Annotated in this window: 49 protein-coding genes (1 of these 49 running past the window's edge); 41 read left to right on the forward strand and 8 right to left on the reverse strand. The window is 71.1% G+C overall.

All coding sequences use genetic code 11. From position 1 onward, the window contains the following. Both VF289_RS13855 and VF289_RS13860 read left to right on the forward strand, forming a co-directional pair. Nucleotides 1–223, forward strand: a 223-nt coding sequence (locus VF289_RS13855) for a hypothetical protein (protein WP_330884489.1), incomplete at its 5' end; no start/stop codon positions are given. A gap of 246 nt (nucleotides 224–469) precedes the next feature. After that, nucleotides 470–2350 (forward strand): 1-deoxy-D-xylulose-5-phosphate synthase, encoded by a 1881-nt coding sequence (locus VF289_RS13860; protein WP_330884490.1) that lies wholly within the window; start codon nucleotides 470–472, stop codon nucleotides 2348–2350. 22 nt (nucleotides 2351–2372) lie between these two features. On the opposite strand, the gene map is transcribed toward VF289_RS13860, so the two are convergent. The 5 genes from map to VF289_RS13885 all read right to left on the reverse strand — a co-directional run bounded on the left by map (nucleotide 2373) and on the right by VF289_RS13885 (nucleotide 7282). Next, a complete protein-coding gene (gene map / locus VF289_RS13865; RefSeq protein WP_330884557.1) occupies nucleotides 2373–3194 on the reverse strand; it encodes a type I methionyl aminopeptidase in 822 nt (273 codons plus the stop codon). Next, a complete protein-coding gene (locus VF289_RS13870; protein WP_330884491.1) occupies nucleotides 3194–4222 on the reverse strand; it encodes a COX15/CtaA family protein in 1029 nt (342 codons plus the stop codon). Before VF289_RS13870 ends, map begins: the two co-directional genes overlap by 1 nt. A gap of 150 nt (nucleotides 4223–4372) precedes the next feature. Beyond that, the gene (locus VF289_RS13875; protein ID WP_330884492.1) at nucleotides 4373–5167 is read right to left on the reverse strand and encodes an ABC transporter permease; all 795 of its coding nucleotides are present in this window, start codon (nucleotides 5165–5167) and stop codon (nucleotides 4373–4375) included. After that, complete coding sequence (locus VF289_RS13880) at nucleotides 5164–6078, reverse strand: ABC transporter ATP-binding protein (protein WP_330884493.1); 915 nt, start codon at nucleotides 6076–6078, stop codon at nucleotides 5164–5166. The genes VF289_RS13875 and VF289_RS13880 overlap by 4 nt, the downstream gene beginning before the upstream one ends. A gap of 109 nt (nucleotides 6079–6187) precedes the next feature. Beyond that, nucleotides 6188–7282: a glutathione S-transferase family protein gene (locus VF289_RS13885; protein WP_330884494.1), complete on the reverse strand. Its 1095-nt coding sequence runs from the start codon at nucleotides 7280–7282 to the stop codon at nucleotides 6188–6190. 267 nt (nucleotides 7283–7549) lie between these two features. Between VF289_RS13885 and VF289_RS13890 the strand changes: the two genes are divergently transcribed. The 6 genes from VF289_RS13890 to VF289_RS13915 all read left to right on the forward strand — a co-directional run bounded on the left by VF289_RS13890 (nucleotide 7550) and on the right by VF289_RS13915 (nucleotide 12637). After that, nucleotides 7550–8287, forward strand: a complete 738-nt coding sequence (locus VF289_RS13890) for a helix-turn-helix transcriptional regulator (protein ID WP_330884495.1) — start codon at nucleotides 7550–7552, stop codon at nucleotides 8285–8287. Beyond that, nucleotides 8284–9711 (forward strand): Fe-S cluster assembly protein SufB, encoded by a 1428-nt coding sequence (gene sufB / locus VF289_RS13895; protein WP_330884496.1) that lies wholly within the window; start codon nucleotides 8284–8286, stop codon nucleotides 9709–9711. The genes VF289_RS13890 and sufB overlap by 4 nt, the downstream gene beginning before the upstream one ends. Beyond that, nucleotides 9711–11033 carry a Fe-S cluster assembly protein SufD gene (gene sufD / locus VF289_RS13900; protein ID WP_330884497.1) on the forward strand — a complete coding sequence of 441 codons (1323 nt, stop codon included), beginning with the start codon at nucleotides 9711–9713 and terminating at the stop codon, nucleotides 11031–11033. Before sufB ends, sufD begins: the two co-directional genes overlap by 1 nt. Next, on the forward strand, nucleotides 11033–11371 hold the full coding sequence (locus VF289_RS13905; RefSeq protein ID WP_330884498.1) for a non-heme iron oxygenase ferredoxin subunit: 339 nt from the start codon (nucleotides 11033–11035) through the stop codon (nucleotides 11369–11371). Before sufD ends, VF289_RS13905 begins: the two co-directional genes overlap by 1 nt. A gap of 77 nt (nucleotides 11372–11448) precedes the next feature. Further along, a complete protein-coding gene (sufC, locus tag VF289_RS13910) occupies nucleotides 11449–12204 on the forward strand; it encodes a Fe-S cluster assembly ATPase SufC (RefSeq protein ID WP_330884499.1) in 756 nt (251 codons plus the stop codon). Nucleotides 12205–12304: 100 nt separating this feature from the next. Beyond that, entirely contained in the window at nucleotides 12305–12637 is a 333-nt protein-coding gene (locus VF289_RS13915; RefSeq protein WP_330884500.1) for a metal-sulfur cluster assembly factor, read from the forward strand. A gap of 233 nt (nucleotides 12638–12870) precedes the next feature. On the opposite strand, the gene ald is transcribed toward VF289_RS13915, so the two are convergent. After that, a complete protein-coding gene (gene ald, locus VF289_RS13920) occupies nucleotides 12871–13986 on the reverse strand; it encodes an alanine dehydrogenase (RefSeq protein WP_330884501.1) in 1116 nt (371 codons plus the stop codon). Nucleotides 13987–14287: 301 nt separating this feature from the next. Between ald and VF289_RS13925 the strand changes: the two genes are divergently transcribed. From VF289_RS13925 to pyk, 28 genes are all read left to right on the forward strand, one after another. Continuing rightward, a complete protein-coding gene (locus tag VF289_RS13925) occupies nucleotides 14288–15892 on the forward strand; it encodes an ABC-F family ATP-binding cassette domain-containing protein (protein ID WP_330884502.1) in 1605 nt (534 codons plus the stop codon). A gap of 94 nt (nucleotides 15893–15986) precedes the next feature. After that, a complete protein-coding gene (locus tag VF289_RS13930) occupies nucleotides 15987–16604 on the forward strand; it encodes a helix-turn-helix domain-containing protein (RefSeq protein WP_330884503.1) in 618 nt (205 codons plus the stop codon). A 75-nt stretch (nucleotides 16605–16679) separates the two neighbouring features. After that, nucleotides 16680–17240 carry an elongation factor P gene (efp, locus tag VF289_RS13935; RefSeq protein ID WP_330884504.1) on the forward strand — a complete coding sequence of 187 codons (561 nt, stop codon included), beginning with the start codon at nucleotides 16680–16682 and terminating at the stop codon, nucleotides 17238–17240. Beyond that, nucleotides 17237–17782, forward strand: a complete 546-nt coding sequence (nusB, locus tag VF289_RS13940) for a transcription antitermination factor NusB (RefSeq protein ID WP_330884505.1) — start codon at nucleotides 17237–17239, stop codon at nucleotides 17780–17782. The genes efp and nusB overlap by 4 nt, the downstream gene beginning before the upstream one ends. A gap of 147 nt (nucleotides 17783–17929) precedes the next feature. Then, nucleotides 17930–18541 (forward strand): bifunctional pyr operon transcriptional regulator/uracil phosphoribosyltransferase PyrR, encoded by a 612-nt coding sequence (gene pyrR / locus VF289_RS13945; protein ID WP_330884506.1) that lies wholly within the window; start codon nucleotides 17930–17932, stop codon nucleotides 18539–18541. Next, nucleotides 18538–19494 (forward strand): aspartate carbamoyltransferase catalytic subunit, encoded by a 957-nt coding sequence (locus tag VF289_RS13950; RefSeq protein WP_330884507.1) that lies wholly within the window; start codon nucleotides 18538–18540, stop codon nucleotides 19492–19494. Before pyrR ends, VF289_RS13950 begins: the two co-directional genes overlap by 4 nt. Next, nucleotides 19491–20837, forward strand: a complete 1347-nt coding sequence (locus VF289_RS13955; RefSeq protein ID WP_330884508.1) for a dihydroorotase — start codon at nucleotides 19491–19493, stop codon at nucleotides 20835–20837. The genes VF289_RS13950 and VF289_RS13955 overlap by 4 nt, the downstream gene beginning before the upstream one ends. Next, complete coding sequence (locus tag VF289_RS13960) at nucleotides 20834–21328, forward strand: hypothetical protein (protein ID WP_330884509.1); 495 nt, start codon at nucleotides 20834–20836, stop codon at nucleotides 21326–21328. Before VF289_RS13955 ends, VF289_RS13960 begins: the two co-directional genes overlap by 4 nt. After that, complete coding sequence (gene carA, locus VF289_RS13965; protein WP_330884510.1) at nucleotides 21325–22527, forward strand: glutamine-hydrolyzing carbamoyl-phosphate synthase small subunit; 1203 nt, start codon at nucleotides 21325–21327, stop codon at nucleotides 22525–22527. The genes VF289_RS13960 and carA overlap by 4 nt, the downstream gene beginning before the upstream one ends. Beyond that, nucleotides 22527–25880 (forward strand): carbamoyl-phosphate synthase large subunit, encoded by a 3354-nt coding sequence (gene carB / locus VF289_RS13970; RefSeq protein ID WP_330884511.1) that lies wholly within the window; start codon nucleotides 22527–22529, stop codon nucleotides 25878–25880. The genes carA and carB overlap by 1 nt, the downstream gene beginning before the upstream one ends. Beyond that, entirely contained in the window at nucleotides 25877–26752 is an 876-nt protein-coding gene (gene pyrF, locus VF289_RS13975; protein WP_330884512.1) for an orotidine-5'-phosphate decarboxylase, read from the forward strand. Before carB ends, pyrF begins: the two co-directional genes overlap by 4 nt. Before the next feature lie 198 nt (nucleotides 26753–26950). Next, on the forward strand, nucleotides 26951–27277 hold the full coding sequence (gene mihF / locus VF289_RS13980) for an integration host factor, actinobacterial type (RefSeq protein WP_330884513.1): 327 nt from the start codon (nucleotides 26951–26953) through the stop codon (nucleotides 27275–27277). Then, complete coding sequence (gene gmk, locus VF289_RS13985; protein ID WP_330884514.1) at nucleotides 27274–27873, forward strand: guanylate kinase; 600 nt, start codon at nucleotides 27274–27276, stop codon at nucleotides 27871–27873. The genes mihF and gmk overlap by 4 nt, the downstream gene beginning before the upstream one ends. Nucleotides 27874–27956: 83 nt before the next feature. After that, entirely contained in the window at nucleotides 27957–28319 is a 363-nt protein-coding gene (gene rpoZ, locus VF289_RS13990; RefSeq protein WP_330884515.1) for a DNA-directed RNA polymerase subunit omega, read from the forward strand. Between the two features lie 24 nt (nucleotides 28320–28343). After that, the gene (gene coaBC, locus VF289_RS13995; protein ID WP_330884516.1) at nucleotides 28344–29636 is read left to right on the forward strand and encodes a bifunctional phosphopantothenoylcysteine decarboxylase/phosphopantothenate--cysteine ligase CoaBC; all 1293 of its coding nucleotides are present in this window, start codon (nucleotides 28344–28346) and stop codon (nucleotides 29634–29636) included. Between the two features lie 5 nt (nucleotides 29637–29641). Further along, entirely contained in the window at nucleotides 29642–30850 is a 1209-nt protein-coding gene (gene metK / locus VF289_RS14000) for a methionine adenosyltransferase (RefSeq protein ID WP_330884517.1), read from the forward strand. A gap of 2 nt (nucleotides 30851–30852) precedes the next feature. Then, on the forward strand, nucleotides 30853–31302 hold the full coding sequence (gene hisI, locus VF289_RS14005; protein ID WP_330884518.1) for a phosphoribosyl-AMP cyclohydrolase: 450 nt from the start codon (nucleotides 30853–30855) through the stop codon (nucleotides 31300–31302). Then, nucleotides 31299–32885, forward strand: coding sequence for an anthranilate synthase component I (locus VF289_RS14010; RefSeq protein ID WP_330884519.1), 1587 nt, complete (start codon nucleotides 31299–31301; stop codon nucleotides 32883–32885). Before hisI ends, VF289_RS14010 begins: the two co-directional genes overlap by 4 nt. Next, nucleotides 32882–33514 carry a Trp biosynthesis-associated membrane protein gene (locus VF289_RS14015; protein ID WP_330884520.1) on the forward strand — a complete coding sequence of 211 codons (633 nt, stop codon included), beginning with the start codon at nucleotides 32882–32884 and terminating at the stop codon, nucleotides 33512–33514. Before VF289_RS14010 ends, VF289_RS14015 begins: the two co-directional genes overlap by 4 nt. A 111-nt stretch (nucleotides 33515–33625) precedes the next feature. Further along, a complete protein-coding gene (locus VF289_RS14020; RefSeq protein ID WP_330884521.1) occupies nucleotides 33626–33943 on the forward strand; it encodes an HGxxPAAW family protein in 318 nt (105 codons plus the stop codon). After that, nucleotides 33940–34416 carry a DUF2752 domain-containing protein gene (locus VF289_RS14025; RefSeq protein WP_330884522.1) on the forward strand — a complete coding sequence of 159 codons (477 nt, stop codon included), beginning with the start codon at nucleotides 33940–33942 and terminating at the stop codon, nucleotides 34414–34416. Before VF289_RS14020 ends, VF289_RS14025 begins: the two co-directional genes overlap by 4 nt. A gap of 97 nt (nucleotides 34417–34513) precedes the next feature. After that, nucleotides 34514–35347, forward strand: a complete 834-nt coding sequence (gene trpC / locus VF289_RS14030; protein ID WP_330884523.1) for an indole-3-glycerol phosphate synthase TrpC — start codon at nucleotides 34514–34516, stop codon at nucleotides 35345–35347. Then, entirely contained in the window at nucleotides 35344–36771 is a 1428-nt protein-coding gene (trpB, locus tag VF289_RS14035; RefSeq protein WP_330884524.1) for a tryptophan synthase subunit beta, read from the forward strand. Before trpC ends, trpB begins: the two co-directional genes overlap by 4 nt. Next, a complete protein-coding gene (gene trpA / locus VF289_RS14040; protein ID WP_330884525.1) occupies nucleotides 36768–37628 on the forward strand; it encodes a tryptophan synthase subunit alpha in 861 nt (286 codons plus the stop codon). Before trpB ends, trpA begins: the two co-directional genes overlap by 4 nt. Nucleotides 37629–37642: 14 nt before the next feature. Next, on the forward strand, nucleotides 37643–38572 hold the full coding sequence (gene lgt / locus VF289_RS14045) for a prolipoprotein diacylglyceryl transferase (RefSeq protein WP_330884526.1): 930 nt from the start codon (nucleotides 37643–37645) through the stop codon (nucleotides 38570–38572). 116 nt (nucleotides 38573–38688) lie between these two features. Further along, complete coding sequence (gene gltB, locus VF289_RS14050) at nucleotides 38689–43266, forward strand: glutamate synthase large subunit (protein WP_330884527.1); 4578 nt, start codon at nucleotides 38689–38691, stop codon at nucleotides 43264–43266. Continuing rightward, the gene (locus tag VF289_RS14055; protein ID WP_330884528.1) at nucleotides 43259–44737 is read left to right on the forward strand and encodes a glutamate synthase subunit beta; all 1479 of its coding nucleotides are present in this window, start codon (nucleotides 43259–43261) and stop codon (nucleotides 44735–44737) included. Before gltB ends, VF289_RS14055 begins: the two co-directional genes overlap by 8 nt. 103 nt (nucleotides 44738–44840) lie before the next feature. Continuing rightward, complete coding sequence (gene pyk / locus VF289_RS14060) at nucleotides 44841–46310, forward strand: pyruvate kinase (RefSeq protein ID WP_330884529.1); 1470 nt, start codon at nucleotides 44841–44843, stop codon at nucleotides 46308–46310. A 201-nt stretch (nucleotides 46311–46511) separates the two neighbouring features. Here pyk and VF289_RS14065 read toward each other — a convergent pair whose 3' ends face one another. Then, the gene (locus VF289_RS14065; RefSeq protein ID WP_330884530.1) at nucleotides 46512–47558 is read right to left on the reverse strand and encodes a Ku protein; all 1047 of its coding nucleotides are present in this window, start codon (nucleotides 47556–47558) and stop codon (nucleotides 46512–46514) included. Nucleotides 47559–47661: 103 nt separating this feature from the next. Between VF289_RS14065 and VF289_RS14070 the strand changes: the two genes are divergently transcribed. The 5 genes from VF289_RS14070 to VF289_RS14090 all read left to right on the forward strand — a co-directional run bounded on the left by VF289_RS14070 (nucleotide 47662) and on the right by VF289_RS14090 (nucleotide 56294). After that, nucleotides 47662–50223 carry an ATP-dependent DNA ligase gene (locus VF289_RS14070; protein WP_330884531.1) on the forward strand — a complete coding sequence of 854 codons (2562 nt, stop codon included), beginning with the start codon at nucleotides 47662–47664 and terminating at the stop codon, nucleotides 50221–50223. Between the two features lie 108 nt (nucleotides 50224–50331). Next, nucleotides 50332–50943, forward strand: a complete 612-nt coding sequence (locus tag VF289_RS14075; protein ID WP_330884532.1) for a flavodoxin family protein — start codon at nucleotides 50332–50334, stop codon at nucleotides 50941–50943. Nucleotides 50944–51158: 215 nt separating this feature from the next. Next, on the forward strand, nucleotides 51159–53378 hold the full coding sequence (locus VF289_RS14080) for a catalase (RefSeq protein ID WP_330884533.1): 2220 nt from the start codon (nucleotides 51159–51161) through the stop codon (nucleotides 53376–53378). 100 nt (nucleotides 53379–53478) lie between these two features. Beyond that, nucleotides 53479–54663, forward strand: a complete 1185-nt coding sequence (locus tag VF289_RS14085; protein ID WP_330884534.1) for a zinc-dependent alcohol dehydrogenase — start codon at nucleotides 53479–53481, stop codon at nucleotides 54661–54663. A 137-nt stretch (nucleotides 54664–54800) separates the two neighbouring features. Then, entirely contained in the window at nucleotides 54801–56294 is a 1494-nt protein-coding gene (locus tag VF289_RS14090; RefSeq protein ID WP_330884535.1) for an FAD-dependent oxidoreductase, read from the forward strand. A 95-nt stretch (nucleotides 56295–56389) separates the two neighbouring features. Here the strand turns inward: VF289_RS14090 and VF289_RS14095 are convergent, their stop codons facing one another. Continuing rightward, nucleotides 56390–57671, reverse strand: partial view of an APC family permease gene (locus VF289_RS14095; protein ID WP_330884536.1) — the 3' portion only. 35 nt of this gene lie beyond the right edge of the window; the window shows 1282 of its 1317 coding nt (coding positions 36–1317); the start codon falls outside the window, past its right edge — the gene reads right to left on this strand; its stop codon occupies nucleotides 56390–56392.

A 57671-nucleotide genomic window follows, 5' to 3' on the forward strand; every position in this document is an offset into this window, starting at 1 on the left:
GCTGGGGCCCCTGCGCACCGCGACGGCGCACTACCGCCTGAGCGACGTCGCCCTCGTCGCTCCCGATGTCGCCGTGGCGCACAAGAGCGCCTGGTCCACGGTCGAAGAGGCCGACGGCGGCGCACCTCCCGCGATGAACGCGCACTACGTCTTCGTACGACGCGAAGGACGCTGGTGGATCCTGCGCCGCCAGAACACACTCGTCGCCGAGGCAAGGTCCTGATCGTAAGGGTCATGAAGGGTCAGGGCTGTCCGGGACGCAGGACGCATCGACGACGCTCCACGAGGGGGGAATGGGGGCGCGTCGCGCACTCCTGCGCGCGGTGTCCGCACCCTCGTGCACACCGGGACGAGGCTCCGTGAAACCCCGGTGAAGATGTGCACAGATGTGACCATGTCCGCCGTCGATCCTGGTCAGGTCGTCGTACCCTGAGCACGACCCGATCCCCGTCCCCAGGGAGGACCGCGCGTGTCCACCACCGAGCAGCGCACCGACGCGCCGTCCCGCCCGGCTGCCACCGCGTCGGGCACCCCGGCGCCGGCCGCAGATTCCGCGACACCGCCCGCGGAGGTCCCCATCCCTTCCGGCCCGGATGCCCTGCGCTCGCTTCCCGCCGAGGCGCTGCCCGGGCTCGCGCGCATGCTCCGCCGCCGGCTGCTCGAGATCTGCTCGCGCACCGGCGGTCACCTGGGGCCGAACCTCGGCGTCGTCGAGCTGACCATCGCGCTGCACCGCGAGTTCCGATCTCCGGCCGAGCCGATCGTCTTCGACACCGGGCATCAGGCCTACGTGCACAAGATGCTCACCGGCCGCGCGGACCTCCCCGGTCTGCGCAGCGCCGGCGGCACCTCCGGCTACCCCGATCGCCGCGAATCCGCGCACGATCTCGTCGAGAACTCCCACGCCTCCGGTTCGATCGCGTGGGCGCACGGGCTGGACCGCGCCCACCGCCTCGCCGGGCAGCAGGGCGCTGCGGTGGCGGTGATCGGCGACGGCGCCCTCACCGGCGGGGTGGGGCTCGAGGCCCTCAACGAGCTCGCGGCGGACGTCGGCTCCCGCACCGTGGCGGTGATCAACGACAACACCCGCTCCTACGCCCCCACCGTCGGCGGCCTCGCCCGTCACCTCGCCGCGCTCCGCTCAGGCGACGTGGCACCGGGCGGCGACGTGTTCACCGCCCTCGGGCTCACCTACGTCGGTCCCGTCGACGGGCACGACCATGAGGCGCTCGCGGCCGCGATGGCGCAGGCGCGGCGCGCGGCCGAGGACCCGCAGCGTTCCGGGGTCGTGGTCCACGTGCTCACCCGCAAGGGTGCCGGCTTCGCCCGCGCGGAGTCCGACGCCGTGGACCAGTGGCACGCCACCGGCCCCTTCCCCCTCGAGGGGGAGGACGGTGCCCCCGCCGCCGCGGACACCTGGACCGCCCGACTGGGAGCGGCCGTGCTCGACGCCGCCCGGGAGGATGAGAGGGTGATCGCGATCAGCGCCGCGATGGTGGACCCGGTGGGCCTCAGCCCGATGCAGCGGGAGATGCCCGAGCGGGTGATCGACGTCGGCATCGCCGAGCAGCTCGCCCTCGACACCGCCGCAGGGCTCTCCGCCGGCGGCCGCCGCCCCGTGGTGCCGCTCTACGCGACCTTCCTGGGGCGCGCCCACGACCAGCTGCTCCTGGACCTCGCCCTGCACCGCGAGGACGTGGTGATCTCCTTGGACCGTGCAGGGGTGACGGGCGACGACGGCCCCAGCCACCACGGGGTCTGGGACCTCGGTCTGGCCGCTCAGGTGCCCGGGCTGACCCTCTGGGCTCCGCGAGATGGGGAGCGCCTCGCGGCCGCGGTGCCCGATGCGCTCGCGACCCATGGTCCTTCGATCATCCGCTTCCCCAAGGGGGCCTGCCCGCCGGAGATCCCCACCGCGAAGGAGATCCCGGCCGGTGACATGCTCGCCGGGCGCGCCGACGCCCCGGTCGACGTGCTGCTGGTGAGCATCGGCGCGCTCGCCGGGCGGGCGGTGGAGGCCGCCCGAACGCTCGAGCGGGAGCGGCCCGACGTGAACGTGGTGGTGCTGGATCCCGTGCGCGCCCTGCCGCTGGGGGAGGAGCTGGTGAACCTCGCCGCCGCCGCGCGCGCCGTCGTCACCCTCGAGGACGGGATCGCCGACCGCGGGATCGGCGCCGCGCTCGCGCTGCGGGTCGCGACCCGTGCGACCGCCGCCTCCCCAGCGCCGCCGCTGCGCACTCTCGGCATCGCGCAGGAGTTCGTGCCCCACGCCAAGCGGGACGCGATCCTCGCCGGGCAGGGCCTCGACGCCGCGGGCATCGCGCGGACCGTGCAGTCCCTGATCGACTGACCGGGCCCGGACCGGCGGCGATTCAGCCCTGTGAGCTCCGCGGCGAGGGGTCATCGGCCCTGGCGGTGAGCACGATCGGTGCACCGTCGGTGACCTGCAGGGTGTGCTCGGCGTGGGCTCCGCGGGAGCCATCGGCGGAGAGCTGCGTCCAGCCGTCGCGCTCGTCGACCACGAGATCCGAGGTGGTCGGCACCAGGAAGGGCTCCACGGTGATCAGCTGACCGGCCACGAGCTCCGTGCCGCCCCCGGGCGTGCCGTGATTGGGGACGAACGGCGCCTCGTGCATGGTGCGCCCCACGCCGTGGCCGCCGAAGCGATCGTTGATCGAATATCCGAGCGAGTGGGCCGCCGTCATCACGGCATGGCCGATGTCGCCCACGGTGCTCCCGGCCCGCACCTGGTCGATACCCGCCCACATCACCTGCTCCGTGTGCCGGATCAGCTGCAGATCCTCCTCGCGAGGAGCACCCACCGGGATCGTGAGGCAGGAGTCCGCGACCCAGCCCTCGACCTCGACCGCGAAGTCCAGGGAGAGCAGGTCGCCGTCGACGAGCACCCGGTCGTAGGGGCGGCCGTGCAGCACACCCTCGTTGAGCGAGGTGCAGATGACGTAGCCGAAGGGCGAGGCACCGAACACCGGGTGGTAGTCGAGATAGCAGCTGGTGGCCCCTGCCTCGCGGATCAGCCGGTGCGCCTCGGCATCCACCTCGAGCAGGTTCCAGCCCACATCGACCACCTCGCGCAGGTGCGAGAGCACCGAGGCGACGAACTCGCCCGACGGGCGGGCCTGGTCGAGGGTGGGGAGCTCCTGGGTGGAGCTGCGGCGGCGCCGGCCGAGAATCATCATGCCTCCGAAGGGTCGAGGACGGGCTGCGAGGTGCTCGGCGCCTGGGCGGCGTCCTGCCAGGTGACCAGCCGCGCACCCACCCAGGCGATGGTCGCGGCGAATAGCGCGGCCCCGATCAGGTGGAGGAACACCACCAGTTCCGGCAGCCCGAGGAAGTACTGGACATAGCCGATGATCCCCTGCACGATCGTGAGCCCCACCAGCCACCAGGCGGCGACGATCGCCTGCCGACGGGCCCGAGCACGGTGCAGGATCACCAGCAGCACCGCCAGCAGCGCGCAGAAGACATAGACCGCGAGGGCGTGGAGGCGGGAAGCGAGGATGGGGCTCATCGCGATCCGCGTGACATCGCCGGCGTCGCCGGAATGGGGCCCGGTGCCGGTGACGATGGTGCCCAGCACCAGGACCGTGAAGCCGGCCACGGCCAGCGGGACGAACACCGCCACCGCGCGGGAGGGGACCGCGAGCCGCACGGCGCCGTCTCCGTCGTACAGCCGCACCAGCAGGACCATGGAGACCGCTCCCAGCAGCGGGGAGATGAGGAAGTGCGGGCTCACCAGGCCCGGGTGCAGATCGAACCACACCACGAAGGCACCGATCAGCGCCTGCAGCCCGGTGCCGATCAGCGGCACCCACGCGAGGCGGCGGAAGCCGGGACCCTTGTGGCCCAGCCAGCGCCAGCTCACCAGCAGCAGCGAGATCGCGAAGATGCTCAGCACGCCCGTCAGCGAGCGATTGCCGAACTCGACGAAGGGGTGGATGCCGGAGGCCATCGTGAGCTCCGGGGTGAACTGGCCGGGCTCGCAGTGGGGCCAGGAGGAACAGCCCAGCCCGCTTCCCGTCAGCCTCACCGCGCCGCCCGAGAGGATGATGCCGATCTGGCTGATCAGGTTGCCCCAGAACACGATGGCGGCCACCCGCGCGCGGCGCCGAGGGCTCCAGGAGGTCAGGCGGCGATCGGGCAACGTGGTGATGCGCCCGTGCCTCTCGGGAAGGCGCGTCACGGGTTCGGAGGGGCTGGACATGCTCTGGAGTCTAGATTCCTCGTCGGGAAGAACGCTGAGCACTGTGGACGAATGCGACCGATGACGCATCACGGGCCCCGGGACCGGCGGCGGTGACCATCGATGGCCACCTGTCGGTCCCGCGGTGGTGCAGCTGGACGTCCCGCGGGGTCAGCTGTCGGTCCAGCGGAACCAGCGCATCACGGCGAGCACTCCGGCGACGGCCCAGGCGAGCAGGACCAGGGCAGAACCGGCGGAGAAAGGACCGGAGGCCAGGCAGGCGCGCAGCAGCTCACCCAGGGCGCCCGAGGGCAGCAGATCCACCAGACCGCCCAGGATCCGGGGGTAGCTCGCCGTGGGGAAGGCGACGCCGCCGGCGGCGACCAGCACCACGAACACCAGATTCGAGACCGCGAGCACCGCCTCGGTGCGAAGGGTGCCCGCGACCAGCAGCCCCAGTGCACCGAAGGCGACGGTGCCCACCAGCCACACCGGGAGGGCGCCGAGCAGGCCCAGCAGGTCCGGTCGCCAGCCGATGATCAGGGCGATGATGCCCAGCACGAGCACCTGCAGCACATGGGTGGCGAGGGTGGCCAGGATCTTCCCGGCGAGGTACCCGCCGCGCCCCAGCGGCGTGGTCGCCACCCAGCGCAGCACCCCGTTGCGCCGGTCGAAACCGGTGAGGATCGCCTGGGAGGTGAAGGAGGTCGAGATCAGCGCCGTGGAGAAGGTGGCCGCGACGGCGGTCTCGATCGCCGGGACACCGTCGAGCCGTCCCAGCGGCAGCAGCCACAGGCCTATCAGCACCATCGCCGGCAGGGCGATGGCGACCGTGAGCTGCTCGCCGTTGGAGAGCAGGATCCGGGTCTCGAGCCCGGCATGGGCGAGGATCCGGCGCAGGGGCGGTGCGGGACGCGGGGCGCGGTCCGTGCTCGCGCGGCCGGCAGAGCTGTCCACCGTGGTCATCGGGACTCCTCCGGGGTCGGGGCCGACGCCGGTCCAGGGGTCCTCAGCGCCGAGGCACGGTCCTCGTCCATCAGATCCAGCAGCACCGACTCGAGATCGGCCGCGCCGCCCGAGGTGATCTCCAGCTGGGCGCCGTGCCGGGCGGCGGTGGCCCGCAGATCGGCCTCGAGGGCGGGAACAGCGGCCGGATGCACGCCGGAGGCGGTGGCCTGGACCACCACTGCTCCGTCGGCCGCACGGTGCTCGCTGATGACCTCCTGGACCGAGCCGGAGGCGAGCACCCGGCCCCGGGAGATCACGCGGACGGCGTCGGCGAGGCCGACCACGTCGTCCATCAGATGGGTGGTGAGGACCACGGCCGTGCCGGTGCGGGCGAGGCCGCGGATCAGCTCGCGCACACGGCGGCGGATCGAGGGATCCATCCCTGCGGTGGGTTCGTCGAGGAACACCAGGTCGGGGTGTCCGATGATCGCGAGCGCGAGCGCCAGGCGCTGTCGCTGCCCGCCCGAGAGGCGCCGCACCAGAGTGCGTGCGAAGCTGTCGAGCCCCAGGTGCTCTGCGACCTCCTCCACGTCCAGCGGCGCGGCGTGGAGGCTCGCGCCGTAGCGCAGCAGCTGCATCGCGGTGGCGCCGGAGGTGAGCCCGCCGTCCTGGATCATCACGCCGACCCGGGCACGGTGCTCGGGGCTCGAGCTCCAGGGATCGCTCCCGAGCACTCGCACCGTGCCGCCGTCGGGCCGCAGCAGGCCGGTGGCGCAGGAGATCGCGGTGGTCTTGCCGGCGCCGTTGGGGCCGAGCAGCGCGGTGACCGCGCCGCGCTCCGCGGTCAGGCTCAGACCGTCGAGCGCACGCACGGGGCCGTAGCTGAGCGTGAGGTCGTCGGCGACGAGGGCAGGGGAGTGGTCGTCCATGGCGGGCCCATCGTAGGCCGTGGGGTGCGCGGGGGAGGAGCCGACGTGAGCGACCGGTCATGCATCCCGCGGTCCCGGGCGACGATCGCCGCCCGGGCCCGGTGCGGGGTCAGCGCCCGGTGACGCGCAGCGGGGTGTGCGCGGGATCCACCACCTCGGCGGCGAGCGGAGCCAGCGGCGCCGTGCCTCCGGGCCCCCAGGTGTCGGTCTCGAAGCGGTCCCGATCGTGGGGCTCCAGCAGCGGGGCCAGGTCCGGGCCCAGCGGCACCACCTGGGTGGGGTTGATGTCCTCGTGCACGAAGTAGTAGTGGCGCTTGATCTGCTCGAAGTCGACGGTGTCGCCGAATCCGGGGGTGGTGAACAGGTCCTTGGTGTAGTTCCACAGGTTCGGCATGCTCGACAGGGTCTGCCGGTTGGCCTTGAAGTGGCCGTGGTAGACCGGATCGAAGCGGATCAGGGTGGGGAACAGCCGCACATCGGCCTCCGTGATCGAGGAGCCCATCAGATAGCGGCTGCGCCCCAGACGCTCCTCGAGCTCGTCGAGCGCCGCCCACAGCTCGCGGTACTCCTTCTCATAGGACTCCTGGGAGCCGGCGAAGCCGACCTTGTACACCCCGTTGTTCACCCGGTGCAGCATCCACCTGTTCAGCGCGTCGATCTCCTCGCGCTGCGCTTCCGGATAGAGGTCCGGGGCGCCCTCGCGGTGGTGCTCGCTCCATTCGGTCGCGAAGTCGAGGGTGATCCGCTGGAAGTCATTGGTCACCACGGCCCTGGTCGGCACGTCCACGACGGCCGGCACGGTGATCCCGCGCGGGTAGTCGGCGAAGCGGGCGAAGTACGCCTCCTGGAGGCGCTCGTAGCCGAGCACGGGATCCGTGCCGCCCTCGTCGAGGTCGAAGGTCCAGGAGCGCTTGTCATGGGTGGGACCGGGCATGCCGACGCTGATCGCGTCCTCGAGGCCCAGCAGTCGACGGGAGATCAGGGTGCGGTTCGCCCAGGGGCAGGCGCGGGCGGCGATCAGGCGGTAGCGGTCCGCCTCGACCGGCCAGCCGTCACGGCCGTCCTGTGTGATGCGGTCATCGATGTACGTCATGTCGCGGTCGAAAGACTTGCCGCTGGAGACGTACGCGCCGCGGGTGGAGTGCGCGTCCGGCGCGGACGGCGCGGAGGCGGACGAGGGGGTGGAGGCGGAGGTCTCGGTCATGGTGGGTCCCTTCTGGACGGGCTGGTCGACACAGCGATCGGGTCACGACCACAGTAGTTGAAAACGATACTACACGGATGGGGGTGTGCTTCGGGGTATGGCGACGACGGCTCCGCGGAGGTGGTCGATGGGGCGACGCCGCAGGGGCGGTCGATGTGAATGCACAGGTTAGGGGACCCTTCGTGCTGTGGCGCACAGGCTCGGAAAGGTATTTGGCAAGACTTCTGTTGTAAAATCGAAGAAGTCGACGGACGGGAGGAGGCCACCGTGACCGCATCCGAGATTCCCACGGGCGTCGTGCCGACGACCCGCGACCGACTCGTGCAGGCCATCTCGACCCACGGCCCGATCACGGCGCGCCAGCTGGCAGAGCGTTTCGGCCTCACCAGTGCGGCGGTCAGGCGCCACCTCGCGGCACTCGAGGCCGAGGGTGTGATCGCCGAGCACGAGGTGCTCGTCGCACAGCGCGGCCGTGGCCGACCCAGCAAGTCCTTCGTGCTCTCGCAGTCCGCGCACGAGGACCTGCCCGGCGGGTACGACGAGATGGCCGTGATGGCGGTGGCCGAGCTCGCCCGGCTCGGCGGCGAGGAGGCGGTCACCGCTCTGGCCGAGCGCCGCATCGCCGACTGGGAGAGTGCGATCGCCCGGCGCGTCGCGGAGTGCGAGGAGGCGGGGGAGACCGTCACCGCCGCCCGCAAGCTCGAACTGCTCTCCGAGCTGCTCACCGAGCGCGGCTACGCCACGACGGTGCGGCCGTTGCACGTTCCGCTGCCCGCCGCGAGCGCGCAGTCCGGCACCGCGCCGCGTACGCTCGTGACGGCCCAGCTGTGCCACGGGCACTGCCCCGTCCTCGACATCGCCGCAGATCACCCCGAGCTGTGCGAAGCAGAGACCCGCGTCATCTCCCGAATCATCGGCACCCCCGTCCAGCGCCTGGCAACCCTGGCGCAGGGGGCGCATGCCTGCACGACTCACATTCCACTCACCGAGGGAAGGACATCATGACGAGCGCACCAGAGAAGCTCACACAGGACGAGATCATCGACTCCATCGGCAACTATGCCTTTGGGTGGCACGACGAGGACTCCGCCGGGGCCGGCGCGCGCCGGGGCCTGTCCGAGGACGTCGTGCGCGACATCTCGGCCCGCAAGGACGAGCCCGAGTGGATGCTGGAGCGCCGCCTGAAGGCGCTCAAGCTCTTCGACAAGAAGCCGCTGCCCACCTGGGGCCCGGACCTGTCCGGCATCGCCTTCGACGACATCAAGTACTTCGTCCGCTCCACCGAGAAGCAGGCCACCTCCTGGGAGGATCTGCCGGAGGACATCAAGGAGACCTACGACCGCCTCGGCATCCCCGAGGCGGAGAAGCAGCGGCTCGTCGCCGGCGTCGCCGCGCAGTACGAGTCCGAGGTCGTCTACCACCAGATCCGCGAGGACCTGGAGGAGCAGGGCGTCATCTTCCTGGACACCGATACCGCGCTCAAGGAGCACCCGGAGCTGTTCAAGGAGTACTTCGGCACCGTCATCCCCTCGGGTGACAACAAGTTCTCCGCGCTGAACACGGCCGTGTGGTCCGGCGGTTCCTTCGTCTACGTCCCCAAGGGCGTCCACGTCGAGATCCCGCTGCAGGCCTACTTCCGGATCAACACCGAGAACATGGGTCAGTTCGAGCGCACGCTGATCATCGCCGACGAGGGCTCCTACGTGCACTACGTCGAGGGCTGCACCGCCCCGATCTACAACTCCGACTCGCTGCACAGCGCGGTCGTGGAGATCGTGGTGAAGAAGGACGCGCGCGTCCGCTACACGACGATCCAGAACTGGTCGAACAACGTGTACAACCTGGTCACCAAGCGCACCACCGTCGAGCAGGGCGGCGTCATGGAGTGGGTCGACGGCAACATCGGCTCCAAGGTCACCATGAAGTACCCGGCCGTGTGGCTGATGGGCGAGCACGCCCGGGGCGAGACCCTCTCCGTCGCCTTCGCCGGCGAGGGCCAGAACCAGGACACCGGCTCGAAGATGGTGCACATGGCACCGCACACCTCGAGCTCGATCGTCTCGAAGTCGGTCTCCCGCAGCGGCGGGCGCAGCTCCTACCGCGGACTCGTCCAGGTGATGCCGGGGGCAGAGCACTCGGCCTCGACCGTGCTGTGCGATGCGCTGCTGGTGGACACCATCTCGCGCACCGACACCTACCCCTACGTCGACGTGCGCGTCGACGACGTCCAGATGGGCCACGAGGCCACCGTCTCCAAGGTCTCCGAGGAACAGCTCTTCTACCTGATGAGCCGCGGCATGGAGGAGACCGAGGCGATGGCGATGATCGTGCGCGGGTTCATCGAGCCCATCGCGCGCGAGCTCCCGATGGAGTACGCCCTCGAACTGAACCGCCTGATCGAGCTGCAGATGGAAGGAGCAGTCGGTTGATGACGACCACCGATGTGAAGGGCGCGGAGAGCGCCGGAGACCCCTCGGCCAATGAGGCCGTCGGCCACGCGGCGGGCGCCGCTCCGGTCGCCGCGGGCACCGCCCTCGAGGATGTGGACACCACCGCCGCCCCCGAGCTGGAGGAGGAGAACCTGACCCTGCCCGGGCAGGACGTCTCCGCCGCTCACGCGGCCGCGAACCGAGGCGCCCGCAAGCGCTCCTTCGAGGTCTCCGCGCACCCGGTCCCCAAGAGCGACATCGAGGAGTGGCGCTTCACGCCGCTGCGCCGTTTCGCCGCCCTGTTCCAGGACGAGCCCACCGACGACCGTGAGGGCGATCCCGCCGTCGACTACCAGGTCACGGTGCCCGAGGGTGCTCCCGAGATCTCGACCCTCGCGCCCGCCCAGGCGCCGCGCGGCACCGTGCTGGTGCCCGAGGACCTCCCCACGGCGATCGCCTCGGCCCGCTGCGAGCAGGCGCTGCACCTGGTCGCCGCGAAGAACGTCGCCTACGACGCGCCGTTCCGGGTGGACATGACGGGCAACGGGGCGGACCGTCGCGCCAACGCGCACATCGTGCTCGAGGCGCAGGAGTCCTCCTCGGCGACGTTCATCCTCAACCACACCGGCGCCGCGCAGTACGCGCAGAACGTCGAGATGATCGTCGGCGACAACGCTCAGATGACGGTCATCACCCTGCACGACTGGGACGACGACGCCGTGCACATCGCCACCCACCACTCCCGCGTGGGTCGCGACTCCCGCCTCAAGCACGTCGCGGTCACCCTCGGCGGCAGCGCCGTGCGGCTGAACTCCATCGGCGAGTACGCGGCTCCCGGCGGCGAGATCGAGAAGCTCGGCCTGTACTTCTCCGACGAGGGCCAGTTCTTCGAGAACCGTCTGTTCGTGGACCACAGCGCTCCGAACTGCACCTCCAACGTGGCCTACAAGGGCGCGCTGCAGGGGAAGAACGCTCGCTCGGTGTGGGTCGGCGACGTGCTGATCCGCAAGGAGGCCGAGGGCACCAACACCTACGAGCTCAACCGCAACCTGGTCCTCACCGAGGGAGCGCGCGCCGACTCGGTGCCGAACCTGGAGATCGAGACCGGCGAGATCGAGGGCGCGGGTCACGCCGCTGCGACCGGTCGTTTCGACGACGAGCAGCTGTTCTACCTGCGCGCCCGCGGCATCCCCGAGACCGAGGCCCGTCGACTGGTGGTGCGCGGCTTCTTCGCCGAGATCATCCAGCAGATCGACGTCCCCGAGATCCGTGAGCGCCTCTCGGCCGCCATCGAGGACGAGCTCGCCCGGAGCATGAACTGATGTCGGACGCCTTCGTCCCTGTCGCCGCCCTGGCGGACCTCGCCCCCGGCGAGGTCCTCGATGTCGCGATCGGCGACCTCGAGATCGCCGTGGTGCGGGACGAGGACGGCGGCGTCCACGCCCTCGAGGACATCTGCTCGCACGACGAGATCGCGCTGAGCGACGGTGACGTCGAGGGCTGCACCATCGAATGCTGGAAGCACGGCAGCCAGTTCGACCTGGTCACAGGTCGTCCCCTGCAGCTCCCGGCGGTTCTTCCCGTGCGGGTGTTCCCCGTGCGCATCGACGAGGACAGCGGCGAGATCCTGGTGGATCCGACCGCAGCCCCCGCCACCTGACCACTGCGGGCCCGTCCGTCGGGCCCGCACCCCCGTTCCCACGAATCCACCAGCTGAGCTGGACAAGGAGAACCCACATGTCGATCCTGGAGATCAAGAACCTCCACGCCACCGTCGAGACCCCTGAGGGCACCAAGGAGATCCTCAAGGGCGTCGACCTCACCATCAAGGCGGGCGAGACCCACGCCATCATGGGCCCCAACGGCTCCGGCAAGTCCACCCTCGCCTACGCGGTCGCCGGTCACCCCAAGTACCAGATCACCGAGGGCGAGGTCCTGCTCGACGGCGAGAACGTGCTCGAGATGAGCGTCGACGAGCGAGCCCGCGCCGGTCTCTTCCTCGCCATGCAGTACCCGGTCGAGGTCCCCGGCGTGACCGTGTCCAACTTCCTGCGCACCGCCAAGACCGCGGTCGACGGCGAGGCCCCCTCGCTGCGCACCTGGGTCAAGGACGTCAAGGGCGCGATGGATGAGCTGAAGATGGACCCCGTCTTCGCCGAGCGCAATGTCAACGAGGGCTTCTCCGGCGGCGAGAAGAAGCGCCACGAGATCCTCCAGATGCAGCTGCTGAAGCCCGGCATCGCGATCCTCGACGAGACCGACTCCGGTCTCGACGTCGACGCGCTGCGCGTCGTCTCCGAGGGTGTGAACCGCGCCAAGGAGAACACCGAGGTGGGAATCATGCTGATCACCCACTACACCCGCATCCTGCAGTACGTGAAGCCGGACTTCGTCCACGTCTTCGTGGGCGGCAAGATCGCTGAGCAGGGCGGCCCGGAGCTCGCCGAGCGCCTCGAGGCCGAGGGCTACGACCGCTTCCTCGTCGGCGCCTGACGCCACCGGCCGGCCCGTCCCGGGAGTGATCCCGGGCCAGGCCGGCGCCCACCCCCTCGGGGCGCCGCACCGCGGCACCCCATCCCATCGGGAGGACCCCATGACCGATCAGAAGACACCGGATGCGACGGTGAGCTCCGAGGACGTCATCGAGGCGATGAAGGACGTGATCGATCCCGAGCTCGGGATCAACGTCGTCGATCTCGGTCTCGTCTACGGCGTCACCGTCGAGGGCGGCGAGGCCGTCATCGACATGACCCTGACCTCCGCCGCATGCCCGCTCACGGACGTGCTCGAGGAGCAGACCTTCGCCGTGCTCGATCCCATCACCGAGACCCACCGCATCAACTGGGTGTGGATGCCTCCGTGGGGCATGGAGAAGATCACCGAGGACGGCCGCGAGCAGCTGCGCGCCATCGGCTTCAACCTCTGACCGCTGGCCCCCGGCCCCCGGGCCCAGGCCCCCGGACCATGGGCCCCGGCCCCCGGCCCCCGGGCCCCGGGCCCCGGGCCCCGGGCATGAGAGTCACGAACAGGGGCGAATCCGCGATGGATTCGCCCCTGTTCGTGACTTCCGCCGTCCGGTGACCGGCCCGGCGACCGGTTCGGCGACCGTGTGGCTGGAGTGCGGTGACCGTGCGGCTGGCGTGCGGCGGCGGCGCCGATTCAGTCGAGCAGTGACTCCGCACGGGTGACCTCGAGGCCGTGCGCCTCGCCGGTGCCCGCGTGGGTGAGCCTGCCCGCGTGCGTGTGGAGCCCCTTGGCCAGGGACTCGTCGGCACGCAGCGCCTCCTGCCAGCCAGCGCCCGCGATCTTCAGGATGTAGGGCAGGGTCGCGTTGTTCAGCGCCGCCGTCGCCGTGACCGGCACCGACCCGGGCATGTTCGCCACGCAGTAGTACACGGCGTCGTGCACGCGGAACGTGGGATCGTCATGCGTGGTGGGACGGGAGTTCTCGAAGCAGCCGCCCTGATCGATCGCGACGTCCACCAGCACCGAGCCGGGCTTCATCTCCGCGACCATCTCATCGGTCACCAGCTTCGGTGCGCGCTTGCCCGGGATCAGCACCGAGCCCACCACCACGTCGGCGCGGCGGATCTCCTCGGCGAGGTCGAGCGCCGTCGAGTACCGGGTGAGGATCCCGCCGTGGTGCATGGTGGCGATCTGGCCCAGACGCGCGACGTCGAGGTCCATCACGGTGACATTCGCGTGCAGGCCGTGCGCCATCATCGCCGCCTGCTCGCCGACCACACCGCCGCCGATCACCAGCACGTTCGCCTCGGTCGTGCCCGGCACACCGCCCATCAGCACCCCGGCCCCGCCGAGCGGCGCCATCAGGTGATAGGCGCCGACCTGAGCGGCCAGCCGCCCCGCGATCGCGCTCATCGGCGCGAGCAGGGGGAGTGAGCGGTCAGGGCGCTGCACCGTCTCGTAGGCGATCGCCGTGGTGCCGGAGTCCAGCAGTGCCCCGGTGAGCTGCTGGTCCGCCGCGAGATGGAGATAGGTGAACAGGATCTGGCCTCGGCGCAGCCGCCCGTACTCCTCGGGGAGCGGCTCCTTGACCTTGATGATCATCTCGGCCAGCGCCCAGAGCTCGTCCGCCGAGTCCAGGACGGTCGCCCCTGCCGTACGATAGTCCTCGTCGCTCACGCGGGAGCCGACGCCGGCACCCTTCTCGACCACCACGTCGTGGCCTCGTGCGACGAGCTCGTGGACGCCCGCAGCGCCCAGACCCACCCGGTTCTCGTTGTTCTTGACCTCCCGGGGTACCCCGATCCGCATGTCGCGCCTCTCTGCTGTGACTGCCGGCCCCGATCCGGGCCGCTGGGCCCAGCATGTCACCCCGCGGGTCCACCAGGACCCCGCAACGCGGACTCCGCATCACGGACCCCGGGCTCGTCAGCAGGACCCGCGGACTCGACGGCCGTGGTGGCCGGCTGTGGTGCGCGGCACCGTCGGCCGGTATTCGCAGGCTCTCGGAGCGCTGCGGCCCTAGACTCGATGCGGCCCTGTGCGGCCGGACCCCCGCCGGGCCGGTGCCCGCATGCGGTCCCGCAGTCATCGTCCGAACAGGAGCCCGCCCGTGATCACCGTGCACGACCTCGCCATCCGAGTCGGCGCCCGGCTCCTGATGAGCGGCGTCTCCTTCCAGATCACCGCGGGTGACCGGGTGGGGCTGGTGGGTCGCAACGGCGCCGGCAAGACCACCCTGACCAAGGTGCTCTCGGGCACTCTGGACCCCTCCGAAGGCAGCGTCGAGATCGCCGGGGAGCTCGGCTACCTCCCGCAGGACACCCACACCGGTGAGGACACCGAGCCGGTGCTCTCCCGGATCCTCTCCGCCCGCGGTCTCGACGGCATCTTCAAGAAGCTGCGTCGTGCCGAGGAGGAGATGGGGGACATGAGCCTCACCGAGGCGCGCCGGGAGAAGGCGATGAACCGCTACCCCCGGATCGAGGCGGAGCTCGACGCGGCCGGCGGCTATGCCGCGGAGGCCGAGGCCAAGCGGATGGCCGCGAACCTCGGGCTGCCCAACCGTCTGCTCGAGCAGGACCTCGGCACCCTCTCCGGCGGCCAGCGCCGTCGCGTGGAGCTCGCGCGGATCCTGTTCTCCCAGGCCTCCACCATGATCCTGGACGAGCCCACCAACCACCTCGACCACGATTCGATCGTGTGGCTGCGCGAGTACCTGATGGGCTACCGGGGAGGGCTGATCATCATCAGCCACGACGTGGAGCTGGTCGAGCACGTCGTGAACAAGGTCTTCTACCTCGACGCGAACCGCGCCGAGATCGACATCTACAACATGGGCTGGAAGCTGTACCAGCGCCAGCGCGAGGACGACGAGAAGCGACGCAAGCGCGAGCGCACGAACGCCGAGAAGAAGGCCACCCAGCTCACCGCGCAGGCGGAGAAGATGCGCGCGAAGGCCACCAAGGCCGTCGCCGCGCAGAACATGCTCAAGCGAGCCGAGCGGATGCTCGACGGCGTCGAGGGGGAGCGCCAGAAGGACCGCGTCGCCTCCCTGCGCTTTCCGAAGCCCGCTCCCTGCGGGAAGACGCCGCTGATGGCGCAGGACCTCTCGAAGTCCTACGGCAGCCTCGAGATCTTCACCAGCGTGGATCTCGCGATCGATCGCGGCTCGAAGGTCGTCATCATCGGGCTCAACGGTGCGGGCAAGACCACCCTGCTGCGGATCCTCGCCGGGGTGGACGAGCCGGACACCGGCGGTCTGCTGCCCGGCCACGGCCTGCGGATCGGCTACTACGCACAGGAGCACGAGACCCTCGACGTGGACCGGACCGTGCTCGAGAACATGATGACCGCGGCCTATGAGCTGCCCGAGGTCGAGGCCCGCAAGATCCTCGGCTCCTTCCTCTTCACCGGCGATGACGTCCACAAGCCCACCCGCGTCCTCTCCGGCGGTGAGAAGACCCGCCTCGCGCTCGCGACCCTCGTCGTCTCCAGCGCGAACGTGCTGCTGCTGGACGAGCCGACGAACAACCTCGACCCCGCCAGCCGTGAGGAGATCCTCGGGGCGCTCGCGGCCTTCGAGGGCGCTGTGGTGCTGGTCTCGCACGATCCCGGCGCCGTGGCGGCGCTGAACCCCGAGCGGGTGCTGATGATGCCGGACGCGGTCGAGGACCTCTGGAACGCGGAGTACCAGGAGCTCATCGAGCTGGCGTGAGCACCGCCCCGCAGCGCACCGCGCGGCGTCGGACGATCAGCTGTCGCATGGCGTAATCTGCTGGACAGCCGCTGAACGCTGTGAAAGGTGCTGCATGTTCGTCCTCTCCTTCTCGGGTCGGCCCGGTCACGGCCGCACGGCCTCGGACCCCGTCCCCGCCCTGCTCGAGGCGCTCGACGAGCTCGACCTGCCGCTGAGCCCCGAGCGCACCGCCGGACCCGAGGCGCTCGCCCTGGCCGGTCGCTCCCAGGAGGCGCTCGAGGCGCTGCTGCGCGGGCACGAGGTGGGCGGGCTCGCCATAGGGCTCGGCATTGGCGCGGTGCAGCGCCCCCTGCCCGGCTCGGTGCGGGAGCTGTCGGGCCCCGCCGTGGAGGCGGCCGCCGAGGCTCTTCGCGCCGCGAGCACCACCTCCCAGGTCCCGCTCGCCGTCCGTGCCGCGGATATGCGCCATCAGGACACCGCCGCCGACGTCGAGGCGGTGCTGCGTCTGGTGGGCTGGATGATCCGCGCCCGCAGCCGAGGTCAGTGGGAGGCGGTCCACGCGCTCCGCCTCGGCCCGTCGGCCACCCAGGCCCAGCTCGCGGAGCGCCTGGGGGTGACCCAGCAGACGGTCTCCCGTGCGGTGAAGACCAGCGGATGGCGCGAGGAGAGCGCCGCGCATCCGCTCGCCGTGCGGCTGCTGAGCATGATCGACCTCACGTCAGCCCGCTGAGGCTCCCACGGACCCGGTGCCGCTCCGCCCCTGCGCGCTATCCTTGGTCCGCCACGACGACAACCGAGGAGACCCATGGCGACGACGAACGATCTGAAGAACGGGATGGTCCTGGTGCTGGACCAGCAGCTCTGGAGCGTGGTCGAGTTCCAGCACGTGAAGCCGGGCAAGGGGCCCGCCTTCGTGCGCACGAAGCTGAAGAACGTGATGTCCGGCAAGGGTGTGGACAAGACCTTCAACGCCGGCGTGAAGGTCGAGACCGCCACGGTCGACCGCCGTGACATGCAGTTCTCCTACCTCGACACGGACATGTACGTGTTCATGGACACCTCGAACTGGGAGCAGACCAGCCTCACCGAAGAGGTCGTCGGCAACGCCAAGGACTTCATGATCGAGGGCCAGGACGTCGTCATCGCCTTCCACGAGGGCCAGGCGCTGTTCGTCGAGCTGCCCACCTCCGTGGTGCTGACCATCGAGTTCACCGAGCCGGGCCTGCAGGGCGACCGCTCCAGCGGCGGCACCAAGCCCGCGCGTCTCCAGACCGGCCGCGAGATCCAGGTCCCGCTGTTCCTCAACGAGGGCGACCAGGTCAAGGTCGACACCCGAAGCGGCGACTACCTCGAGCGCGTCAAGTGACCTCAGGCTCTGCCGCAGAGGGCCCCGGGGCGCGACCCGCCCCCCGGGGCACCGGCCTGCCCCATCCCACCCGGGAGGGTGCCGAGGTCGAGTTCGAGCGCACGGTTCCGGCTGCCGCCGATCGCCTGCACGGCCGGTCCCGGGACCGGATCCGGGCGGTCGACGTGCTCTTCGAGGCCGATGCCAAGCACGCGGACGTGCGCGACGTGCTCCAGGAGCGCCTGCAGCGGACGGCGGCGCAGTCCCCGCTGCCGCAGCGCTCCCGTGAGCTCGTGGAGCTCTACGCCCGGCATGTCGCGGACATCGACGAGGACCTCGCCACCCATTCGAGGGACTGGCCGCTGCACCGCATGCCCGCGGTGGACCGTGCGATCCTCCGCCTCGGCAGCGCCGAGGTGCTCTACGGCGAGGAGGAGTCCGCGCGCGGAGCGATCATCGGCGAGTACACCAAGATCGCCGAGGTGCTGTCCACCGATGACTCCCCGCGATTCGTCAACGGGCTGCTCCAGCGGCTCGTGGACGTGCGCGGACTGCTCTCCTGAGCCGCGCTGCTCGCCTGAGCCTCGCGGTGTCCGAGGGGCGGGCGGCTGCGGCCGCCCCGACCCGGGCCGAGTAGCATCGGTCACGCTCATCTGAGCACGCCACCCTTTAACGACACGTCCTGTGAGGCGTGGAAGGGAGAATCACCCATGACCGCACGACCCCGAATCCTCGATCCCGCAGGAGCCGACAGCTCCCGCGTGCTGGGCCCCGAGGAGATCCGCCGGGCGCTCACCCGCATCGCGCACGAGATCCTCGAGAGCGGCCACGGCGCCGACGACCTCGTCCTGCTGGGCATCCCGCACCGCGGCGTGCCGCTCGCCCGGCGCCTGGCGGAGCAGATCGCCCGAGCCGAAGGGCGAGGCGACGCCGAGGACCCCACTGAGCTGTACGGCGCGCTGGACATCACCATGTACCGCGACGACCTGCGCTCGAACCCCACCCGGGCCCCCAGCCCCACGCGGATCCCTCGCGCCGGCGTCGACGGTCGCACCGTCGTGCTGGTCGATGACGTGCTCTACTCCGGCCGCACCGTCCGCGCCGCCCTCGACGCCCTCGGCGCGATCGGCCGGCCCGCCGCGGTGAGACTCGCGGTGCTCGTGGACCGCGGCCACCGCGAGCTGCCCATCCGCGCGGACCATGTCGGCAAGAACCTGCCCACCGCCCGCACCGAGCGGGTCCACGTGCAGCTCTTCGAGACCGACGGCACCGATGCGGTCGACATCGTCCGCCCAGCCGCCGCCGAGGGGGAGAGGGCATGAGGCACTTCATCTCGATCGCCGATCTCACCCGTGAGGAGGCGCTGAGCGTGCTCGCGACCGCCGAGCACATGGCCCAGACCCAGTCGCGCGCGATTCGCAAGCTCCCCACGCTCGTGGGCGCCACCGTGGTGAACCTCTTCTTCGAGGACTCCACCCGCACCCGGATCAGCTTCGAGGCCGCGGCCAAGCGCCTCTCGGCCGATGTCATCAACTTCTCCGCCAAGGGGTCGAGCCTGTCCAAGGGCGAATCGCTCAAGGACACGGCGCTGACCCTCCAGGCCATGGGAGCCGACGCGGTGGTGGTGCGCTCCGCCTCCTCCGGCGCCGCCCACCTGCTCGCCCATGCCGGATGGATCGATCAGCCGATCGTCAACGCCGGCGACGGTGCGCACGAGCACCCCACCCAGGCGATGCTCGACGCCTTCACTCTGCGCCGCCACCTGCGCCCCGGGGACCCTGCCGCGGGCCTGGATGGGCTGCACGTGGTGATCGTGGGCGATGTCCTGCACTCGCGGGTGGCGCGCTCGAACGTGCTGCTGCTGACCCTGCTCGGCGCCCGCGTCACCCTCGTCGCCCCGCCCGCGCTGGTGCCCGTCGGGGCCTCCGCCTGGCCCTGCGCGATCCGCTACGACCTCGACGCCGCTCTCGCGGACGCTCCCGACGCCGTGATGATGCTGCGGGTGCAGCGCGAGCGGATGGTCGGCGGCGGCTACTTCCCGACCGAGGGGGAGTACTCGCGGCGCTACGGCCTCACCGTCGCGCGGGCCGCGACCCTGCCCGCGCATGCGATCGTGCTGCACCCCGGACCGATGAACCGCGGATTCGAGATCGCCGGATCCGTCGCGGACTCCCCGCGCAGCGTCATCGTCGAACAGGTCGCCTCGGGCGTCTTCGTCCGGATGGCCGTCCTCTACCACCTGCTCGCCACGGACGCCCGGGAGGCGACCTCATGACCTCTGCGACCACCCCTGCTGCTGAGCCCTCGCACACCGCGACCGACCCGGTCCCGCTGCTGATCCGGGGCGGCCGCCCCTATGGCGAGGAGATCCAGGACCTGCTCCTGGTGGACGGCCGCATCGAGGCCGTCGGCACCGAGCTGGACGCCCCCGCCGGCACGGAGATCATCGAGGCCGACGGCTGCATCGTGCTGCCCGGCCTGGTCGACCTCCACACCCACCTGCGCGAGCCCGGTGGTGAGGAGGCCGAGACCGTCGAGACCGGCACCATGGCCGCCGCCCGCGGCGGCTTCACCGCCGTCCATGCCATGGCCAACACCACCCCCGTCGGAGACACCGCGGGCGTCGTCGAGCAGGTGGCCCGCCGCGGGGACAGCGCCGGCTGGTGCGCGGTGCGCCCCGTCGGCGCGGTGACCGTGGGCCTGGCGGGGGAGCGGCTCGCCGAGCTCGACGCGATGGCGAACTCCCGGGCGAAGGTCCGCGTCTTCAGCGACGACGGGAAGTGCGTCCACGACCCGGTGCTGATGCGGCGGGCGCTCGAGTACGTGAAGTCCTTCGACGGAGTGATCGCCCAGCACGCACAGGACCCGCGGCTCACCGAGGGCGCCCAGATGCACGAGGGCGTGGTCTCCGCGGAGCTGGGTCTGACCGGCTGGCCCGCAGTGGCCGAGGAATCGATCATCGCCCGTGACGTGCTGCTGGCCCAGCACGTCGGCTCGCGCCTGCACGTGTGCCACCTCTCGACCGCCGGGAGCGTGGACATCATCCGCTGGGCGAAGCAGCGCGGCATCGCCGTGACCTGTGAGGTCACCCCGCACCACCTGCTGCTGACCGACGAGAGCGTGCGCCAGTTCGACGCCGTCTTCAAGGTGAACCCGCCGCTGCGCACCGCTGCGGACGTCGAGGCCGTCCGTGAGGGCCTCGCCGACGGCACCATCGACATCGTCGCCACCGACCACGCCCCGCATCCCCGCGATGCCAAGGACCGCGAGTGGGATCAGGCGGCGATGGGCATGACCGGGCTGGAGACGGCCCTGTCCCTGGTCCAGCTGACCATGGTCGGCGAGAGCCGGCTGAGCTGGCGCGACGTGGCCCGGGTGCTGTCCGAGAAACCCGCCGAGATCGGGCGCGACGAGGACCAGGGCCGGCCGCTGGCCGCCGGTTCGCCGGCGAACCTGCTGGTCTGGGATCCGCGCCCGGTACGGGTGACCGACCCCTCCGAGCACGCCTCGCTCAGCCGCAACTCGCCCTTCGCCGGGCTGGAGCTGCCCGGCGCGAACCGGCTCACCGTGCTCGCCGGTCGCCCCACCGTGCGCGACGGACGGGTGGTGCAGCGATGAGCGATCGGCTCGTCCCGGTCCTGCTGCTGCTGCTCCTGTTCGTCGCCGTCCTCACCGCCATGGCATGGGGCTGGCGACGACGCGGCCGCTCGCAGCAGCATCTGCCCGCGCCGTCGGACCGTTCCCTCGATCAGCTGGACGAGCACAGCGCGCACGGCCCGGTGGACGCGATCTATGTCGACACCGTGCTCGCCGAGCAGCCGCTCGAGCGGGTCGTCGCCCACGGCCTCGGGCAGCGTGCCAGAGCCCGGGTGACCGTCGGCGATGCAGGCTCCTGGCGCATCGAGCGCGAGGGGGCCCCGCACCTCACGATCCCTGCCGCCGACCTCGAGGAGATCACCTCCGGGCCCGGCATGGCCGGGAAGTTCATCGGCGGCGACGGACTGCTCGTCCTCCGCTGGCGCCTCGGCGACCAGCTCCTCGACACCGGCCTGCGGCTCGCCCGGCGCGCCGACCACGACCTCCTGCTCTCCTGGAAGGAGCACGCATGACCCCCTCCGCTTCCCCCACCGCCACGAGGCCCCCGCGCCGTACGCGCACCGAGAAGGCGCTGCTGATCCTCGAGGACGGCACCGTCCTGCGCGGCTCCGCCTACGGCGCCCGCGGCTCCCGCTTCGGTGAGGTCGTCTTCACCACCGGCATGACCGGCTACCAGGAGACCCTCTCGGACCCCTCCTACGCCGGGCAGATCGTCGTGCAGACCGCCCCGCACATCGGCAACACCGGCGCGAACGCCGAGGACATGGAGTCGCGGAAGGTGTGGGTGCGCGGCTATGCCGTGCGCGACGCCAGCCGCATCGCCTCGAACCACCGTGCCGAGCAGACGCTCGACGAGCTGCTCATCAGCAGCGACGTCGTGGGCATCAGCGACATCGACACCCGGATGCTCACCCGCATTCTCCGCGAGACCGGCTCCCTGCGCGGCGGCATCTTCTCCGGGGACGCGCTGGAGTCCAGCGAGGAGCAGCTGCTCACCCAGGTGCGGGATCAGCCCGCGATGAGCGGGGCGAACTTCCTCGAGGAGGTCACCATCGCCCAGCCCGTGGTGCTCGAGCCGGAGGGCGAGGTGCGCGCGACCGTCGCCGCCGTGGACCTCGGCATCAAGGGCGCCTCCCCGCGCAGCATGCTCGCGCGCGGCCTGCGGGTGCACCTGCTGCCGGCGACCACCCCCCTCGAGGACCTGCTGGCGCTGGCACCCGATGCCGTCTTCTTCTCCAACGGACCGGGCGACCCGGCCGCCGCGACCACGCAGATCGAGCTGCTGCGCGGGGTGCTGGACGCCGGGGTGCCCTTCTTCGGCATCTGCTTCGGCAACCAGCTGCTGGGCCGCGCCCTCGGCTTCGGCACCTACAAGCTGAAGTTCGGCCACCGCGGCATCAACCAGCCCGTCCAGGACCGTGAGACCGGACAGGTGGCGATCACCGCGCACAACCACGGCTTCGCTGTCGACGTCCCGCTGGAGGGCGAGCACGTCGCCCCGCACGACGCCGGGCGCTACGGCCGGGTCGTCGTCTCCCATGTGGGCCTCAACGACGACGTGGTCGAGGGACTGCGCTGCCTCGACCGACCGGCGTTCTCGGTCCAGTACCACCCCGAGGCGGCCGGTGGCCCGCACGACGCCTCTCCCCTCTTCGACCGTCTGGCCGAGCTCGCGATCGCCCACCGCGCCTCTGCCTCCAAGGAGTCCTGATGCCCCGTCGCCCCGATCTCACCTCCGTCCTGGTCATCGGCTCCGGGCCGATCGTCATCGGTCAGGCCGCGGAGTTCGACTACTCCGGCACCCAGGCCTGTCGCGTGCTGCGCGAGGAGGGCCTGCGGGTCATCCTCGTCAACTCCAACCCGGCCACGATCATGACCGATCCGGACATCGCCGATGCCACCTACATCGAGCCGATCGATCCGCAGATCATCCGCACCATCATCGAGAAGGAGCGGCCCGACGCGCTGCTGCCCACCCTCGGGGGCCAGACCGCGCTGAACGCCGCGATCGCCCTCGCGAACGACGGCACCCTCGAGGAGTTCGGCGTCGAGATGATCGGCGCGAGCCTGGACGCCATCAACAAGGCCGAGGACCGCCAGCTGTTCAAGGAGGTCGTCGAGCGGGTGGGCGGTGAGTCGGCGCGCTCGCGGATCTGCCACTCGATGGACGAGCTGCTCGCGGCCGCGGACGACCTCGGCTACCCGATGGTCGTGCGCCCCAGCTTCACCATGGGCGGGCTCGGCTCCGGCATGGCCTACGACGAGAAGGACCTGCGCCGCATCGGCGGCGACGGCCTGCACTACTCGCCCACCTCCGAGGTGCTGCTGGAGGAGTCGATCCTGGGCTGGAAGGAGTTCGAGCTCGAGCTCATGCGCGACAGCGCCGACAACTGCGTCGTGATCTGCTCGATCGAGAACGTGGACCCCGTCGGCGTCCACACCGGCGACTCGGTCACCGTCGCGCCCGCGCTCACCCTCACCGACGTCGAGATGCAGGAGCTGCGCGACCTCGGCATCGCGATCATCCGCGAGGTGGGCGTCGACACCGGCGGCTGCAATGTGCAGTTCGCGACCCACCCCGAGACTGGCCGCATCGTGGTCATCGAGATGAACCCGCGCGTCTCGCGCTCCTCGGCGCTGGCCTCCAAGGCCACCGGCTTCCCGATCGCGAAGATCGCCGCCCGCGTGGCGATCGGCTACACGCTCGACGAGATCCGCAACGACATCACCGGGACCACCCCGGCGAGCTTCGAGCCCGCCCTGGACTACGTGGTCGTCAAGGTGCCGCGCTTCGCCTTCGAGAAGTTCCCCGCCGCGGACGCGACGCTGACCACCACGATGAAGAGCGTCGGCGAGGCCATGGCTCTGGGCCGCAACTTCACCGAGGCCCTCGGCAAGGCGCAGCGCTCCATCGACGTCAAGGGCGCCTCGCTCTCCTACACCGGCACGCCGCCCACGGCCGCCGAGGTCACCGAGCTGGTGGACGCCTCCCGCACGCCCACCGCCGAGCGCCTGGGGGACATCGGCCGGATCCTGTGGTCCGCCGCCGAGGGGATCGTGGATCCTGCCGAGACCGTCGAGCGCCTGGTGGAGGCCACCGGCATCGACCGCTGGTTCCTCGACCAGATGCTGATCATCGCCGAGATCGCCGCCGAGATCCGCGCGAGCGCGGTGCTGGACGCCGACCTGCTGTCCCTGGCCAAGCGCCACGGCCTCTCCGACGACCAGATCGGCGCCCTGAGCAGCCACAGCGGCGACGTGGTCAAGGGGGTGCGCGAGGCGCTCGGCATCAACCCCGTCTTCAAGACCGTGGACACCTGCGCCGCCGAGTTCGCCTCCGCCACGCCGTACCACTACTCGACCTACGACCAGGAGACCGAGGTCGAGCCGCGCGAGCGCCCGGCGGTGCTGATCCTGGGCTCGGGCCCCAACCGCATCGGCCAGGGCATCGAGTTCGACTACTCGTGCGTCCACGCCGCCCTGGCGCTGGGCAACCCGGAGCTGCCCGGCGGCGGCTACGAGACGGTCATGATCAACTGCAACCCCGAGACGGTCTCGACCGACTACGACATCGCCGACCGGCTCTACTTCGAGCCGCTCACCTTCGAGGACGTGGTCGAGGTCTACGAGGCGGAGAAGGCCGCCGGACCGGTCGCCGGGGTCATCGTCCAGCTGGGCGGCCAGACCCCGCTGGCGCTCGCACGCCGGCTCGAGGCCGCGGGCCTGCCGATCATCGGCACCAGCCCGGCCGCCATCGACAACGCCGAGGACCGCGGCCACTTCGGTGCGCTGCTGGCCGAGGCGGACCTCCCCGCTCCGCCCTACGGAACCGCCTGGGCCCTCGGCGACGCGATCGAGGTCGCCGCGAAGGTCGGCTACCCGGTCCTGGTGCGCCCGAGCTACGTGCTCGGCGGCCGCGGCATGGAGATCGTCTTCGACGAGGCCGGACTGGTCGACTACGTCGGCCGCAACCTGCCCGACGGCGGCCGCGCCGAGGCGCCGATCCTCATCGACAGCTTCCTGGACACCGCGATCGAGATCGACGTCGACGCCCTCTACGACGGCACCGAGCTGTACCTCGGCGGGGTCATGGAGCACATCGAGGAGGCGGGCATCCACTCCGGCGACTCGGCCTGCACCCTGCCCCCGGTCACCCTCTCCGATGCGGTGCTCGAGCGCATCCGCACCTCGACCCTCGCGATCGCCGAGGGCGTGGGCGTGCGCGGCCTGCTGAACATCCAGTACGCCCTCTCCCACGGTGTGCTCTACGTGCTCGAGGCCAACCCGCGCGCCTCCCGCACCGTGCCCTTCGTCGCGAAGGCCACGGGCGTCCCGCTCGCGCAGGCCGCGGCGCTGCTGATGGCCGGCAGCTCGATCGCGGAGCTGCGGGCCGGGGGAGTGCTGCCTGCCGAGGGCGACGGAGCGGACCTGCCCGACGACTCGCCCATCGCGGTCAAGGAGGCGGTGCTGCCGTTCAAGCGCTTCCGCACCCATGAGGGACGCGCCGTGGACTCCGTGCTCGGCCCGGAGATGCGCTCCACCGGCGAGGTGATGGGCCTGGACTCCACCTTCCCGCTCGCCTTCGCGAAGTCCCAGCTGGCGATCTCCGGTCAGGGCCTGCCCACCTCCGGCACCGCCTTCGTCTCGGTGGCCGATCGTGACAAGCGCTCCCTCCCGCTGCCGGTGGCGCGCCTGGCGGCCCTCGGCTTCGAGATCCTCACCACCGCCGGCACCGGCCGGGTGCTGCGCCGCTACGGCATCCCCTGCCGCGTGCTGCGCAAGGCCTCCGAGCCCGGCGACGAGGCGAGCGTCATCGAGCTCATCGAGGGCAGCAGGGTCGACCTCGTGCTCAACACGCCCTCCGGCTCCAACGCCCGCGTCGACGGGTACGCGATCCGCGCGGCCGCCACCAGCATGGACGTGCCGATGATCACCACCCTGCAGGAGTTCCAGGCGGCGGTGCAGGCGATCGAGGCCCGACCCGTGGAGCCCTTCCAGGTGACGAGCCTGCAGGACCACACCGCCCGCCTCGCCGCGGCACGCGGCCAGCGGGTCGGCGCGTGACCGGCACGCAGAACGGGCCGGAGCGCGGCCCGGTGGGGGCGGAGAGCTTCGGGGAGCGGCTGCGCCGGGCCGTGGACTCCCACGGCCCGGTGGTCGCCGGCATCGACCCCCACCCCTCCCTCCTGGAGGCATGGTCGCTGCCGGACACGCCGGAGGGGCTGCGGCAGTTCTCCCGGAGCGCACTGTCCGCGGTGCAGGGCGAGGTCGCAGCGATCAAGCCGCAGTCCGCATTCTTCGAACGGCACGGCTCCGCCGGCGTCGCGGTGCTCGAGGAGCTGCTGGCCGTCGCCCGGGAGATCGGAGTGCTGAGCATCCTCGACGTCAAGCGCGGGGACATCGGATCGACGATGTCCGCCTACGCCCAGACGCACCTGCTCCCGGGCGCCCCGCTCGAGGCCGACGCGATCACGGCGAGCCCGTACCTGGGTGCCGGATCGCTCGACCCGGCGGCGGAGCTCGCCGCCGCGCACGGCAAGGGACTGTTCCTGCTGGCCCTCACCTCGAACCCGGACGGTCCGCAGGTCCAGCACGCCCGCACCGCCGCCGACACGCCGGTCGCCCTCGAGATCGCGCGACACGCCGAGGAGATCGGTGCGGGACGTCCAGGGGAGTGGTCGAGCGTGGGCCTGGTGGTCGGAGCGACCGTCGGCGACGCCTACCGGCGGCTGGGCCTGGACCGCGCCGCCCCGTCGGTGCCGCTGCTCGCTCCGGGCTTCGGGGCACAGGGCGCCGGCCCCGACCAGCTGACCGAAGTGTTCGGAGAAAACGCAGGTCACGTGCTGGTCTCGCTGTCCAGGGGGCTGCTCTCGGCCGGTCCCGTCGAGGCGGCGCTGAGGGCTCGCGCCCAGACCCTGCGGGCGCTCTACTCCTGAGCCGGCCGGGGCCGCGGCGCCCGCCGATCGGCCGGCGACGCGACACCGCCGCAGGAGCCTGCGTGGAGTGTCGATTCGCACCGGACCAGCGGCGAAGGGCGTCAAAAGTGCCTTCCGCCACGATTTTGGGGTTACGCTCTTCCCACATCGAGATCCTCCCGGATCTCCACGTCACCAGCGACAGAAGAGGTAAGAACAGTGGCTCTCCCTCCCCTCACCCCTGAGCAGCGGGCCGAGGCCCTGAAGAAGGCCGCCGAAGCTCGCCGCGAGCGCGCCGCGATCAAGGCCCGTCTGAAGGACAGCGCCGGTCACCGCGGCGAGGAGATCAAGAAGGTCCTCAAGGAGGCAGAGTCGAACGAGATCGTCGGCCGCCTCCGCGTGTCCGCGCTCCTGGAAGCACTGCCCGGTGTGGGCAAGGTCAAGGCACAGCAGATCATGGAGGAGATCGGCATCTCGCCCTCCCGCAAGATCCGCGGCCTCGGCTCGCACCAGGCGGAGAAGCTCGTCGCGCACTTCGCCGAGTGAACGATTCCTCCACCGGGGCCGACGCCAGCACGGCGTCGGCCCCGGTCACCGTTCTGGCCGGACCCACCGCCGTGGGCAAGGGCACCGTCTCGGCGGCGATCCGCGCCCGGTACCCGGAGATCTGGCTCTCCGTCTCCGCGACCACGCGGGCTCCCCGCCCCGGTGAGGTCGACGGGGTGCACTACCGCTTCGTGAGCGAGGAGGAGTTCTCCTCCCTGATCGAGGCCGGTCAGATGCTCGAGTGGGCCGTGGTCCATGGCCGCAACAAGTACGGCACCCCGCGAGGTCCCGTCGAGGAGAAGGTCGCCGAAGGGCGGCCGGTGCTGCTCGAGATCGACCTGGCCGGAGCCCGCCAGATCCGCGAGTCCCTGCCCGAGGCCCGCTTCGTCTTCCTGGCCCCACCGGACTGGGACACTCTCGTCGAGCGCCTCGTGGGGCGGGGCACGGAGGACGCCGAGGAGCGCACGCGCCGCCTGGAGACCGCGAAGGTCGAGCTCGCCGCCGAGAGCGAGTTCGACGTCACGATCGTCAACGACACGGTCGACGGCGCGGCCGACGAGCTCGCCCGCCTGCTCGGGGTGCGCGACCTCACCTGACCTCGCACGCTCCCGCCCTCGCCCCCACGCGGGGAAGGGCGTATCCTGGTGCGTCGCACGCCAAAACTCTTGAAGGGACATCCGTGGCCGGAACAGTCGCACAGCCCGAAGGCATCACGAACCCGCCGATCGATCGTCTCCTGGAGACCGTCGACTCGAAGTACGCCCTGGTGCTCTACTCCTCCCAGCGCGCCCGCCAGATCAACGCCTACTACTCGCAGCTCTCCGAGGGCCTGCTGGAGTTCGTCGGCCCGCTGGTGGACGTCGAGAACCAGGAGAAGCCGCTCTCGATCGCGCTGCGCGAGATCGACGAGGGCCTGCTCACGGTCCGCGAGATCGACGAGGATGAGTACGCCGCCCAGAACGAGCCGGACCCGAACGCTCCGGCTCCGCTGCTGCTCGGCGACGAGGCCCCCGAGATCCCGCCCACCGACTTCCCGCTCTGATCCCGGCTCACGCTGGGTGATCCGATGAGCAGCGCGCCGCGCACCCTCGCCGGTGCCCGCATCCTGGTCGGTGTCGGCGGAGGCATCGCCGCCTACAAGACCGCGCACCTGGTGCGCGGTCTTGTCGGTGAAGGCGCCGATGTCCGGGTCGTGCCCACCGTGTCCTCGCTCGAGTTCGTGGGCGCCGCGACGTGGGAGGCGCTCAGCCACCACCCGGTCCTGACCTCCGTCTTCGAGGATGTCGAAGAGGTCGCGCACGTCCGCTTCGGCCAGCAGGCCGATCTCGTGGTCATCGCCCCCGCCACCGCGGACCTGCTCGCCAGGTTGCGCATGGGACGCGCCGACGACCTCCTGACCGCCTCCGCCCTGGTCACACGCGCCCCCGTGGTGGTGGCGCCCGCGATGCACACCGAGATGTGGGAGCACCCCTCCACGCTCGAGAACGTCGCCGTGCTGCGCGAGCGCGGCGTCACCGTGCTCGAGCCCGCGGTCGGGCGGCTCACCGGACCGGATTCCGGTCCGGGCCGGCTCCCGGAGCCGAGCGCGATCCTCGATGCCGCCCGTGCCGCGATCGCCGCACCCCGGGACGAGCGCGGCGCGGTGCGCCGTGATCTAGTCGGCCGGGAGCTGCTGATCACCGCCGGCGGCACCCGCGAGGAGCTCGACCCCGTCCGCTTCCTGGCCAACCACTCCTCGGGTCGGCAGGGCTGGGCGCTGGCCCACGCCGCTCTGGCGCGCGGGGCCCGGGTGCGCCTGGCCGCAGCGAACGTCGACCTCGAGACCCCGCCCGGGGCGCGCCGACTGGACGTGGGCAGCGCCGCCGAGCTCGCGGAGCTGGTCGCCGCGCATCGGCGCGAGGTCGATGCGCTGATCATGGCCGCCGCCGTCGCGGACTTCACCGCCGCAGAGCGGGCCACGGCGAAGATCAAGAAGGACGAGATCGCCGGGGACGGCAGCGATGCGGTGCCGGCGATCGCGCTGCGCCGCACCCAGGACATCCTGCGTCACAGCGTGCTGGACCGCGCAGCGCACCACGCGGAGACCGGGGAGGCCGGGCCCGCGATCGTCGGCTTCGCGGCGGAGACCGGCGGTGAGGACGCCTCGGCCCTCGAGCTCGGCCGGGCGAAGGCACGCAGGAAGGGCGCGGACCTGCTGGTCTTCAACGACATCACCAGCGGCGTGTTCGGCGCCGCGGACAACGCGGTGCGGATCCTGGATCACGACGGCGAGGAGATCGCCCGCGCGGAGGGCACCAAGACCCTCGTCGCCCACGCCGTGCTCGACGCCCTGCTCCCCTCCCTGCCGGAAGTATCCTGAACCCCATGACCACCAGCGAGCTGCGCACCTTCACGTCCGAATCGGTCACCGAAGGGCATCCCGACAAGATCTGCGATCAGATCTCCGACGCCATCCTCGACGACCTGCTGGCGCAGGATCCCGGAGCGCGTGTCGCCGTGGAGACGATGGTCACCACCGGTCTGGTCCACGTCGCGGGCGAGGTCCGCACCACCGGCTACAGCGATGTGGCGAACATCGTGCGCGATGTGATCCGGGAGATCGGCTACGACTCCTCGGAGAAGGGGTTCGACGCCGACTCCTGCGGTGTCGAGGTCTCGATCGGCGCGCAGTCCCCGGACATCGCCCAGGGCGTGGACACGTCCTTCGAGGCCCGGGGCGATCTCGCGGCCGAGGCCTTCGCGAAGCTCGGCGCCGGTGACCAGGGCCTGATGTTCGGCTATGCCTGCCGCGACACCCCCGAGCTGATGCCGCTGCCGATCCACGCCGCGCACCGCCTTACCGGGAACCTCTCCGCGGCCCGCCGCGACGGTGTGCTCCCGTACCTGCGGCCGGACGGCAAGACCCAGGTCTCGATCGGCTACGACGAGGACGGGGTGGCCCGCAGCGTCGACGCGATCGTGGTCTCCACGCAGCACAGCGACGAGGTCGACCTGGTCAGCCAGCTCGCCCCCGCGATCTCGAAGGTCGTCATCGCCCCCGTGCTCGAGGACCTCGAGGCCCTCGGACTGGACACCTACGACGTCACCACGCACATCAACCCCTCCGGCCGCTTCGTGCTCGGCGGTCCCAAGGGCGATGCGGGCCTCACCGGGCGCAAGATCATCGTGGACACCTACGGAGGCATGGCCCGCCACGGCGGCGGCGCGTTCTCCGGCAAGGACCCCAGCAAGGTGGACCGCTCCGGCGCCTACGCGATGCGCTGGGTCGCCAAGAACATCGTCGCCGCAGGTCTCGCGGACCGCTGCGAGGTCCAGGTCGCCTATGCGATCGGCGTCGCCGAGCCGGTGGGTCTGTACGTCGAGACCTTCGGCACCGGCCGCGTCCCCTCGCATCAGATCGCCGCCGCGGTCCGGAAGGTCTTCGACCTGCGCCCGGCGGCCCTCATCGACGCCCTGGACCTGCTGCGCCCGATCTACGCGCTGACCTCCGTGCACGGCCACTTCGGTCGTGAGCTGCCGGAGTTCACCTGGGAGCGCACCGACCGTGCCGAGGAGCTGGAGCGCGCACTGTGACCATGCCTGATCGTCCCGCTGATACCCCTGCTGACACCCCCGTCGGGACCGCCTCGACCGCTGCCTCGATCTCTGCCCCCGCAGCGCACCTGGATCCCGAGCTCGCCGCTCGCCTCAAGCGGGACGGGGCAGGACTGCTCACCGCGGTGGTGCAGGATGCCACCGACCACCGGGTGCTGATGGTCGGCTGGATGGATGATGAGGCGCTGCACCGCACCCTGTCGACGGGACGCGTCACCTACTGGTCCCGCTCCCGTGGCGAGTACTGGCGCAAGGGCGACACCAGCGGCCACGTCCAGTGGGTGCGCTCCGTCGCGCTGGACTGCGACGGCGACACCCTGCTGGTCACGGTCGACCAGGTCGGCGCGGCCTGCCACCGCGGCACCGACACCTGCTTCGACGGCGGCGACCTCGGCGCCCTCGTCCTGGACGCTGCGGAGCGCACCGCATGAGCGAGCAGACCACTCCCGCACGGGCCGAGGCCTACCCCGAGCAGGTCGGCGGCCGCGAAGGGGACGCGCTCGGCGTGATCGTGCCGGACCGCGAGACCTTCCGGGCGCTGGCCGCCCGGCAGCGCGTGGTCCCGCTCAGCATGCGCCTTCTGGCAGATGAGGACACCCCGGTCTCCCTCTATCGCCGACTCACCGCCGAGGGCGGCACCCGCGGCACCTTCCTGCTCGAGTCCGCGGGCGAGGGCGAGGACTCGCGCTACTCGATCATCGGCACCCGCGCCCGCGCCGTCCTCACCGAACGGGACGGTCAGGCCCACTGGCGAGGCGACGTCCCTGCCGGGGTCCCCACCACCGGCAGCCCCGTCGAGGCACTCCGCGCTGTGACCAGTGCTTTCCGTGCCGCCAGGCAGGCGCACCTGCCGCCCTTCTCCGGCGGGATGGTCGGGTACGTCGCCTACGACGCGGTCCGGTACTGGGAGAGGCTCGAGGACTCCCCGCCCGACGAGATCGGCCTGCCCGACCTCTCGATGCTGCTCGCCCAGGACGTGGTCGTCCACGACGCCCACGACTCGACCGTCGTGCTGGTCGCCAACGCCCTGAACCTCAACGCCACCGACGACGGCGTCGACGCCGCCTACGAGGACGCCCTCGAGCGGCTGGCGAGGATGCGCGAGCGCCTGCGGACCCCGCTCGAGAGCGGCCCGGTGGTGTACGACTCGGTGCGCGAGCTCGAGCCCAAGGCCCGCACTTCGCAGCTGGAGTACGAGCGGGCAGTGCACGAGGCCGTGCGCGACATCGTCGACGGAGAGATCTTCCAGGTGGTGCCCTCGCAGCGGTTCTCGTTGCCGATCGCCGCGGATCCGTTGGACGTGTACCGGGTGCTGCGCCGCATGAACCCCAGCCCGTACATGTATCTGCTGCGCACCGAGGATGCCTCCGGCGAGCCGGTCGATGTGGTCGGGGCGAGCCCCGAGTCGCTGGTCAGCGTGCGCGGGAGCACCGCCACCACCCATCCGATCGCCGGCTCCCGGCCGCGCGGAGCGACGCCGGAGGAGGACGAGCGGCTGGGCGCCGAGCTGCTCGCCGACCCCAAGGAGCGCTCGGAGCATCTGATGCTGGTCGATCTGGCGCGCAACGACCTGCAGAAGTTCTGCGACCCCGGCACGGTGGTGGTGCGCGACTTCATGCAGCTCCAGCGCTTCTCCCACATCCAGCACATCGTCTCCACCGTCACCGGGCGGCTGCGAGAGGACGTGCAGGCCTATGACGCGCTGCGCGCCACCTTCCCGGCCGGCACCCTCTCCGGAGCGCCGAAGCCCTCGGCGATGCGGATCATAGACCGTCTCGAGCCGGTCCGTCGCGGCGTCTACGGCGGCACGGTCGGCTACGTCGACTTCGCCGGTGATATGGACATGGCGATCGCGATCCGCACGGCGGTGATCAAGGACGGCACCGCCCACGTCCAGGCCGGCGGGGGAGTGGTCGCCGATTCCGACGCCACCATGGAGCATCGGGAGACCCAGTCCAAGGCGGCCGCCGCGCTGCGGGCCGCCGCCGCGGCAGACACCCTCCGCCCGGCATGAGTGCCCCGTCCCCAGCCTCTCGCCACCGGCTCCCCGGACGCCGCACCACCGTCCTGGCCGGTACCGCGGCCTCCGCTGTGCTGGCGGGCACCTCGCGCCTGACCTGGATCGAGGCGGCCGCTCCGGACCTCACCGGGGTCGAGCAGCAGGTGAGCGTGCTCGGCGCCGACGCCGCTCCCGCCGTGCTCGCCCTCGCCCTGATGGCGATCGCCGCCTCTCTCGCGACGTCGCTGTCCTCGGCCTGGGTGCGCTTCCTCACGGGCCCGGTGCTGCTGCTGGGCGGTGGGGGCGCCGCCGTCGCCGCGCTCGGGGTGGTCCGCGATCCGGCAGGGGCCGCCGGCTCCGCCGTGACCTCCTCCACCGGGGTGCTCGGCGCGGCCGTGGAGGCGCAGACCACGATGTGGCCGCTGCTGACCCTGGTCCCCGCCCTCGCGGTGCTCGGGATCGGTCTGCTGGTGCTGCTCGCCGGCGGCGGCTGGCCGCGGCGCACCCGTTATCGCAGCGCCGCTGTCCGGACCACCGCGGATCCCGCCGAGGATCCGGCGGCCGCCTGGGATGCGCTCAGTCGCGGCGTCGATCCGAGCGTGGGGGAGCCCGCCGATCGGGAGACGTCACCGAACGAGCGGTGACGGGTCTCACCTGGTGCGGGACGCCCCCTGACCACCGGCGGACAGTGCACCGCCACCCACCCGATGACGTGGCACAATAGCGTCGACCGGGACCCTGACTGGAGAAGGATCATGCCCAAGAGCTACGCAGTTCCCCCGCCCCCTCATCACAACGAGGGCAAGACCGTCGCGGCCTGGACCATGAACCTCGGCATCGTCCTCGGTTCCCTCGGCATCGGTGTCGGCATGGTCTGGTCGGAGCAGCTGAGCATCCTGATCTGGGTCGGCGCCGGAGTGATCCTCCTGGCCGTGCTGGTCGGTCTGGTGCTCTCCAAGGCCGGGCTCGGTCAGCCGCGCGGCTACGGCCTGAGCCAGGCTGCCCGCACCGCGGACGGCAGCTCCGGCGCCAACGCGCGCTCCGGGCGGCCCGCCGAGGCCGACGCGAGGTGACCACGGCGGCGCGAGGGACCTCCAGCACCGCTCCCGAGCGTGTGCCCGGCCCTCCCGCCCACGGGCCGCGACGAGCTCTGCTCCCGCTGCTGATCGGTGCGGGCGGTCTCGCTCTCGCCGCCCTGGTCCAGCTGGTCTTCGACCCGTTCCGCACCCACATCCCGCTGTGCGTGCTCCATCAGCTCACGGGGCTGGACTGCCCGGGGTGCGGTGCGATCCGCTCCGTGCACGCTCTGCTGGACGGTGACCTGCTGCTGGCGCTGCGCAGCAACGCACTGGTCATCACCGCCATTCCGCTGCTCGCGATCGGCCTGGTCGCCTGGGCCGTGCGTCGAGCTGCCGGTCTGCGCACCCAGCTTCTGCCCTCACGGACCGTGCTGCTCGTGCTGGTGGGGATCGCCGTGCTCTACGCGGTGCTGCGGAACCTGCCGATGTTCTGGTTCCTCGCCCCGATCTCGTACGTCGGCGGATGACACCGCCCCGGTACCCCCGACTCCGACGTCCCGACCCCGACGGCACGGCCCCGACACCGTGGTGACCGCCCGTCCCGACCTGCTGCAGGAGGCCCGCGTGACCACCACCGGAACCGTTCTCGACGAGATCATCGTCGGTGTGCGAGAGGATCTCGCCGTGCGTCGCGCCGACGTGCCCGATGCGGAGATCGAGCGCAGGACCCGCTCCGCCTCCCCGGCCCTGGATGCCCGCGCGCATCTGCTGGGTGATGGCACCACCATGGGACTGATCGCCGAGGTCAAGCGCTCCAGCCCCTCCAAGGGTGCCCTCGCCGAGATCCCCGAGCCCGCTGAGCTCGCCGCGGTCTACGCGGACTCCGGCGCCTGCGCCATCAGCGTGCTCACCGAGCAGCGCCGCTTCCGAGGCTCCCTGGCGGACCTCGACGCGGTCCGCGCCCGGGTCGAGGTCCCGGTGCTGCGCAAGGACTTCGTGGTCGAGCCGTACCAGGTGTTCGAGGCCCGCGCCCATGGCGCCGATCTGGTGCTGCTGATCGTCGCCGCCCTCGACGATGCCCTGCTGCGAGAGCTGTACGAGCTCATCGCCGATCTCGGCATGCAGGCCCTGGTGGAGACACATACCGAGGAGGAGCTCGAGCGCGCGCTCGCCCTCGGGGCGGACATCATCGGCGTCAACGCCCGCAATCTCAAGGACCTCACCGTCGACCTCGGCCGGGCCGCGGACCTCCTGGGCCGGATCCCCGCCGGACCGCTCGCCATCGGCGAGTCCGCCGTGGTCTCCGTCGCCGAGGTCGAGGCCTACGCCGCCGCCGGGGCCGACGCCGTGCTGGTGGGCGAGGCGCTGGTCACCTCCGGCGACGCCGCCGTCGCCGTCTCCTCGTACCGTCGGGTGGCCCGCCGCGGCCGCCCCGTCCCGGAAGGAGCTCAGGCATGAGCAGTCCCCACCACGACCGTCCGCACTCCGAGCGTCCCCTCTCCGAGCAGGTGCTCACCGACCTCGCCCGGCCCGCCGGCGAGCTGCGCTCCGAGGCGGGGCCGTACTTCGGCGACTTCGGGGGTCGCTTCCTCCCCGAGGCCCTGGTACCCGCCCTCGACGAGCTCACCGAGGTGTACGAGAAGGCGATCATCGACCCCGAGTTCACCGCTGAGCTGCGTCACCTCGCCGCCGAGTACACCGGCCGGCCCTCGCTGCTGTCCGAGTCCCCGAGGTTCTCCCGGCTCGCCGGCGGGGCACGGATCCTGCTGAAGCGGGAGGATCTCAACCACACCGGCAGCCACAAGATCAACAACGTGCTCGGCCAGGCGCTGCTGACCCGCCGCATGGGCAAGACCCGCGTGATCGCCGAGACCGGCGCCGGCCAGCACGGCGTCGCCACGGCCACCGCCGCGGCCCTGTTCGGACTGGACTGCACGATCTACATGGGCGGCGAGGACACCGAGCGCCAGGCGCTGAACGTGGCCCGGATGCGCCTGCTGGGCGCCGAGGTGATCCCCGTCGAGCAGGGATCACGCACCCTCAAGGACGCTATCAACGAGGCCTTCCGCGACTGGGTCGCCAACGTCGAGACCACCCACTATCTGCTGGGCACCGTGGCCGGTCCCCACCCTTTCCCCGCGATGGTGCGCGACTTCCACCGCATCATCGGCGAGGAGGCCCGCGCCCAGACCCTCGAGCGCGTCGGCCGCCTGCCGGACGCGGTCGTCGCCTGCGTGGGCGGCGGCTCCAACGCGATGGGCATCTTCCACGCCTTCCTCGACGACACCGATCCGCTGGTGCGCCTGATCGGCTGCGAGGCCGGCGGCGACGGCATCTCCTCCGGTCGCCACTCCGCGACCCTCAACGGCGGCTCCGCCGGGGTGCTCCACGGCGCCCGCAGCTTCGTGATGCAGGACGAGGACGGCCAGACCATCGAATCCCATTCGGTCTCCGCCGGGCTGGACTACCCCAGCGTCGGCCCGGAGCACGCCTGGCTCGCGGACATCGGCCGTGCCGAGTACCGGGTGGTCGACGACGGGCCCGCCATGGACGCCTTCGCGCTGCTGTCGATGACCGAGGGCATCATGCCCGCCATCGAATCGGCCCACGCCCTCGCCGGCGCGCTGGAGCTCGGCCGGGAGCTCGGGGAGGACGCCGTGATCCTGGTGAGCCTCTCGGGCCGCGGGGACAAGGACGTGGACACCGCCTCGCGCTGGTTCGGCCTGGTCGGCGACGACCCCGCTCGAGCCGACCTGGACGCGCTGCGGGCCGCCTCCCGCGAGACCCTCGGTGACACTGCCGCTGCCGCTGCCGCAGGCACGGCCACCACCGCTGGCACCACTGCCGCCACCGACACCGACACGCCGGAGGAGTCCCGATGACCACCGCAGACCCCGCTGGTGCCGCTGGCGCCGCCGACACGGCGCGCCTGCGATCGGGCGAGGCGCTGGATCGCGCCCGCTCCGAGGGCCGCGCCGCGCTCATCGGCTACCTGCCCGTCGGCTTCCCCGATCTGCAGCGCTCGATCGAGGCCGCCCGCATCCTCATCGATCACGGCGCCGACATGATCGAGCTGGGGCTGCCGTACTCGGACCCCGTCATGGACGGTGCCGTGATCCAGCAGGCCGCCTCCGCCTCCCTGGCCGGGGGGACCCGCACCCGTCACGTGCTCGAGGCCGTCGAGGCGCTCTCGGGACGGGGCGCGGCGATCCTGGTGATGAGCTACTGGAACCCGATCCTCGCCTACGGCCCCGACACCTTCGCACGTGATCTCGCGGCCGCCGGCGGCGCGGGCGTGATCACGCCGGACCTCATCCCCGACGAGGGCGCCGACTGGATCGCCGCGAGCGAGGAGCACGGCGTGGACCGCGTGTTCCTGGTCGCACCGAGCTCACCGCGGGACCGGCTCGCGCATGTGGTCTCCCACACACGAGGATTCGTCTACGCGGCGAGCACGATGGGTGTCACCGGCACCCGAGCCAGCGTCTCCGCAGCCACGGAAGGCCTGGTCGAGCGCACGCGGGCCGCCGGTGCGGAGAACGTCTGCGTGGGGCTCGGCGTCTCGAACGGTGAACAGGCCGCGCAGGTCGGCGCGTACGCTGATGGAGTGATCGTCGGGTCCGCCTTCGTGCGCGCCCTGGTCGAGAACCAGGGCGACGATGCGGCGGCACGCACCGCCCTCGCAGCGGTGGCCGATGACCTGCGCGCCGGCGTCGAGCGTGCTCGCACCCAGACCTGAGGGGAGATGAGGACATGATCCCGAGCCCTTCGATCTCTGCCCTCTCCCTGGGGCCGCTGACCATCCACTTCTACGCCCTGTGCATCCTCTCGGGGATCGCGGTGGCGATGTGGTGGGCGACCAAGCGCTGGGAGAAGCGCGGCGGTGACGGGGACGCCTTCTTCGACATCATCTTCGTCGCGGTGATCGCCGGGATCGTCGGCTCCCGCATCTGGCACGTGCTGACCTCCCCGGAGCCGTTCTTCGGACCTGACGGGGATCCGCTCGCGGTGCTGTACATCTGGCAGGGCGGGCTCGCGATCTACGGCGGCGTGGCCGGGGGCGCCCTCGCCGTCTGGTTCATGGCACGGCACAAAGGGGTCTCCTTCACGGCGCTCGCGGACACGGTCGCCCCGACCCTGCTGATCGCGCAGGTGCTGGGCCGCTTCGGCAACTGGTTCAACCAGGAGCTCTACGGGCCCGCGCTGGATGCCTGGTGGGCCTGGGACGTCACCTGCGTGAGCAACGGGCAGACCATCGGCGGCTGCGTGCCGGGAACCTACCACCCGACCTTCCTGTACGAGCAGCTGTGGAACCTCGCCGGTCTCGCCGTCCTGCTGCTGCTCAGCCGCCGCTTCCAGTGGGCGGGCGGCCGCGTGTTCTGGGCCTATGTCGCGATCTACTCCACCGGCCGCGCCTGGATCGACGCGATCCGCTCCGAGCCGGTCCTGATGATCGGTCCGCTGCGCATCCACACCGTGGTCGCGATCCTGATGGCCCTGGTGGGCGTCGCGATCTTCCTGTACCTCACCCAGCGCAAGCTGCGTCGTGGGGGAGAGGTCGTCGCCGCCGACGGCTCCTTCGAGCTGCCCGCGCAGACCGAGGGCAACGGCCCCGACGAGGACGAGGACGAGAAGTCCGGCACGCCCCCCTCCGCCGGCGCGGACCGGGCACCCGGACCCTAGGGAGCAGCCCCCACCGAGCGACGCGGAGCGTCAGCCCGGGAGGCATGCCCAGGACGGGTGCTCGTCGCGTACGACGACCCCGTCACTGGATTCCCACCCGGAAAGGCCCAGCCGCCATGCTGCCCCTCACCTCCCGTTTCTCCGCTCTCCCCGGCCCCCAGGGTCTCTACCGCCCCGACTCCGAGGTGGACTCCTGCGGCGTGGCGATGATCGCCACCCTCCGCGAGCCCGGACACCACATCGTCGAGCACGCCCTGATGGCGCTGCGGAACCTCGACCACCGCGGCGCGGTGGGCGCCGAGGAGAACACCGGCGACGGCACCGGCATCATCCTCCAGCTGCCCGACTCCTTCCTGCGCGAGGTCAGCGGTATCGACCTACCCCCGGCGGGCTCCTACGCCGCGGGCACCGCCTTCGTGCCACGGGACGCGGCGGGACGCGCCGAGGTGCTGGATGCCGTCGAGCGGATCTCCGACGAGGAGGGACTGCGGCTGCTGGGCACCCGTGAGGTCCCCACCACCGACGGGCTCGTGGGGCCCTCGGCAGAGGCCGTGCGTCCCGGCATGGTGCAGGTGTTCCTCGCCGACGCGGCCGGCGAGCGCAGCGGCCTCGCCCTCGAGCGCGCCGCCTTCGCGGTGCGGCGCCGTGTGGAGCACACCACCGCCGGGTACTTCCCCTCGCTCTCCACCCGCGTGATGGTCTACAAGGGCATGCTCACGCCCTTCCAGCTCGACGAGTTCTATCCGGATCTGCGCGATCCTCGGCTGGCCACCCGGATCGCCGTCGTGCACTCGCGCTTCTCGACCAACACCTTCCCGGCCTGGCCGCTCGCGCAGCCCTTCCGCACCCTCGCCCACAACGGCGAGATCAACACGGTGATCGGCAATCGCAACCGCCTGCGCGCGGCGGAGGGGTCGATGGCCACGGACGCCTTCGGCGAGGACCTCTCCCGGCTGCTGCCGGTCAACACCCCTGGCGCCTCGGACTCCGCGAGCCTCGACGAGGCGCTCGAGCTGCTGCACCTCAGCGGCCGCTCGCTCGTGCATTCGCTCATGATGCTCATCCCCGAGCCGTGGGAGAACGATGCGTCCATGGACCCGGACCTGCGGGCCTTCTACGAGTTCCATGCCGCGCTCCAGGAGCCGTGGGACGGCCCCGCCGCCGTCGTCTTCACCGACGGCACCCGGGTGGGCGCGCGCCTGGACCGCAACGGCCTGCGCCCCCTGCGCTACTGGGTGATGGAGGACGACCTGGTCGTGCTCGGCTCCGAGACGGGCCTGGTGGACCTGCCGCGCAGCGGCGTGGTGCGCACCGGCCGTGTCGCCCCGGGGGAGATCTTCCTGCTCGATCTCGAGCGCGGGGAGATCGTGCCCAGCGAGGAGATCACCCGCCAGGTCGCCACCGAGCACCCGTACCGCACCTGGGTGCGCGAGCAGAAGGTGGCCCTGGCCGAGCTGCCCGAGCGCGAGCACATCACCCACTCCCGAGCCTCCGTCGTGCGCCGTCAGCAGACCTTCGGCTACACGGAGGAGGAGCTGCGCATCCTGCTCGCACCGATGGCGTCCAAGGGGGCCGAGCCGCTCGGCGCGATGGGCACCGACACGCCCATCGCCGTGCTCTCGGAGCGCCCGCGTCTCCTGTTCGACTACTTCACGCAGATGTTCGCGCAGGTCACCAATCCTCCGCTCGACTCGCTGCGTGAGGAGATCGTGACCTCGCTGGGTGTGGCCCTCGGCCGCTCGCGGAACCTGCTGGACGCCACGCCCCAGCACGCGCGCCAGCTCGCGCTGGACTTCCCGATCCTCGACAACGACGAGCTCGCGAAGATCGTCGCGATCGATGCGAACCCCGCCACGGCCGATTTCCACACCGTGCGCCTGCGCGGTCTGTACCCGGTGGGCGGCGGGACCGCGGCCCTCGAGCTGCGCCTGCACGAGATCTGCGAGGAGGCGGGGCGTGCGATCGACGAGGGCGCCACCTTCCTGGTGCTCTCGGACCGCGACGCCAACCAGGTCCTCGCTCCGATCCCCTCGCTCCTGCTCACCAGCGCGGTCCAGCACCACCTGGTCCGCACCGGTCGCCGCACCTCCGCCGCGCTGCTGGTCGAGGCGGGGGACGTGCGCGAGGTGCACCACGCCGCGCTGCTGATCGGCTACGGCGCGAGCGCGATCAACCCCTACCTCGCCATGGAGAGCGTCGAGGAGCTCGTCGAGCGCGGCGTGATCAGCGACGTGACCCCGAAGCAGGCGGTCGCGAACCTCAACCGGGCTCTCGGCAAGGGCGTCCTGAAGATCATGTCCAAGATGGGCATCGCGACGGTCGCCTCCTACCGCGGCGCGCAGATCTTCGAGGCCGTCGGTCTGGCGGAGGATCTCGTCCAGGGATGGTTCCCCGGCACCATCAGCCGCATCGGTGGCATCACGCTGGACGTGATCGCGCAGGAGAACGCGGCCCGCCATGCGCTCGCCTACCCGGTCGACGGCCAGCAGCCGCCCCACCGCAGCCTGCCCGTCGGCGGCGAGTACCAGTGGCGGCGCGAGGGCGAACCGCACCTGTTCACCCCCGAGGCGGTCTTCCGCCTCCAGCACTCCACCCGCACGCGCCAGTACGAGGAGTTCCGCCGCTACACCGACGAGGTCGACGACCAGCACGAGCGGCTGATGACGATCCGCGGCCTGCTGCGACTGCGCACCGGGGCCCTGGACCCCGTCCCGCTGGAGGAGGTCGAGAGCGTCGAGGAGATCACCCGGCGCTTCATGACCGGCGCGATGAGCTACGGCTCCATCTCGCAGGAGGCGCACGAGACCCTCGCGATCGCCATGAACCAGCTCGGCGGCATGTCCAACAGCGGCGAGGGCGGCGAGGACCCCGAGCGCCTGCGCGACCCCGAGCGCCGCAGCGCGATCAAGCAGATCGCCTCCGGCCGCTTCGGCGTCACCAGCGAGTACCTCACCTTCGCCAAGGACATCCAGATCAAGATCGCCCAGGGCGCCAAGCCCGGCGAGGGCGGCCAGCTGCCCCCGGAGAAGGTCTACCCATGGATCGCCCGCACCCGGCACTCCACCCCCGGCATCGGCCTGATCTCCCCGCCGCCGCACCACGACATCTACTCGATCGAGGATCTCGCCCAGCTGATCCATGACGCGAAGTCCGCGAACCCTGCGGCCCGCGTGCACGTCAAGCTCGTCTCCCGCTTCGGGGTGGGAACCGTCGCCTCGGGCGTGTCCAAGGCGCACGCGGACGTGGTGCTGATCTCCGGTCACGACGGCGGCACCGGGGCGAGCCCGCTGAACTCCCTCAAGCACGCCGGCACCCCGTGGGAGCTGGGCCTGGCGGAGACCCAGCAGACCCTGCTGCTGAACGGTCTGCGCGACCGCATCACGGTGCAGGTCGACGGCCAGCTGAAGACGGGACGCGACGTGGTGATCGCCGCGCTGCTGGGCGCGGAGGAGTACGGCTTCGCCTCCGCCCCGCTGGTGGTCTCCGGCTGCGTCATGATGCGGGTCTGCCACCTGGACACCTGCCCGGTGGGCGTGGCGACCCAGAACCCCGAGCTGCGCGAGCGCTACACGGGGAAGGCCGAGCACGTGGTGACCTTCTTCCGGTTCATCGCCGAGCAGGTGCGCGAGCACCTCGCCGCGCTGGGACTGCGCTCCCTGGACGAGGCGATCGGCCGCAGCGACCTGCTCGCCCTCGCCGACGGCGCACGGGCCGGCAGTGTGCTCGGCGCCGCCAAGCGGGAGGGCCTGGACCTCGAGGCGATCCTCGCCGAGCCCACGATCCACGAGGGCGACTTCCCGCGTCGGCGCCGTGGCCAGGACCACCACCTGGACCGCGCCCCCGACCATCCCTGGATCGCCGGGGCCGAGGACGTGCTCCGCGGCGCGGAGTCGTCCGTGCACCTGCGTGACACCCTGCGCAACATCCAGCGCAGCGCCGGCACCCTGCTCGGCCACGAGGTCACCCGCCGCACCGGCGGCGACGGCCTCGGCGAGGATGCGATCGTGCTGGATCTGGAGGGCACGGGCGGTCAGTCCTTCGGTGCCTTCCTGCCGCGCGGGATCAGCATGCACCTCACCGGGGACGCCAACGACTACGTCGGCAAGGGCCTCTCGGGCGGCATCATCGCCGTCGGGCACGGCGCCGGCACCGCTCCGTCGCTGACCTCCGCCCCGATCGCCGGCAACACCTGCGCCTACGGTGCGACCAGCGGCCGGCTGTTCCTGGGCGGCGCCGCCGGGGAGCGCTTCGGCGTGCGCAACTCCGGGGCCACGCTCGTCGTGGAGGGCATCGGCGACCACGGCGCGGAGTACATGACCGGCGGCGCCGTGGTCGTGCTCGGGCCGACGGGTCGCAATCTCGGCGCCGGCATGAGCGGCGGCACGCTGTTCGTGCTGGACCTGGACCCCTCCCGGCTGAACCCGGCCGACGCCGCCGGATTCGTGCTCGGCCCCGTGCACGAGGAGCACCGCGAGTTCCTGCTCGAGGCGGTGCGGGACCATGCCGCGCGCACCGGCTCCGACAGAGCGGCTGCGCTGCTCGCGGACGAGGAGGAGCTGCTGGGGCGGCTCACCGAGATCGCACCGCGCGCCTTCCTCACCATCACTGCGCTCCGCCAGGACGCAGTGGCCCGGGGCAACGACCCCGATGCGAACGATGTCTGGAACGAGATTCTGGAGGCCACCCATGGCTGATCCCCGAGGATTCCTGCGTGACCGCGACCGCGAGCTGCCTGCGCGCCGTCCCGTGCCGCTGCGCCTGATGGACTGGCGGGAGGTGTACGAGGCCCGTGAGAAGGGCACCTTAAGCGTCGTCTCCCGCCAGGCCGGGCGCTGCATGAACTGCGGCATCCCCTTCTGCCATCAGGGCTGCCCGCTGGGCAACCTGATCCCCGAGTGGAACGACCTCGTCTATCGCGACGACTGGCAGGAGGCGAGCGAGCGCCTGCATGCGACCAACAACTTCCCCGAGTTCACCGGTCGCGCCTGCCCGGCGCCGTGCGAGTCCAGCTGCGTGCTGGGGATCAACCAGCCGCCGGTCACGATCAAGAACGTCGAGGTCTCAATCATCGACCGTGCCTTCGACGAGGGGTGGGTGCAGCCGGTCGTCCCCACCCGGCAGACGGGCCGCTCCGTCGCAGTGGTGGGCTCCGGCCCGGCAGGACTCGCCGCCGCCCAGCAGCTCACCCGCGCCGGCCACTCGGTCGTCGTCCTCGAGCGCGACGACCGGCTCGGCGGGCTGCTGCGCTACGGCATCCCCGAGTTCAAGCTCGAGAAGCGCCACGTCGACCGCCGCCTGCAGCAGATGCGGGCGGAGGGCACCCGCTTCCGCACCGGGGTGGACGTGGGCGGGACAGGGGAGGGCGCCCTGTCCGTCGAGGAGCTGCGCTCCCGCGTCGACGCGGTGGTCCTCGCGACCGGGGCGAGCGTCCCCCGCGAGCTGGAGGTGCCCGGCCGCGAGGCCACCGGCATCCATCCCGCGATGGAGTACCTGACCCAGGCGAACCGTCTCGTGGAGGGCGACTGGCTCCCGGACGCGATCACCGCCGAGGGCAAGGACGTGGTGATCATCGGCGGCGGGGACACCGGTGCCGACTGCCTGGGCACCGCGCTGCGCCAGGGAGCACGATCGGTGACCACGCTCGCGATCGGCACCCAGCCGCCCGCCGAGCGCGACGAGAGCCAGCCCTGGCCCACCCATCCGGTGCTCTTCGAGGTCTCCACCGCGCACGAGGAGGGCGGTGCACGCTCCTACCTCGCCTCGACCACCGGATTCGAGGTCGACGCCGACGGCGCGGTGACCGGGCTGGAGGTGTCCCGCACCCAGTACGTGGACGGCTCGCGGGTGCCCACCCCGGGCACCGCCACCGTGCTGCCGGCCACCCTCGTGCTGATCGCCATGGGCTTCACCGCGGCACGGGAGGAGGGTCTGCTCGCCGCACTCGGAGTGGACATCACCTCACGCGGCAACATCGTGCACGATGACGATTGGGTCACGACCGTCCCCGGCGTGTACACCGCAGGGGACTGCGCCCGAGGCCAGAGCCTCATCGTGTGGGCGATCGCGGAGGGTCGCTCCTGCGCCGCGGCCGTCGACGCGCACCTGATGGGGAGCACGTCACTGCCCCGTCCCGTGAGCCCCGGCGAGAACCCCGTCACAGTATGAAACACTAGGGCGAAGAACACGCGATGCTGCGGCCCTCCTGCGGCGCCTGCGCGCTGTCCCCCGGAGGGACCGCGGCCCACACACGAACTACAGATGGGTAGACATGCGCAAAGCGAAGATCGTCTGCACGCTCGGTCCCGCGACCGACACGTACGAGCAGATCCGCACTCTGATCGAGGCCGGGATGAATGTCGCCCGGATGAACTTCAGCCATGGCACCCATGACGACCACGCGAAGGTCTACGCGAACGTGCGCCGCGCCGCCGAGGACCTCGGCAGGAACGTCGCCATCCTCGTCGACCTCCAGGGCCCGAAGATCCGTCTGGGCAAGTTCGCCGACGGACCGCATCAGCTCGAGGTCGGCGAGAGCCTCACCATCACCACCGAGGACATCGTCGGCACCCGCGAGAGGGTCTCGACGACCTTCAAGGGCTTGCCGGGCGACTGCCGCCCCGGCGACGTGCTCCTGATCGACGACGGCAAGGTCTCGGTGCGCGTCACCGACGTCTCCGAGACCGAGGTCACGACCATCGTCGAGGTCCCCGGCCCGGTCTCGAACAACAAGGGCATCAACCTGCCCGGCGTGGCGGTCTCCGTCCCCGCCATGAGCGAGAAGGACATCGCGGACCTCCGCTTCGGCCTCGGCCTCGGAGCGGACCTGGTCGCCCTGTCGTTCGTGCGCGACGCCCACGACATGGATGACGTCTTGCGCATCATGCAGGAGGAGGGCCGCCGGGTGCCCGTCATCGCGAAGATCGAGAAGCCGCAGGCCGTGCGCGCGCTGCGCTCCATCGTCGGCGCCTTCGACGGCATCATGGTCGCCCGCGGCGATCTCGGCGTGGAGCTGCCGCTCGAGCAGGTCCCGCTGGTCCAGAAGCGCGCGATCGAGCTCGCCCGCCGCAACGCGAAGCCCGTCATCGTCGCCACCCAGGTGCTCGAGTCGATGATCGAGAGCCCTCGCCCCACCCGCGCCGAGGCATCGGACTGCGCCAACGCGATCCTCGACGGCGCCGACGCGGTCATGCTCTCGGGCGAGACCAGCGTGGGCAAGTACCCCTTCGAGGCCGTGCGCACCATGGCCCGGATCATCACCAACACCGAGGAGAACGGCGCGGACCGCATCCTGCCGCTGGGCACCATCCCGCACACCCGCGGCGGTGCGATCACCCGGGCCGCCGCCGAGATCGGCGACCAGCTCTCGGCGCAGTACCTGGTCACCTTCACGGAGTCCGGTGACACCGCGCGTCGTCTCTCCCGCCTGCGGCCCACCATCCCTCTGCTGTCGCTGACCCCGTACCCCGAGGTCGCCCGACAGCTGTCCCTGACCTGGGGCATCGAGGCGCACCTGGTGCCGATGCAGAAGGACTCCGATGCGATGGTCGGCAAGGTCGACGATCTGCTGCGCGAGGAGAAGGGCCTGCAGAAGAACGACCTCGTCATCGTCGCTGCCGGTTCCCCTCCCGGCGTGCACGGCTCGACCAACACGCTGCGCGTGCACCGCATCGGCGACCTCGACGGCACCGAGTCCGCCCGCATCGAGGCGGACAACATCGCCGCGGGGCCGCAGGGCTGAACCGAGCGGCGTCACACCATGACGGCGCCCGCGGCGAAGATCGCCGCGGGCGCCGTCATGCATCCGGGGCCCGAGCCGGTCGCGGGGCCCGGACCCCTGCCGGAGGCCTCGTGACCTCGCAGCGCCTGCTCCCGCACCGATCGAGCGGGGCGGAGGGAGCGCGTCCCCGGGCATCGTGAGAGTCGACGGCCCGAGTGGGACCTATGCGGACTTCTTCGACGTACCGGAGGCGGAGTCCGCGCCGGAACTCTTGGCGCTGCTGACCTTCTTGCTGCCGGACTTCTTGCTTCCGGACTTCCTGGTACCGGATTTCTGGGTGCCGGTCTTCTTGGTGTTGGTCTTCTTGGTGCCGACTACTGTGCTGTCGGCCTTCGCGGTGCCGCTCTTCTTGGTGTCGCTCTTCTTCGTCGCGGACCCAGCGGCTGTCGTGCTCCCGTTCCCGGAGGTCGAGGCCCGCGATCCGCGGCGCTTCTGCACGCTCCGCTCCAGCGCGTCCATCAGGCTGATGACCTTCCCACCGCCGTCGGACTCCTCCGTCGAGCCGTCCTCGCCGAACGTCGCGTCGGTATCGACCGCGTCGCCCTCCTCGAGCTTGGCCTCGACCAGCTCGCGCAGCTGCTCCTGGTACTCATCGGTGAAGAGCTCCGGCTCGAAGTCGCCGCTGAATTGCTCGACCAGAGCGGCGGACATCTTCAGCTCCTTGGCGCTGATCGTCGTCCGCGACGGCCCGAAGTCGACGTCCTTCAGATCGGTCGGCCAGCGCAGGGTCTGCAGGGCGAGGAGGTTCTCGTGGATCCGCAGCACCCCGAGCCGGGTCTTCGTGCGCAGAGTGAAGGTGACGATGGCGGTGCGCTCGGTGTCCTCGAGCGTGCGCCGCAGCAGCACGTACGCCTTCGAGGAGCGGCCGACGGGTTCGAGGAGGTAGGAGGTTCCCAGCAGGATCGGATCGACCTGCTCGTCCGGGACGAACTGCACCACGTCGATCTCGTCGTTGTCCTCGGCCGGGAGGGCGTCGAGCTCCTCGTCGGTGAGCACCACCGTCTTGTCCCCGTCGTCGTAGGCCTTGTCGATGTGCTCGTAGTCGATCACGCGGCCGCACACCTCGCAGGTGCGCTGGTATCGGATGCGTCCGTGGTCCTCGTCATGGACCTGGTGGAAGGAGATGTCGTGCGACCGCGTCGCACCGTACAGCTTCACCGGGACGTTGACGAGCCCGAACGTGATCTCACCGCTCCATATCGCGCGCATGCTCCATGAGACCACGCCAGCACGCCGCGGACCAGGAACGATCGGTCGGTCGCTGCGACGCCCAGGCCGTGACGGATCGCGTGGGGCAGGGCACAGTGGGACCATGGCTACCGGTGAGCAGAGGGTCGAGATCGACGGCCGGACCCTGAAGATCTCGAACCTCGAGAAGATCCTCTACCCCTCCACGGGCACCACCAAGGGGGAGGTGCTTGACTACTACCGGCGCATCGCCCCGGTGATGATCCCGCAGGCCGCCCGGCGACCCGCGACCCGCAAGCGGTGGGTCGACGGCGTGGGGACCGCCGACCGCCCCGGGAAGGTCTTCTTCCGCAAGGATCTCGAGGACCATGCCCCGGACTGGGTGCCGCGCGCGGACATCGAGCACAAGGACGGCGCCTCGACCTACCCTCTGGTCGACGAGCCGGCAGTCCTCGTGTGGCTCGCCCAGCTCGCGGCCCTCGAGATCCACACCCCGCAATGGCGCTTCGACGACGAGCTCGCGCCGGCGCCCCCCGACCGGCTCGTCCTCGACCTCGATCCGGGGGAGGGGGCCGGGCCCCCCGATTGCGCCCGTGTCGCGCTGTGGTGCCGCGAGATCCTCGAGGGGATGGGGATGGACTCCTTCCCGGTCACCTCCGGCTCCAAGGGCATCCATCTGTACGCGCCGCTGGACGGCGGGACGTCCTCGGAGGAGATCACGGAGGTCGCCCACACGCTGGCGCAGGCGCTGGAGGAGGACCATCCCGACCACGTCGTCAGCGACATGAAGAAGTCCCTGCGCGCGGGCAAGGTGCTCGTGGACTGGTCCCAGAACAGCAAGCACAAGACCACCGTCTGCCCCTACTCCCTGCGCGGGCGCGAGCGGCCCACGGTCGCGGCTCCCCGCACGTGGGAGGAGATCGAGGATCCCGGGCTCGAGCATCTCGAGTTCGATGAGGTCCTGGAACGGGCCGAGGACGGCACGGACCCGATCGCCGCCCTGAGGCTCGGCGGCCCTCGGAGGGTCGGCGACGGCGCGTCGGGCGAGGGGACGCGGGACCGGCTGGAGGTCTACCGCTCCAAGCGCGACGCCGCGAGGACCCCCGAGCCGGTCCCGGAAGCGGGGCCCGGTCCGGACGCGGCCCGGGACGCTCTCGAGGCGGAGGAGCCGATGTTCGTCATCCAGGAGCATCATGCCTCGAGCCTGCACTGGGACTTCCGGCTCGAGCACGAGGGGGTGCTGGTCTCGTGGGCTGTGCCGAAGGGACCGCCGCTCGAGGTGGACGTCGATCGGCTCGCCGTGCAGACCGAGGATCACCCCCTCGAGTACGCGACCTTCGAGGGCACGATCCCCAAGGACGAGTACGGCGGCGGCGACGTCACGCTCTGGGACACCGGCACGGTCGAGATCGAGAAGTGGCGCGAGGGCAAAGAGGTGATCGCCGTCTGCCACGGCCGCGAGGACGGCGGCCTCGGCGGGGTGCCGCGCCGCTACGCGTTCCTCCACACCGGCGGCATGGGCGGGAGGCGGAAGTCCGCTGCGGCCAAGGAGAAGGCCGACGCCAACTGGCTGCTGCACCTCATGAAGGACCAGCCGGAGGCTGGGCGGCGGGCGACTCGTGCCGCGCCGCGTCGGCCGCCCCGGCGCGACGCTCCCCGCCGAGAGGCCTCCTCCGGCGCGGCGTCCCGCCCCGCTCCGGCCGGGAGGGGGGAGCCGCTCTCCCCGATGCTCGCCACCCTCGGCAGCCGCGACGACATCCGCGACCAGGACGACTGGGCCTTCGAGATGAAATGGGACGGCGTGCGGGTGATCGCCACGGTCACCGCGGACGAGGTCCGCCTGACCAGCCGCGGCGGCAAGGACCTGACCGCCACCTTCCCCGAGCTGCTCGAGCTGCAGGACGTGATCGCCCCCGAGATCCTCGCCCAGGGCGAGACCGTTCTCGACGGGGAGGTCGTCGCCCTCGACTCCCGGGATCGCCCCTCCTTCTCCCGGCTACAGCAGCGACTCGGACTCACCGGCGAGCGCGAGATCGCGCGGGCCCGGGAGGACGTCGAGGTGCACGTGATGCTCTTCGACCTGCTCCGCCGCGGCGGCGAGTCCCTGCTGCGCACCTCCTACCGGGAACGGCGGGAGTCACTGTTCGACGCGGTCGATCCCGCCGACCACGTCCATGTGCCGCATGCCGACCACGGCGACGTCGACCATGCGATCGAGCTCTCGCAGCGGCTCCAGCTCGAAGGGGTCATGGCGAAGACCGAGACCGGCATCTACCAGCCCGGCACGCGCAGCCGCACCTGGATCAAGATCAAGAACGCCCGGCACCAGGAAGTCGTGGTCATCGGCTGGCGGCACGGCAAGGGCGGACGCTCCGGCAGCATCGGCTCCCTGCTCGTCGCGGTGCCGGATGCGGAGGGCACCCTGCGCTATGCCGGCCGCGTCGGCACCGGGTTCCGCGACCGGGACCTCGAGGAGATCGCGCGCACGCTCTGCTCCCGCACCCGGAAGACACCGCCGGTGGACGACGTGCCCGCGGCGCACCGCCGGGACGCGGAATGGGTCCGCGCGGACCTCGTCGGCGAGGTCCAGCACACCGAGCGCACCGAGGACGGCCGACTGCGCCACCCCGTCTGGCGGGGATGGCGGGGCGACAAGGAGCCGTCCGAGGTGCGCTGGGAGGAGTGAGCCCGACGCCGAGCCACCGGTCCCCGGTGGAGAGGACCAGGCCCCCGGGCCCGCAGGACTAGGCCCCGGGCCGCGAGAGATCACCGAGAGAACGACGAGGAGATACTGATGACCGAGAACCTGAGAGCACTCGCCCTGGTGTGCTCGCTCAAGGCCTCACCGGCCGACTCGAGCAGCGAAGTGATGGCGCGCCAGGTGCTCGACGCCCTCGCACCGCACGGCGTGGACGGCGAGGTCGTCCGCGTCGCGGACCACGACGTGCGACCGGGCGTCGAGGCGGACATGGGGGACGGCGACGAATGGCCGCAGATCCTCGAACGGGTCGAGGCCGCCGACATCCTGGTCCTCGCGACCCCGACCTGGCTCGGGCACATGTCCAGCATCGCCCAGCGGGTCCTCGAACGACTCGACGCCGCACTGTCGGACACCGACGCGCAGGGCAGGCCCGCGATGTTCGGCAAGATCGCCGTGGTGGCGGTCGTCGGCAACGAGGACGGGGCCCACAAGATCATCGCCGACTCCTTCCAGGCCCTGAACGACATCGGCTTCACCGTCCCCGCCCAGGGCGGCACCTACTGGAACCACGAGGCGATGAATCCGCTGGACTACAGGGATCTCGAGGAGACCCCGGAGGCCGTCGCCGCCACCACTGCCACCCTCGCCGCCAACGCCGCCCATCTCGCGCGCCTGCTCGCCGAGAGCCCGTACCCCGGCAGCTGAAGCGGCCGGTGCGACGCGAGCGTCCGCGCTCGGCGGGCGTCGGGACCGGAGGCGACACAGCGGTTCCGTGCGCACCGACGGACCGTTCGGTTCAGCAGCTCCAGGCACGGTCACAGGGGTGCGCCTTCCCCCTGTCACGGCGAGGGACCTACTGTGGCGGGCATCACTCGTGGGACGTCCGCTCCGGACATCCGATCCTGAGGAGGAAGCACCCGATGGCATCCACCGACGACGCACCGACCCCGGCGCCCGGCCGCCCCGGCAGCCGGCGGCCCTCGCTTGAAGAGCCGACGGAACCCACTGGTCCGCTCCCTCCGAAGCCCGATCAGCAGGGCGCCGAGCCCCGCACCCCCACGGGCGCCGTGCCGGGGCCCGAGACCGCCACCACCGCGCAGCAGGGCGAGTTCCTCACCACCTCGCAGGGCGCGCGGCTGCGCGACACCGACCATTCGCTCAAGGCCTCTCGGCGCGGCCCAGTGCTGCTGCAGGACCACCACCTGCGGGAGAAGATCACCCACTTCGACCACGAGCGGATCCCCGAGCGGGTGGTCCATGCGCGCGGCGCTGCGGCGCACGGCGTCTTCGAGGGCTACGGGACTGCGGAGTCCGTATGCCGGGCCGGTTTCCTCGCGAAGGGGAAGCGCACCGAGGTGTTCACGCGCTTCTCTACCGTCGTCGGCTCCCGCGGCTCGATGGACACCGCGCGCGACACGCGCGGCTTCGCCACGAAGTTCTACACCGACGAGGGCACCTTCGACCTGGTCGCCAACAACATCCCGGTGTTCTTCATCCAGGACGGCATCAAGTTCCCCGACGTCGTGCACGCGGCGAAGCCGCATCCGGACCGCGAGATCCCGCAGGCGCAGAGCGCCCACGACACCTTCTGGGACTTCGTCTCCCTGCACACCGAGGCGCAGCACCACACGCTGTGGTTTATGGGCGACCGCGGCATCCCGCGCTCCTACCGGATGATGGAGGGCTTCGGGATCCACGCCTTCCGGCTCTCGAACGCCGAGGGCGCGACCTCGCTGGTGAAGTTCCATTGGAAGCCGACGCTCGGCGTGCACTCGCTGACCTGGGAGGAAGCGCAGCTGCTCGGCGGCAACGACCCCGATTTCCACCGCCGCGACCTCTCCGACGCGATCGAGTCCGGTGCCCATCCCAGCTGGGAGCTGGGCATCCAGGTGTTCCCCGACAACGAGGAGCAGAGCTTCGAGGGCATCGATCTGCTGGACCCCACGAAGTTCGTCCCCGAGGAGCTCGCCCCGGTGCAGCCCATCGGGCGGCTCACCCTGGATCGCAACCCCAGCAACTACTTCGCCGAGACCGAGCAGGTGGCGTTCAATCCCGGGCATCTGGTGCCCGGCATCGACGTCACCGATGACCCGCTGCTGCAGGTGCGACTGTTCTCCTACGTCGACACCCAGCTGACCCGCCTGGGCGGCCCGAACTTCGCCCAGCTGCCGATCAACCGCGCCCATGCGCCGATCAACGACATGCTGCGGGACGGCTACGGCCAGCAGGGCGACCACTCCGGTGTCGCGCCGTACCATCCGAACTCCCTGGACGGCGGGTGCCCGTTCATGGCCGGGGAGAGGGACGGAGCTTTCGAGGACCTCCCGGTGCGGGTGACCGAGGGGGTCAAGGAGCGAGAGCTCTCGGCGACCTTCGAGGACCACTTCAGCCAGCCCCGCCTGTTCTGGCGCAGCATGACCGCGGTCGAGCAGGACCACATCGTCGATGCCTACTCCTTCGAGCTCGGCAAGTGCTACGAGAACGCCATCCGCGAGCGCCAGCTGCAGTCCCTGGCGAACATCGACGCGGACCTGTGCGCACGGGTCGCCGCAGCGCTCGGGATGCCGGCGCCCGCACCCACGGTCCCGCCCGAGGACGAGTCCGACGGTGCGGTCGCCACCAGTGCTCCGCTATCCCAGCTGGGCGCCAGGTGGCCCACCGACGGACGGATGATCGGCATCGTGGTGGACCCCGACGCCGACAACTCCGGCCTGCTCGCCCTGCACGAGGCCGTCGTCGCAGCGTCGATGACCCCGGTCGTGATCGCCCCGCGCGGCGGCGAGGTGGCGGGCGTGCCGGTCGGACGGACCTTGGGCACCGCCGCCTCCGTGGAGTTCGACGCCCTGCTGCTGGCGGGCAACCCGCTCACGGCACCGGATTCACGGCCCTCGGTCGATCCGAAGGCGGGGGCCCTCGGCGCCGGCGAGGTCGAGCCCCGCGTCGGCAAGCTGATCGACGAATGCTGGCGACATGCCAAGGCGATCGGTGCCTGGGGCGAGGGACGCACAGCCCTGGAGGCCCGCACGGCACCCGACGGCGCCGGGCTCGTGCTCGGGGAGGACGGGCAGGCCGTCCTCGGCGAGATCCGGACCCTGCTCGAGAGCCATCGTGTCTGGGAACGGTTCCCGGCCGACGCCTGAGACGAGCCGGAGCTGACGCTCGACGGATCGCCACGAGGTGAGCGGAGATGCTTCGTCCGCCGTCGCTCCGGAAATCGCCACCCCGATGAAAGGAAAGATCATGAGAGCAGTGACCTGGCAAGGCAAGCGCGCAGTCAGCGTCGAGGACGTTCCGGATCCCCAGATCCGTGAGCCGGGCGACGCGGTCATCAGGATCACGTCGACGGCGATCTGCGGGTCCGATCTGCACCTCTACGAGGTCCTCGGTCCGTACATGAGCGCCGGGGACATTCTCGGACATGAATCGATGGGGATCGTCGAGGAGGTCGGCGCCGGCGTGACCGGTGTGCGCCCCGGCGACCGCGTCGTCGTCCCCTTCACCATCTCCTGTGGAGAGTGCTGGATGTGCACCCGCGGGCTCCAGTCCCAGTGCGAGACCACCCAGGTCACCGAGCAGGGCTCCGGGGCGTCCCTCTTCGGGTTCTCCGCGCTGTACGGGCAGGTGCCCGGAGGCCAGGCGGAGTATCTCCGTGTCCCGCACGCCGACTACGGCCTGATCACGGTCGGCGGTGATCTACCCGATGACAGGTATCTCTTCCTCAGCGACATCCTGCCCACCGCGTGGCAGGGAGTGAAGTATGCCGATGTGCCCGACGGAGGGACGCTTGCCGTCCTCGGACTGGGCCCGGTGGGCCAGTTCGCCGCACGTATCGGTGCGCACCTCGGCGCCCGGGTGCTCGCCATCGATCCCGTCCCGGAGCGACGCGCGATGGCAACGCGTCACGGTATCGAGGTCTTCGACCAGGGGCCCGAGGGACTGGACGCGATTCGCGACGCCACCGAAGGTCGCGGTCCGGATGCCGTCGTCGATGCCGTCGGCATGGAGGCCCATGGCAGCCCGGTCGCCGGCGCCGCCCACCAGGTCGTCGGGCTCCTGCCGGACGCGGTCGGGCAGAAGGTGATGGAAACCGCAGGTGTCGACCGCCTCGCAGCCCTGCACACGTCCCTCGACCTGGTGCGTCGCGGCGGGACGGTGTCGCTGAGCGGCGTCTACGGCGGTGCCACGAGCCCGATGCCTCTGCTGAAGATGTTCGACAAGCAGATCCAGCTGCGCATGGGCCAGTGCAACGTCCGGCATTGGACCGACGACCTGCTTCCGCTCGTCGAGGAGTCTCGCGATCCGCTGGGTGTGACGGACCTCGTCACTCATCGACTCCCCTTGGAAGAAGCAGCTCCTGCGTACTCGATGTTCCAGAAGAAGCACGACGGCTGCATCAAGGTCGTCCTCGATCCAGCGAGGAGCTGACCCGGAGATCGGGAGAGAGGAAAGCGCATGTCCCATGTCCAGCAGACCGTCCAGGACCCCGTGACTCGTCCTCCCGACATCCACGGAGAGCAGTCGTCATGACCTCGCTCTGGCTCGAGAACCATGACCCTTCACGCATGCCCGTCTGCAGCATGCCGGCAGGGGTCACCTACGATGTCGCGATCGCGGGAGGCGGCCTCACCGGACTGGCGACAGCTGCAGCGGTGGCACGAACCGGGCGGCGGGTCGTCCTGCTCGAGGCGCGTTCCGTCGGAGTCGTTGCCACCGGCAACACCACGGCGAAGCTCACCGTGCTGCAGGGGGCGCGACTCTCGGAGATCCGCCAGCGGCATTCGCTCGACGTCGCGGGCGCATATCTCACCGCGTCCCAGGAGGCGCAGCGCTGGTTGCTGGATCTGTGCGCGCAGCGCGAGGTCTCCGCACAGCGCCGCCCCGCCTTCAGCTATGCGACCACCGCGGACGGTGAGCGACGCCTCGAGGCGGAGCAGGAGGTCGCCCATGAGCTGGGACTCGGCGTGCGGTGGAAGGAGTCGACCGAGCTCCCGTTCCCCGTCGCAGGTGCGATCTGCCTGGAGGACCAGGCACAGTTCGATCCGATGGACGTCCTCACCGCGCTCGCCCACGAGTTCCGCGGCCTGGGAGGGGTCATCGTGGAGGGGGCGAGGGTCACCGGGGTGAACCGTCGAGGTCCGCTGACCGTGACCACGACAGCCGGGGAGGTCCAGGCCGACCAGCTCGTCCTCGCCACCGGCAGCCCGGTTCTGGATAGAAGTGGCCACTCCCTGCGGATAGTGCCCCACCGCTCGTATGTCCTGGCCTACCGGGTGCCGGCGGACGGCTGGAGGCCACATGGCATGTTCGTCTCGGTCGACGGCCCCGTCCGCAGCTTACGCTCCGCGGCCCACGGGGGAGGCGAACTGCTGCTGGTCGGAGGCAACGACCACGTCACCGGGCGCGTGACGTCCCCGGCCGCTCTGATCGCAGATCTGGACGAGTGGACGCGCGGTCTGGTGCCGGGGGCCGAGCGCACGCACGCCTGGTCGGCGCAGGACTACGAGCCCTTCGGAGGCCTCCCTCTGATCGGAGCGCTGCCGGGAAGCGGCGGGACGATCTTCGCCGCTACCGGCTATGGGAAGTGGGGGATGACCGGTGCAGTCGCCGCGGCACGTGCCATCGCGGGATCCTTGGACGGTCGGGCCCCCTCGTGGCTGGGGACGCTGCAGTCGGCGAACGGCGGTGTCGGGACCCTCGCGGCCGGCGCGAGTGCAACCGCTCAGGTCGGACGGGAACTGGTCCAGGGCTGGGTGAGCGGGGAGCTGCACGCGCTGGATCCGGAGCCGCCGGGGGAGGGGCAGGGCGTCGTCGGCCGTTCCGAGGGCCGGCCCGTCGGCGTCTCCACCGTGGGCGGACGTACCTGTGCCGTCTCGGGGGTCTGCACCCATCTGGGCGGGATGCTGAGCTGGAACGACGCGGAGACGTCCTGGGACTGCCCCCTGCACGGATCCCGCTTCGCGCCCGACGGCACCCTCCTCGAGGGTCCCGCCGTGGCGGACCTCGCCACGCTCGGACACGATCGCTCGTCCTCCGCCGGCGGGGACCAGACTCCCTGACGCTCACGACACGTGCAGCAGAGGGGTGCCTGGGCGCCGACGGGAACTGCTCAGTCGTTCGTGCCCGGACCAGAGGCGGGGCCACCCGCACTGCGCTACCGGTGGCCGCGACGGCCACGCCTCCATGCCGCGAGCCCGGCGACTGCGGAGGCGACGACCAGGAACGGCAGGCCCAGCCGCCAGACCTGCCATTCGACCTGTGTCATGAGGAGAAGGCATGAGACCAGGCCGGCTGCGGGAAGCACTGTCGGCACTCGATAGTGGCGGTGCTCGACCAGGTCGCGGCGAAGGACCAGGACCGCGGCATTGACGGCGATGAACACCACCAGCAGCAGCAGCACCATCGCGCCGGCCAGGACACCGATCGAACCGGTCAGCGCGAGCACGATCGACAGTGCGGTGGTGGCGATGATCGCCACCCACGGGGTGCGGCGACGGGGCAGCAACCGCGTCAGCGCTCCCGGCAGCAGCCCGTCGGAGGCCATGCCGTACGCGAGCCGCGAGGACATGATCCCTGTCAGCAGCGCACCGTTGGCGACCGCGACCAGCGCGATCACGCTGAACACCACCGGTGGCACGATGCCCGCGGCCTCGATCACCAGAGAGAGGGGAGCGGTGGAGCCGGCGAGCTCCGCGGTCGGGACCACGCCGGAGGCGACCACACCGATCAGGGCATACACGATCCCCGTGACGATCAGGGCTCCGAACAGGGCCCGTGGGTAGGAACGCGCCGGATCCCTGGTCTCCTCGGCGATGTTTACGCTGGTCTCGAATCCCACGTAGGAGTAGAAGGCCAGGACGGTTCCGGCGAGCACCGCAGCGACCGGCCCGTTCTCGGGTGTCCCGAGTTCTGTGAGCCGGGCCGGATCCCCTTCGCCGCGTGCGATCACGATCCCGCCGAGCACGATCACCATCAGCAGTCCGCTGACCTCGATGAGGGTGGCCACCCGATTGACGCCCATCGACTCGGAGATTCCGCGGGCGTTGAGAGCGGCGAGCACGCCGAGGAATACGAGCACCACGAGCACTATCGGCAAAGACACGAACGCGCTCAGATAGTCGCCGGCGAATCCCAAGGCCAGGGTTCCCACGGAGACGATCCCGGCCGAGAGCATGCACACACCGACCAGGGACCCCACGAAGGGCCCGAATGCCCGAGTCGCGTAATGGGAGGAGCCGCCGGCCCGGGGGTACTTGGTCGCGAGTTCGGCGTAGGAACCGGCAGTGAGCAGAGCTAGGGCCAGGGCGATGACGAGGGGCACCCAGAGTGCCCCGCCGGCGATTCCGGCGATCTCTCCGGCCAGGACATAGACTCCTGCGCCGAGCACGTCGCCGAGGATGAACAGGAACAGTCCCGTAGTGGTGACGGTGCGGCGA

This window comes from Brachybacterium sp., assembly GCF_036379615.1.
GTDB lineage: Bacteria > Actinomycetota > Actinomycetes > Actinomycetales > Dermabacteraceae > Brachybacterium.

What these genes read in the sequence shown, in the direction of transcription:
- map (WP_330884557.1), bottom strand. Translation starts at nt 3,194, where the DNA reads ATGATTCTCGGCCGGCGCCGCCGCAGCTCCACCCAGGAGCTCCCCACC.
- VF289_RS13870 (WP_330884491.1), bottom strand. Translation starts at nt 4,222, where the DNA reads ATGTCCAGCCCCTCCGAACCCGTGACGCGCCTTCCCGAGAGGCACGGG.
- VF289_RS13875 (WP_330884492.1), bottom strand. Translation starts at nt 5,167, where the DNA reads ATGACCACGGTGGACAGCTCTGCCGGCCGCGCGAGCACGGACCGCGCC.
- VF289_RS13880 (WP_330884493.1), bottom strand. Translation starts at nt 6,078, where the DNA reads ATGGACGACCACTCCCCTGCCCTCGTCGCCGACGACCTCACGCTCAGC.
- VF289_RS13885 (WP_330884494.1), bottom strand. Translation starts at nt 7,282, where the DNA reads ATGACCGAGACCTCCGCCTCCACCCCCTCGTCCGCCTCCGCGCCGTCC.
- sufB (WP_330884496.1), top strand. Translation starts at nt 8,284, where the DNA reads ATGACGAGCGCACCAGAGAAGCTCACACAGGACGAGATCATCGACTCC.
- sufD (WP_330884497.1), top strand. Translation starts at nt 9,711, where the DNA reads ATGACGACCACCGATGTGAAGGGCGCGGAGAGCGCCGGAGACCCCTCG.
- VF289_RS13905 (WP_330884498.1), top strand. Translation starts at nt 11,033, where the DNA reads ATGTCGGACGCCTTCGTCCCTGTCGCCGCCCTGGCGGACCTCGCCCCC.
- sufC (WP_330884499.1), top strand. Translation starts at nt 11,449, where the DNA reads ATGTCGATCCTGGAGATCAAGAACCTCCACGCCACCGTCGAGACCCCT.
- VF289_RS13915 (WP_330884500.1), top strand. Translation starts at nt 12,305, where the DNA reads ATGACCGATCAGAAGACACCGGATGCGACGGTGAGCTCCGAGGACGTC.
- ald (WP_330884501.1), bottom strand. Translation starts at nt 13,986, where the DNA reads ATGCGGATCGGGGTACCCCGGGAGGTCAAGAACAACGAGAACCGGGTG.
- VF289_RS13930 (WP_330884503.1), top strand. Translation starts at nt 15,987, where the DNA reads ATGTTCGTCCTCTCCTTCTCGGGTCGGCCCGGTCACGGCCGCACGGCC.
- efp (WP_330884504.1), top strand. Translation starts at nt 16,680, where the DNA reads ATGGCGACGACGAACGATCTGAAGAACGGGATGGTCCTGGTGCTGGAC.
- pyrR (WP_330884506.1), top strand. Translation starts at nt 17,930, where the DNA reads ATGACCGCACGACCCCGAATCCTCGATCCCGCAGGAGCCGACAGCTCC.
- VF289_RS13950 (WP_330884507.1), top strand. Translation starts at nt 18,538, where the DNA reads ATGAGGCACTTCATCTCGATCGCCGATCTCACCCGTGAGGAGGCGCTG.
- VF289_RS13955 (WP_330884508.1), top strand. Translation starts at nt 19,491, where the DNA reads ATGACCTCTGCGACCACCCCTGCTGCTGAGCCCTCGCACACCGCGACC.
- VF289_RS13960 (WP_330884509.1), top strand. Translation starts at nt 20,834, where the DNA reads ATGAGCGATCGGCTCGTCCCGGTCCTGCTGCTGCTGCTCCTGTTCGTC.
- carA (WP_330884510.1), top strand. Translation starts at nt 21,325, where the DNA reads ATGACCCCCTCCGCTTCCCCCACCGCCACGAGGCCCCCGCGCCGTACG.
- carB (WP_330884511.1), top strand. Translation starts at nt 22,527, where the DNA reads ATGCCCCGTCGCCCCGATCTCACCTCCGTCCTGGTCATCGGCTCCGGG.
- coaBC (WP_330884516.1), top strand. Translation starts at nt 28,344, where the DNA reads ATGAGCAGCGCGCCGCGCACCCTCGCCGGTGCCCGCATCCTGGTCGGT.
- metK (WP_330884517.1), top strand. Translation starts at nt 29,642, where the DNA reads ATGACCACCAGCGAGCTGCGCACCTTCACGTCCGAATCGGTCACCGAA.
- hisI (WP_330884518.1), top strand. Translation starts at nt 30,853, where the DNA reads ATGCCTGATCGTCCCGCTGATACCCCTGCTGACACCCCCGTCGGGACC.
- VF289_RS14010 (WP_330884519.1), top strand. Translation starts at nt 31,299, where the DNA reads ATGAGCGAGCAGACCACTCCCGCACGGGCCGAGGCCTACCCCGAGCAG.
- VF289_RS14015 (WP_330884520.1), top strand. Translation starts at nt 32,882, where the DNA reads ATGAGTGCCCCGTCCCCAGCCTCTCGCCACCGGCTCCCCGGACGCCGC.
- VF289_RS14020 (WP_330884521.1), top strand. Translation starts at nt 33,626, where the DNA reads ATGCCCAAGAGCTACGCAGTTCCCCCGCCCCCTCATCACAACGAGGGC.
- trpB (WP_330884524.1), top strand. Translation starts at nt 35,344, where the DNA reads ATGAGCAGTCCCCACCACGACCGTCCGCACTCCGAGCGTCCCCTCTCC.
- trpA (WP_330884525.1), top strand. Translation starts at nt 36,768, where the DNA reads ATGACCACCGCAGACCCCGCTGGTGCCGCTGGCGCCGCCGACACGGCG.
- lgt (WP_330884526.1), top strand. Translation starts at nt 37,643, where the DNA reads ATGATCCCGAGCCCTTCGATCTCTGCCCTCTCCCTGGGGCCGCTGACC.
- gltB (WP_330884527.1), top strand. Translation starts at nt 38,689, where the DNA reads ATGCTGCCCCTCACCTCCCGTTTCTCCGCTCTCCCCGGCCCCCAGGGT.
- VF289_RS14055 (WP_330884528.1), top strand. Translation starts at nt 43,259, where the DNA reads ATGGCTGATCCCCGAGGATTCCTGCGTGACCGCGACCGCGAGCTGCCT.
- pyk (WP_330884529.1), top strand. Translation starts at nt 44,841, where the DNA reads ATGCGCAAAGCGAAGATCGTCTGCACGCTCGGTCCCGCGACCGACACG.
- VF289_RS14065 (WP_330884530.1), bottom strand. Translation starts at nt 47,558, where the DNA reads ATGCGCGCGATATGGAGCGGTGAGATCACGTTCGGGCTCGTCAACGTC.
- VF289_RS14070 (WP_330884531.1), top strand. Translation starts at nt 47,662, where the DNA reads ATGGCTACCGGTGAGCAGAGGGTCGAGATCGACGGCCGGACCCTGAAG.
- VF289_RS14075 (WP_330884532.1), top strand. Translation starts at nt 50,332, where the DNA reads ATGACCGAGAACCTGAGAGCACTCGCCCTGGTGTGCTCGCTCAAGGCC.
- VF289_RS14080 (WP_330884533.1), top strand. Translation starts at nt 51,159, where the DNA reads ATGGCATCCACCGACGACGCACCGACCCCGGCGCCCGGCCGCCCCGGC.
- VF289_RS14085 (WP_330884534.1), top strand. Translation starts at nt 53,479, where the DNA reads ATGAGAGCAGTGACCTGGCAAGGCAAGCGCGCAGTCAGCGTCGAGGAC.
- VF289_RS14090 (WP_330884535.1), top strand. Translation starts at nt 54,801, where the DNA reads ATGCCCGTCTGCAGCATGCCGGCAGGGGTCACCTACGATGTCGCGATC.